Source organism: Cognatishimia coralii (assembly GCF_037478305.1).
In the GTDB taxonomy this organism is placed as follows: Bacteria; Pseudomonadota; Alphaproteobacteria; order Rhodobacterales; family Rhodobacteraceae; genus Cognatishimia; species Cognatishimia coralii.
Genome location: NZ_JBBGAZ010000015.1, coordinates 1 through 57,481 on the forward strand (window position 1 = coordinate 1; position 57,481 = coordinate 57,481).

Annotated in this window: 55 protein-coding genes and 2 pseudogenes; 16 read left to right on the plus strand and 41 right to left on the minus strand. The window is 53.0% G+C overall.

Features of this window, described 5'->3' with window-relative positions; genetic code table 11:
- Positions 1-79: 79 nt before the first annotated feature.
- The 4 genes from WG622_RS17170 to WG622_RS17185 form a co-directional block, all read right to left on the minus strand.
- A complete protein-coding gene (locus WG622_RS17170; RefSeq protein ID WP_339404643.1) occupies positions 80-337 on the minus strand; it encodes a hypothetical protein in 258 nt (85 codons plus the stop codon).
- Between the two features lie 46 nt (positions 338-383).
- The gene (locus WG622_RS17175) at positions 384-818 is read right to left on the minus strand and encodes a VOC family protein (protein WP_339404644.1); all 435 of its coding nucleotides are present in this window, start codon (positions 816-818) and stop codon (positions 384-386) included.
- An 81-nt stretch (positions 819-899) separates the two neighbouring features.
- Positions 900-1,772, minus strand: coding sequence for a hypothetical protein (locus WG622_RS17180; protein ID WP_339404645.1), 873 nt, complete (start codon positions 1,770-1,772; stop codon positions 900-902).
- A 218-nt stretch (positions 1,773-1,990) separates the two neighbouring features.
- The gene (locus WG622_RS17185; RefSeq protein WP_339404646.1) at positions 1,991-2,716 is read right to left on the minus strand and encodes a response regulator transcription factor; all 726 of its coding nucleotides are present in this window, start codon (positions 2,714-2,716) and stop codon (positions 1,991-1,993) included.
- 382 nt (positions 2,717-3,098) lie between these two features.
- On the opposite strand from WG622_RS17185, the gene WG622_RS17190 reads away from it, so the two are divergent.
- A complete protein-coding gene (locus WG622_RS17190) occupies positions 3,099-3,917 on the plus strand; it encodes a tetratricopeptide repeat protein (protein ID WP_339404647.1) in 819 nt (272 codons plus the stop codon).
- 156 nt (positions 3,918-4,073) lie between these two features.
- Positions 4,074-4,898, plus strand: a complete 825-nt coding sequence (locus WG622_RS17195) for an SEL1-like repeat protein (protein ID WP_339404648.1) — start codon at positions 4,074-4,076, stop codon at positions 4,896-4,898.
- Positions 4,899-5,066: 168 nt separating this feature from the next.
- Here WG622_RS17195 and WG622_RS17200 read toward each other — a convergent pair whose 3' ends face one another.
- From WG622_RS17200 to WG622_RS17285, 18 genes are all read right to left on the minus strand, one after another.
- A complete protein-coding gene (locus WG622_RS17200; RefSeq protein WP_339404649.1) occupies positions 5,067-7,490 on the minus strand; it encodes a type IV secretory system conjugative DNA transfer family protein in 2,424 nt (807 codons plus the stop codon).
- Between the two features lie 23 nt (positions 7,491-7,513).
- Positions 7,514-8,488, minus strand: coding sequence for a hypothetical protein (locus WG622_RS17205; RefSeq protein ID WP_303963383.1), 975 nt, complete (start codon positions 8,486-8,488; stop codon positions 7,514-7,516).
- Positions 8,488-9,042 (minus strand): hypothetical protein, encoded by a 555-nt coding sequence (locus WG622_RS17210; protein ID WP_303963380.1) that lies wholly within the window; start codon positions 9,040-9,042, stop codon positions 8,488-8,490. Before WG622_RS17210 ends, WG622_RS17205 begins: the two co-directional genes overlap by 1 nt.
- 1 nt (position 9,043) lies before the next feature.
- On the minus strand, positions 9,044-10,243 hold the full coding sequence (locus WG622_RS17215; protein ID WP_303963378.1) for a DUF1173 family protein: 1,200 nt from the start codon (positions 10,241-10,243) through the stop codon (positions 9,044-9,046).
- Positions 10,244-10,349: 106 nt separating this feature from the next.
- Positions 10,350-10,802, minus strand: coding sequence for a hypothetical protein (locus WG622_RS17220; protein WP_303963376.1), 453 nt, complete (start codon positions 10,800-10,802; stop codon positions 10,350-10,352).
- Positions 10,789-11,589 carry a lysozyme family protein gene (locus WG622_RS17225; RefSeq protein WP_303963373.1) on the minus strand — a complete coding sequence of 267 codons (801 nt, stop codon included), beginning with the start codon at positions 11,587-11,589 and terminating at the stop codon, positions 10,789-10,791. The genes WG622_RS17220 and WG622_RS17225 overlap by 14 nt, the downstream gene beginning before the upstream one ends.
- Positions 11,590-11,604: 15 nt before the next feature.
- On the minus strand, positions 11,605-12,912 hold the full coding sequence (locus WG622_RS17230; protein ID WP_339404650.1) for a hypothetical protein: 1,308 nt from the start codon (positions 12,910-12,912) through the stop codon (positions 11,605-11,607).
- A 119-nt stretch (positions 12,913-13,031) separates the two neighbouring features.
- Positions 13,032-14,288, minus strand: a complete 1,257-nt coding sequence (locus tag WG622_RS17235) for a TrbI/VirB10 family protein (protein WP_339404651.1) — start codon at positions 14,286-14,288, stop codon at positions 13,032-13,034.
- Positions 14,289-14,298: 10 nt separating this feature from the next.
- The gene (locus WG622_RS17240; RefSeq protein WP_303963365.1) at positions 14,299-15,018 is read right to left on the minus strand and encodes a VirB8 family type IV secretion system protein; all 720 of its coding nucleotides are present in this window, start codon (positions 15,016-15,018) and stop codon (positions 14,299-14,301) included.
- Entirely contained in the window at positions 15,011-16,090 is a 1,080-nt protein-coding gene (locus tag WG622_RS17245; protein WP_339404652.1) for a type IV secretion system protein, read from the minus strand. The genes WG622_RS17240 and WG622_RS17245 overlap by 8 nt, the downstream gene beginning before the upstream one ends.
- Positions 16,091-16,305: 215 nt before the next feature.
- Complete coding sequence (locus tag WG622_RS17250) at positions 16,306-17,058, minus strand: TrbJ/VirB5 family protein (protein ID WP_339404653.1); 753 nt, start codon at positions 17,056-17,058, stop codon at positions 16,306-16,308.
- Between the two features lie 102 nt (positions 17,059-17,160).
- Positions 17,161-19,584: a VirB4 family type IV secretion/conjugal transfer ATPase gene (locus WG622_RS17255; protein WP_339404654.1), complete on the minus strand. Its 2,424-nt coding sequence runs from the start codon at positions 19,582-19,584 to the stop codon at positions 17,161-17,163.
- Complete coding sequence (locus WG622_RS17260) at positions 19,584-20,729, minus strand: TrbG/VirB9 family P-type conjugative transfer protein (protein ID WP_339404655.1); 1,146 nt, start codon at positions 20,727-20,729, stop codon at positions 19,584-19,586. The genes WG622_RS17255 and WG622_RS17260 overlap by 1 nt, the downstream gene beginning before the upstream one ends.
- Before the next feature lie 41 nt (positions 20,730-20,770).
- Positions 20,771-21,151: a TrbC/VirB2 family type IV secretion system protein gene (locus tag WG622_RS17265; protein ID WP_339404656.1), complete on the minus strand. Its 381-nt coding sequence runs from the start codon at positions 21,149-21,151 to the stop codon at positions 20,771-20,773.
- A gap of 14 nt (positions 21,152-21,165) precedes the next feature.
- On the minus strand, positions 21,166-22,071 hold the full coding sequence (locus WG622_RS17270; RefSeq protein WP_339404657.1) for an ATPase, T2SS/T4P/T4SS family: 906 nt from the start codon (positions 22,069-22,071) through the stop codon (positions 21,166-21,168).
- Positions 22,053-22,481, minus strand: a complete 429-nt coding sequence (locus WG622_RS17275; RefSeq protein WP_339404658.1) for a VirB3 family type IV secretion system protein — start codon at positions 22,479-22,481, stop codon at positions 22,053-22,055. The genes WG622_RS17270 and WG622_RS17275 overlap by 19 nt, the downstream gene beginning before the upstream one ends.
- On the minus strand, positions 22,478-22,951 hold the full coding sequence (locus WG622_RS17280; protein WP_339404659.1) for a hypothetical protein: 474 nt from the start codon (positions 22,949-22,951) through the stop codon (positions 22,478-22,480). The genes WG622_RS17275 and WG622_RS17280 overlap by 4 nt, the downstream gene beginning before the upstream one ends.
- On the minus strand, positions 22,944-23,462 hold the full coding sequence (locus WG622_RS17285; protein ID WP_339404660.1) for a hypothetical protein: 519 nt from the start codon (positions 23,460-23,462) through the stop codon (positions 22,944-22,946). The genes WG622_RS17280 and WG622_RS17285 overlap by 8 nt, the downstream gene beginning before the upstream one ends.
- Here WG622_RS17285 and WG622_RS17290 point away from each other — a divergent pair.
- On the plus strand, positions 23,453-23,716 hold the full coding sequence (locus WG622_RS17290) for a BrnT family toxin (protein ID WP_339404661.1): 264 nt from the start codon (positions 23,453-23,455) through the stop codon (positions 23,714-23,716). The genes WG622_RS17285 and WG622_RS17290 overlap by 10 nt on opposite strands.
- Positions 23,703-24,146, plus strand: a complete 444-nt coding sequence (locus WG622_RS17295; RefSeq protein ID WP_303963866.1) for a BrnA antitoxin family protein — start codon at positions 23,703-23,705, stop codon at positions 24,144-24,146. The genes WG622_RS17290 and WG622_RS17295 overlap by 14 nt, the downstream gene beginning before the upstream one ends.
- A 7-nt stretch (positions 24,147-24,153) precedes the next feature.
- Here the strand turns inward: WG622_RS17295 and WG622_RS17300 are convergent, their stop codons facing one another.
- From WG622_RS17300 to WG622_RS17365, 14 genes are all read right to left on the minus strand, one after another.
- Positions 24,154-24,582 carry a hypothetical protein gene (locus WG622_RS17300; RefSeq protein WP_303963868.1) on the minus strand — a complete coding sequence of 143 codons (429 nt, stop codon included), beginning with the start codon at positions 24,580-24,582 and terminating at the stop codon, positions 24,154-24,156.
- Entirely contained in the window at positions 24,579-25,055 is a 477-nt protein-coding gene (locus tag WG622_RS17305; protein ID WP_303963870.1) for a prepilin peptidase, read from the minus strand. The genes WG622_RS17300 and WG622_RS17305 overlap by 4 nt, the downstream gene beginning before the upstream one ends.
- Positions 25,052-25,426: a hypothetical protein gene (locus WG622_RS17310; protein WP_303963872.1), complete on the minus strand. Its 375-nt coding sequence runs from the start codon at positions 25,424-25,426 to the stop codon at positions 25,052-25,054. Before WG622_RS17310 ends, WG622_RS17305 begins: the two co-directional genes overlap by 4 nt.
- Positions 25,420-26,547, minus strand: a complete 1,128-nt coding sequence (gene pilV / locus WG622_RS17315) for a shufflon system plasmid conjugative transfer pilus tip adhesin PilV (RefSeq protein ID WP_339404662.1) — start codon at positions 26,545-26,547, stop codon at positions 25,420-25,422. The genes WG622_RS17310 and pilV overlap by 7 nt, the downstream gene beginning before the upstream one ends.
- Positions 26,541-27,614, minus strand: a complete 1,074-nt coding sequence (locus WG622_RS17320) for a hypothetical protein (RefSeq protein WP_339404663.1) — start codon at positions 27,612-27,614, stop codon at positions 26,541-26,543. The genes pilV and WG622_RS17320 overlap by 7 nt, the downstream gene beginning before the upstream one ends.
- Before the next feature lie 115 nt (positions 27,615-27,729).
- On the minus strand, positions 27,730-28,344 hold the full coding sequence (locus tag WG622_RS17325; protein ID WP_339404664.1) for a hypothetical protein: 615 nt from the start codon (positions 28,342-28,344) through the stop codon (positions 27,730-27,732).
- 108 nt (positions 28,345-28,452) lie between these two features.
- Entirely contained in the window at positions 28,453-29,541 is a 1,089-nt protein-coding gene (locus WG622_RS17330) for a type II secretion system F family protein (RefSeq protein ID WP_339404665.1), read from the minus strand.
- Positions 29,534-31,366 carry an ATPase, T2SS/T4P/T4SS family gene (locus WG622_RS17335; protein ID WP_303965532.1) on the minus strand — a complete coding sequence of 611 codons (1,833 nt, stop codon included), beginning with the start codon at positions 31,364-31,366 and terminating at the stop codon, positions 29,534-29,536. The genes WG622_RS17330 and WG622_RS17335 overlap by 8 nt, the downstream gene beginning before the upstream one ends.
- Positions 31,367-31,368: 2 nt before the next feature.
- A complete protein-coding gene (pilP, locus tag WG622_RS17340) occupies positions 31,369-32,445 on the minus strand; it encodes a type IV pilus biogenesis protein PilP (protein ID WP_339404666.1) in 1,077 nt (358 codons plus the stop codon).
- Positions 32,446-32,892: 447 nt separating this feature from the next.
- Positions 32,893-33,630, minus strand: a complete 738-nt coding sequence (locus WG622_RS17345) for a hypothetical protein (RefSeq protein ID WP_339404667.1) — start codon at positions 33,628-33,630, stop codon at positions 32,893-32,895.
- Between the two features lie 39 nt (positions 33,631-33,669).
- On the minus strand, positions 33,670-35,976 hold the full coding sequence (locus WG622_RS17350; RefSeq protein ID WP_339404668.1) for a hypothetical protein: 2,307 nt from the start codon (positions 35,974-35,976) through the stop codon (positions 33,670-33,672).
- On the minus strand, positions 35,954-37,201 hold the full coding sequence (locus tag WG622_RS17355) for a hypothetical protein (RefSeq protein ID WP_339404669.1): 1,248 nt from the start codon (positions 37,199-37,201) through the stop codon (positions 35,954-35,956). The genes WG622_RS17350 and WG622_RS17355 overlap by 23 nt, the downstream gene beginning before the upstream one ends.
- 4 nt (positions 37,202-37,205) lie before the next feature.
- Complete coding sequence (locus WG622_RS17360; protein ID WP_339404670.1) at positions 37,206-38,657, minus strand: secretin GspD/PilQ domain-containing protein; 1,452 nt, start codon at positions 38,655-38,657, stop codon at positions 37,206-37,208.
- Positions 38,658-38,737: 80 nt separating this feature from the next.
- Complete coding sequence (locus WG622_RS17365; protein WP_339404671.1) at positions 38,738-39,580, minus strand: TcpQ domain-containing protein; 843 nt, start codon at positions 39,578-39,580, stop codon at positions 38,738-38,740.
- 285 nt (positions 39,581-39,865) lie between these two features.
- Here WG622_RS17365 and WG622_RS17370 point away from each other — a divergent pair, with 285 nt between their 5' ends.
- The 4 genes from WG622_RS17370 to WG622_RS17385 all read left to right on the plus strand — a co-directional run bounded on the left by WG622_RS17370 (position 39,866) and on the right by WG622_RS17385 (position 43,992).
- Positions 39,866-40,174 carry a hypothetical protein gene (locus WG622_RS17370; RefSeq protein ID WP_339404672.1) on the plus strand — a complete coding sequence of 103 codons (309 nt, stop codon included), beginning with the start codon at positions 39,866-39,868 and terminating at the stop codon, positions 40,172-40,174.
- Positions 40,175-40,496: 322 nt separating this feature from the next.
- Positions 40,497-42,089 (plus strand): hypothetical protein, encoded by a 1,593-nt coding sequence (locus WG622_RS17375; protein ID WP_339404673.1) that lies wholly within the window; start codon positions 40,497-40,499, stop codon positions 42,087-42,089.
- 79 nt (positions 42,090-42,168) lie between these two features.
- Positions 42,169-43,020 carry an alpha/beta hydrolase gene (locus WG622_RS17380; RefSeq protein WP_339404682.1) on the plus strand — a complete coding sequence of 284 codons (852 nt, stop codon included), beginning with the start codon at positions 42,169-42,171 and terminating at the stop codon, positions 43,018-43,020.
- A 57-nt stretch (positions 43,021-43,077) separates the two neighbouring features.
- Positions 43,078-43,992, plus strand: a complete 915-nt coding sequence (locus WG622_RS17385) for a DMT family transporter (protein WP_339404674.1) — start codon at positions 43,078-43,080, stop codon at positions 43,990-43,992.
- Positions 43,993-44,043: 51 nt separating this feature from the next.
- Here WG622_RS17385 and WG622_RS19295 read toward each other — a convergent pair.
- The 4 genes and pseudogenes from WG622_RS19295 to WG622_RS17400 all read right to left on the minus strand — a co-directional run.
- A pseudogene (locus WG622_RS19295) lies at positions 44,044-44,154 on the minus strand (IS30 family transposase); the annotation flags it as partial.
- Positions 44,155-44,182: 28 nt separating this feature from the next.
- A complete protein-coding gene (locus tag WG622_RS17390) occupies positions 44,183-45,211 on the minus strand; it encodes an IS30 family transposase (RefSeq protein ID WP_339404675.1) in 1,029 nt (342 codons plus the stop codon).
- Between the two features lie 405 nt (positions 45,212-45,616).
- Positions 45,617-46,330: a class II aldolase/adducin family protein gene (locus tag WG622_RS17395; protein WP_339404676.1), complete on the minus strand. Its 714-nt coding sequence runs from the start codon at positions 46,328-46,330 to the stop codon at positions 45,617-45,619.
- A gap of 109 nt (positions 46,331-46,439) precedes the next feature.
- Positions 46,440-48,092, minus strand: coding sequence for an FAD-dependent monooxygenase (locus WG622_RS17400; RefSeq protein WP_076626063.1), 1,653 nt, complete (start codon positions 48,090-48,092; stop codon positions 46,440-46,442).
- Positions 48,093-48,256: 164 nt separating this feature from the next.
- Here WG622_RS17400 and WG622_RS17405 point away from each other — a divergent pair, with 164 nt between their 5' ends.
- Positions 48,257-49,009, plus strand: a complete 753-nt coding sequence (locus WG622_RS17405; protein WP_076626062.1) for an IclR family transcriptional regulator — start codon at positions 48,257-48,259, stop codon at positions 49,007-49,009.
- Here WG622_RS17405 and WG622_RS17410 read toward each other — a convergent pair.
- Positions 49,006-49,929, minus strand: coding sequence for a LysR family transcriptional regulator (locus WG622_RS17410; RefSeq protein WP_339404677.1), 924 nt, complete (start codon positions 49,927-49,929; stop codon positions 49,006-49,008). The genes WG622_RS17405 and WG622_RS17410 overlap by 4 nt on opposite strands.
- A gap of 113 nt (positions 49,930-50,042) precedes the next feature.
- Between WG622_RS17410 and WG622_RS17415 the strand changes: the two genes are divergently transcribed.
- The 7 genes and pseudogenes from WG622_RS17415 (at position 50,043) to WG622_RS17445 (ending at position 57,454) form a co-directional block, all read left to right on the plus strand.
- Positions 50,043-51,065, plus strand: a complete 1,023-nt coding sequence (locus WG622_RS17415) for an amidohydrolase family protein (RefSeq protein WP_339404678.1) — start codon at positions 50,043-50,045, stop codon at positions 51,063-51,065.
- A 28-nt stretch (positions 51,066-51,093) separates the two neighbouring features.
- Entirely contained in the window at positions 51,094-52,032 is a 939-nt protein-coding gene (locus WG622_RS17420; RefSeq protein ID WP_339404679.1) for a TAXI family TRAP transporter solute-binding subunit, read from the plus strand.
- A gap of 87 nt (positions 52,033-52,119) precedes the next feature.
- Positions 52,120-53,565: a TRAP transporter permease gene (locus WG622_RS17425; protein ID WP_339404680.1), complete on the plus strand. Its 1,446-nt coding sequence runs from the start codon at positions 52,120-52,122 to the stop codon at positions 53,563-53,565.
- Positions 53,566-53,946: 381 nt separating this feature from the next.
- Positions 53,947-54,648 carry an IS6 family transposase gene (locus tag WG622_RS17430; protein ID WP_339404681.1) on the plus strand — a complete coding sequence of 234 codons (702 nt, stop codon included), beginning with the start codon at positions 53,947-53,949 and terminating at the stop codon, positions 54,646-54,648.
- A gap of 182 nt (positions 54,649-54,830) precedes the next feature.
- Positions 54,831-55,337, plus strand: a pseudogene (locus WG622_RS17435) (LysR substrate-binding domain-containing protein); the annotation flags it as partial.
- 90 nt (positions 55,338-55,427) lie between these two features.
- Positions 55,428-56,789, plus strand: coding sequence for an ISKra4 family transposase (locus WG622_RS17440; RefSeq protein WP_339404683.1), 1,362 nt, complete (start codon positions 55,428-55,430; stop codon positions 56,787-56,789).
- A 92-nt stretch (positions 56,790-56,881) separates the two neighbouring features.
- A complete protein-coding gene (locus WG622_RS17445) occupies positions 56,882-57,454 on the plus strand; it encodes a HipA domain-containing protein (protein WP_339404684.1) in 573 nt (190 codons plus the stop codon).
- Positions 57,455-57,481 lie beyond the last annotated feature (27 nt).

Below are 57,481 nucleotides of genomic sequence, written 5' to 3' on the forward strand. Positions count from 1 at the left end.
GCGCCGCCCTGACCATTCGCTACCACCGGATGGAAGCTCTCCGCACGTGGAAAGTAGCAGCCAGCATCGCCTAAGACCTTCAATTACGGCCTTGCCAGCCAACCCTTCGGTTAACGTGACAACACCCTGTAGAGTAATCGCTCGTACCCGAACCTCCTCGAGTATCCGGAACATAATAGTTATCTATTGTCTTTCGACCGGATTCATCAATCCAAACCCAGCGACCACTTTCATCCTGTTCTAGCGCTTTCCCCCTAACGCGGTTGCGCCAAATATCCCTGAAGGCAATAAACAAAAGAAAACCAACCAATGGCCCGACAATAAAAAGCACTTCCATCACATTACTCCTGTTAGGAAATCCATCCACTTCAATTCTCTTCTTCCTACTTGGTCTCCTCCAGTTCCAAAATGTTACCTTCAAGATCTCGAATATATACAAGTTTAATCGGATTTTCGATGGTACCAAGATTTACCACTTCGCCTTGCATAGACCCACCATTTTTCAAAATGGCTTGAATTGTATCATCAATGTTCGACACTCGAATTGCGATGTGCCCAAAACCTGGCTCATTCACTGCAGGCTCTCCTCGACACAAAGGTTCATCGTACTCCATGAGTTCGAGAAACGGCTCGCTTTGATCGGGCGCGTTTAGCCAGATTGACAGAACCTCTGTGTTGGGTAGCCCATTACCACGCGAAATCAGCTCGCCAGAAAGACGCTTTGCTGCACGGCGTTCTTCCAACCCGAAAACTTCGACATAAAAACGTGCAAGGGCAATAGCATCGCGGGCCGTTATACTTATGTGACGTATCTTCAATCGATCGCTCCATTTGCGATTTTTGGATAAACCTACAAGTTAATTTACAACCGTCTATTTATAGGTAGGGCGGTGCAACTATTATTCGTCGCCTTCGAAATGATCAGCATCATGTGTGACGTGTCTATGCTGTAAAATGGGCTTACCAATTCCTCGAATATGAGGAGTTCGCCAACTCAGACCTCCAGATCGCGTTCTCATAAAATGTCCTGTTACCCAATGTGCCTGCTTATTTACCCTAGAGTTATTCGACTTTGATTTTTTCATTACTTCGAGTTGTTTGCGGCCAAGATCACCTAATTTGACAACTATTTTCCGCTCATTTGGGAGGTTTTTACCAGCTTTTTCAGCTCGCCTGCGTTCTGCACGCGCGTAAAGTGGCTGTTCATTCAGTGACAGCATTCCTTCGTATTTAATCAACGTACACAGGGCAACCACCATTGAGCAGAACTCTGTATTGATCCGCAGTTCCTGTTCAACTTGGGGTTTTGCGTCCTCATTGTCTGCAAATCCCAATGGAGAGGAAAAGACCTGAGCGGTTGCGCTCTCCCAGGAAAGAACAGAAGAATTTGGCGCGATACCTTCAGGTAGTCCGACGAAACACTCAGAAAAGAAACCGTTGTCGCTCTCAGCGATCAAACAAATGGACTTCGCTTCTAAATCTCTATCACTTTCCATAAGAATAATAGGGAAGGGGAGCCGGATCGTCTGAAATGTGTCTTCAAGACCATCATCTTTTAACTGCCTGAGAATTTTTGCAAACAAGCGTTCAGTCTCGGAGTCTATAACATAGTGCTGAGCTTGACTCAGCATTTCACGGTGATTTTCTACATACTCTCGGACTTCAGAAACGCGCTGAGGGTCATTCTTTTTGTCGCGAAGAATATAGTCTGTGAAGATGGTTGGGGGTTGTGCAAACAACCGATAAAGATCGTTTCGGAGTGAGTTTTTCACAGTCTAATTGTCCTTTGAAACTAGTCCGAAATAAAAGTCGAGAATAAGGCTTACGCTTTCAAAGCTAAGTCTTGAGTATTATTTTAATCAACTTCCTAACTCTGTTTTGCAAGGCTTGCTCCTAGCCTGGATCGAGATTTAAGTTGTTATTCTTTAAAAAAGTGAGTTTCTTTTTGCGCTGCTTAGTTGATTTCTCTTACTGCAAGGAAGCTAAGCTATTACACCAAACCCAGCTCTACAGCGATAGAAACTGCGTTCTCGTTGGTTAACGCCCCCAACTTCTCTTTCGCAGATGTAAGGTGTCTTGTTACCATCCGGTAGGAGATACCGAGCTGAAACGCTATCTGTGTAATGACCTGTCCTTTACTAAGCAGTCGCAACACGTCTATTTCTCGTTCAGATAGTTTTGTCAAAGAGTGCGATCCCGACAAATCTACGATGTTCAAACTCATTGCAGAATGTACTTTGCTGAGGGTTTCAAAGCCTGCAAGCTGATCCTCGGTCAAGTCAGACAATGGTGCATTAATGGTCACGGTGAACCCGGAAACAATGCGGCCATTTGAGCTTTCGTTTGTAAAACAGAGCATCGACATTAACCCACTAGAAGATAGTGAGCCGCTAAAATCATCAAATTTGGTAGATCGGCGGAACCGTTTTTGAGGTTCGGTCTCCCATATCGTCTTTCGTATGTTCTTTACGGCATTGACCGCCGAGGGATCACATTCATGCCAATCCTGCTCCAAATAGTCTTTCCAAAAAGACTTGTTTTCATAGGAACTCACAAAGAAATCCGGATGCTCAGCACCCGCTCTTGATGTTCCAAGTGTCAAAGAAGTTCCCCCAAGCGCTAAAACCGCCTGATTTAATCGATTCCACTTTTTGTCTAACCGTTCCTCTAAAGCGAGGTCTAAAGTGAGGTTTGCAAAATCTATGTTGTCACTCATTTTGATTCATCGCGCTGTTGAAAGACTAGCTATCCAACTTGTTTGAAATGAAGTCGACTAAACTGCGATACTATCCCCTGGTTCAAATTCATCGAGTTGATGACTGCAGAGAGGATAACCAGCTCTTCCAAAAAGTCCAAATTCCGCAATCACTAATTTGAGGTCCTTGTTTGATGCAATAGCCACCCTTAATCGGCATGTTGCGAGATATTTGGAAACTTCTGAATTGTCGGACGGTCGCGCGTTGGGAACTACTTTAAAAAAGGCTTCGTTGTTTAGTTCCTAGTTAGGAACTTTGCGAACTACAGAGAAATTTGTAGTCAAGAAAGCGTAATTTGAAATCGCTTTGGCCGCCGAAGCGAAGCTGTTTGGAGTTTCGAGAATGGCATTCATATCTCTTTTTACGTTGTTTTTCTTTTTAGCGTATGATGCCGAGTTTTTCGAACCTTGGGACAAAGCAGATTTGCTTTTGAGCAGTACCGCTTGGAATGCGCCTGGTCCGTTGACGGTGGGCTCTGAGAATTTAATCTTCCAGTGTGCTGAATTGGCTGCCATTCCTGCGGCGCATTTTTTGACACAGGATCCTGGGGTTCCCAACTCCTGGGCGGTAGCAGAGCAACGCGATCTCTCCATGGAAAAAATGTCCGAAATGGCTGCAATCTGTCAGTTGGCGGCAGATACATTCCCTAACAATGCAGAAGTGGCTGCAATGAGCGCGTACGCTGATCGACGAATTTTGCAGGACTATCGATTTCGAGAGGGAGAGGTCGATATTCCAATGTTGAGTTTCGCGACGTTGGACAAATTCGAAGCAGCTTTGAATGCAGGTTCATTATTGGCCAGCGTCGAAGTAGGTCTCGCGCACATCTCCGGTTTTTTTGCTAACGAGTTCATCCCAGAAAATCGTGACCTTGGTCATAGGTTGATCAAACGGGCTGCTGACCTTGGGTATCCCTATGCACAGTACCAACTCGGTCTAATCTACGAAAAAGGAAGGACGGGGAAATACCAGTTTGTTGAGGCCGGAAGTTACTATAGAGCTGCCGCCCAACAGGGGTACGCCCCCGCGCAGTTCAGGCTTGGTAAGCTTCACCAGGTCGGCCTTGGTGTCGAAGAAAGTTCTGAAGTGGCCCTTCATTATATCACTTTGGCGGCTGATATGGGACTACCAATAGCTTTAGAATGGCTCGACCAAAACTAGGTAGTCGCGCAATCGAAGATGTGTGCGTCATAAGAACTAACCTATTCGGTAACAACAGAGTTTTGGTGGTTTCGTTGTGTCGCCTTTGGGTCAGTGTTGCAAGCACACAAAAAACTAGTCTTGCAGACACGCAAATCAAATTGGGAGTTCAGACGGATGCAGATTTGTGATTGCGCTAAGGCATTTAGCTTGAAATCAGCTAAGTCGACATTTGTACTACCGCTACTCGTTGTTATAGTTCTCTTAAATTCTAATCAAGTTTCTGCAGCTGCTGGAAGAGACCCAGTGGTTCAAGAATGCGTTGAACTTGCAAACCCACCAGCACCCCATTACCTCTTTCCGACATTACCCGCCGAGATAAGTGAGCAATTTGGGCCACCGGAAGAGTTGTCCATTGAGCAAGAAACACATCTCATAAAAACATGCCAATCTGCGCTAGCTAAGTTTCCACTTCATCCAGAAGTTATGGCCGTGACAGCATGGGCTGAAGCAAGAGTTCTGGGTATTGATCTCCTAGAGCAAGCGTACAAAGCTAGGATGATCGCACCGCTCAAACTTGAACCGACCACAAAACTAAAACAATCAGTGGCGGCCGGGTCTGTTTTCGGAAAAACAGCATTTGGTCTTGCGCTTATCAGGGGGAAACTCTTGGGTGAGTATTTGACCAAGGACTTGAAACTGGGTCGAACAATGATCGAGCAAGCCGCAGAATCAGGTTACCCGTGGGCGCAAGTTAAGCTGTCCCGCTTACACTACCAGCGAAAATTAAACGATTCAAATGTTGAGGCTGCTCTCAAATATGCGAAGGCCGCAGCTGAAAATGAGTATCCGCTAGGAAACTTACTGCTAGGAAGCTACTATTTTCATGGGATTTTTCCTCTTCTGGATGAAAACGAACCTCTAGGTTTAGAGTATATGCGCAAAGCATCGTCACAAGGCGTCGTGGGCGCACAAAGGTTTCTTGAAAGACAAGGCAAATAGCGGTCATTTATTGGCCTCATCAGTCGTTGAAAGTGTTGGATCTTCTGGTCTTAAATTCTCAGTTTCTCAAACCATTCTTTTCACCAAGCACAGAGGAGTCTAACGGCACAAGGCGCATAAAGTTCCGATTTTTCGAGCGGCTTCATCCGATCTAAAGCCCGAATTTGGCTACGTTTCGATGCAATCTGGACAATTCTTATCACCGTCGGATTTTTGTTCCCTACTTAATTGAATTGATTGGCTCTCTTGATCGCTCGGTCTTGAAGTTGATTTGTCTATGCTGTCGCTTTCCGACGGGTCGAATGTTGATGTTTTTTCGTCATTCTTTTTTACGTCTTTCTTGCCTATAATCGCATTGACCTCTCTATCGAGGCGCTTCTTTTGCGAACTTGTTAGTAGTGCAGATTCTTCAATGGCCTTGCGAGCCGCAATCGGGTCGTTTTCCATTGCCGCAAGAATATCCCGCTCTTCTTTCTCTCTCAGCGGCCTTAGCGTGAATATGGAGCGATCCCTTTTGCGCGCGTTCGTCTCATCATATGAATCCAATGTCTGCTTCTCGATCGCGGTGGGTTTCATACGATCAACGATCTCTTGCTCACTCTTAATATTGGCCGCCATTGCTGTCCTGGTCCGATAAATCGCCTTTGTTCCCAGAATAGGTTGATGCCCAGTGATCTTAATGATCGATCCCCATGGCCCGAGGCTCGCGAGGCGGTGCTGCGCAAAAAGTGGGACTTCCTTTAGCTGGGTCTGAGCAGTTTCGCCCGATTGTCCCGCGAAGAGCTGATAATCGGGGCGTGACCGGTTCTCACTGGTAGTTGTGGTCATGACGGTGTGCTGGCCAAACATCTTTGAGAACTTGGCGGAGCCATCTGGGTTTTCCATGGAACCAATGACTTTGTTCTGCATGGTATCAAACCACGAGCTGAACTCATGCGGCCCCCAGATTTCCTCGATCTGACCGATGGTCTGATAGATCAGCATGAGATGAATGCCATAGCCACGGCCGACATTGCGCAATGTCTTCAGGATCTCCAAACCTTTCAGCATGGCCGCTTCATCCATCATGAACAGCCGACGGGCAGGGGGATTGTCTGGCTGTATGAGCATACGCATTGCCAGAACAATTGTCGTGAAGAAGAGCCGGATCATTGCGGGGTGATGCTCTACAATGATGTCTGGGACGTTGATGAACACATCCGTGTTTGGATGGAACAGATCTGTCAGCGCAATTGGATCTCGGTCTGGTGGATTGGTGATGTACTTCCGAGCGTCCGGCATAGTCAGGAACTGGAGGTTATTGAAGACCTCTCCTTTGACACCGCTGTATTGCTTGTTGTCCATCTGCGCGACCTCAAGGAGAGCTGCCTTGATGAACTTCTGATCTTCGTCGTCTGGGATTTGTTCCGCCATGCCGCCAAATACGGATTGGGGCATATTGACGAGCTGCATCAAAAATTCTGGAACGTCGTTTTGACCTGATCGCACGGCATAAGCCATAAGCGCGGTTAAGAACCGCGCGGCGGAGTTTCGGAAATACTCTGAGTTCGCCGTGACCTGTCCCATTGGTGGGCAGATCGCATTGGCAATCGCAATGTAAAGGGATGGGTGATCGCGCGCGAGCGGGAATATCAGGCTCAGCGGATCAAGCCCGTTTTCCGCATCGATCTTGATGACCGTGCGGCCCATGGCTTCTCGATGGTCTTTGCATCGTGCATAGAGATCGCATTTCGGATCCACGACAAAGATGGGCCCGTCATATTCATGGATATTGGGAATGAGGATACCGGAGGTCTTAAAGCTGCCTGAAGGGGAGACCACGAGTGTGTGGCCGTTGCCCTCACGCGGATCCACTTGGATCAAATCCCCTTGGCCCTGTTTCCCCCAGGTACTCTTATCAAAGGGCTGGAAGTTCGGACTTTCTGTCAGAGGGTTTGTGTCCTCGCCCAAAACAATGCCGCCTTTGACGCGCAGCCGGTCCTTAATGCGGGTCTTTGGCGCCCATGTTGCATCTGGGAGAACAGCGGTCTCAGCTGATCCCACAGGTGCCTCGATGTCGCGATGGCTGACTCCTTTGCGCCACCAAGTTACATAGGTGCGTGTCGCCATAAGCAGGATTCCGACTGAGACCAGCATCAGCGCGCCATCCACAACCGTCGCACCGTTCATGGCATTGCCGCTAAATAGAGTATCGCGTGTGACCCGGCTTATTTCGTAGTTGAGGATTGTCCACCGACTGCTGGTGCCCGCGTCCCGGAAATAATAGATTGATGGGCCAAAGGCCCAAAGTAGCAAAACACCCCACAGCGCGAGAATGCCGGCCGTGCGCTTGAGGGCGTCAAATCGGATCAGAAGTGTGAGCGCCCAGGGCAAGAAAATGCTGCCGTAGGCAATGGCGGCCGAAAGCATTGACACGCGCGCGCCGTAAGGCACGCCGAGCAACATGGGCGCAAAGTCATCAATATGCCCTGAAATTGTGATGGGAAGTAACACCATCACCATAACAAAAAAGGCAATGCCTATGTTCAGAGGGATGTCCCATTTGGCCGAGAATGCGGTGAGCTCTGACTTCAATGTGTTTCTTCTACTCATGGTTTTTTGCCTAATCTTTGTCTTTATGCGGTTTGGAAAATGAATGTGCGGGCTACGCGCAGCATCGCGCTCAGCCCTTCGCGCCGACGAAGCCAATTGAGATAGCGCCAAAGAGAAACGTGTTGGGCTGGGAAGTCTTCAGGCATCGCGAGATCCGCGAATTTGCGCGCATAGTAGGCGCCTTCATCGCGCATATAGGTGCGGGCTGTGCCAGGCAAAACAACGCAAACGCCAAAGTCCTCTTCAAGCTTCCGGAGTACAAGTTCTTCAATGATAGACGGATGTTCGGGTCGCACAGCAATCCCATCTGTGTTCCAGTAACACTGCTCATCCCAGTTCACCATCGAGAGGTCGGTTGAGGGTTTGAGACCCTTGGGCCGAAACACCGCTTTCTGAAACTGTCTGTCGGGCAGGAATGTTACTTCGATGTCTTTAATACCCCAGAGGCTTTGCACTGCTCTGAGCGAATTCATGATCAGGTTTTGATCGCGGTCGGTCTCGGTGATCTGATTACAGGTGTGCTCGATGATGGACGTGCCGAGGCGTTTGTCCGTGCGATGGAGTGCGAAGACCAAGGCGCGAATGGCATTGCGCGCGGCTTCCGTGGGTTGGGTCTCTGTGAAATCTGCTAACCTCAGAAGAAGCTTATTGCCGAGGGTTTCGTATCCCTCGAAAAACTGCGTACGGCCCTCGTCGGGATCTAGCCCAAGATCGGCACAGAGCTTGCGATAGGGGGCTGAGGTCCATGTGTAGATCGAGGTCTGATAATCATTGAGCCGGTTAAGAGCTTCAAGCGCGGGAATGCCGGCCGTCTCAATTGGAAAATTGAGCAAATCATAAAAAGGCGTGTCATCTTCAACCAAAGCGCCGACTTCAAAAACCTGCAGGGCAGGCATCGCGTCTGAAACGATATTGCAGATCGCGATGTCTGATAGTCCGTTGCCGCGAGATAGTTTTACGCCTGTCGTTCCGTGAAGGCGGATCTTGCTAAAGGTCATTAAGAAATACTCTGCTCTTTATTGGTATCGCCCCAGTTATCCAGCAGGGGCTTTATGGTGCGGGTGTTGCGATCGGCCTGTGAGGCGGATCCGCGTTTGATAAATGTCTTGAGTTTTGGAATGAGGGTGCCGCGCGCGTCTTCGTCTTCATTGAGGAGATCCATCAGAAACGCGCCAAGTAAGATCTTCTGCCGCGTATCAAGCTTGCGATCATTCTGAGTCTGGCGCATGGAAATCGCTCCTAATCCTTTGGTGAGTTGTGCGGATTTTGAAGGACGGCTGTCATTGGGCTGATAGGTCTTCAGGAAGGTCGTCAGTTCCGCCTTGGTGAACCGCTTTCCCAGAATGCCGCTGGCATCGACCGCATCGAGCAGGCGATCAAACTCGATCTCTTGCAGCTCATCGCGTTCCTCAATCAGCTTGGCGAGTTGTGCGTCACTCCGAGCGAATCCACGCTTAGTAGCCTTCGAATTCCCTGCCTCTCGCTGCGCTCGAACGGGATTTCGAACGCTCTCTTTGTGTGATGTTTCGTGGGTTCGCTCTTTACGTCGCATGTCAGCTCGCCCGACCGGTATCCGGAAGATCCGGAATGCCTTCATCGCTCTCCCAGATCCACGGCTCATAGCGGCCCTCATTTGCGGCCTTATGGAGCGCAGCCACACGTTCGGGGCTGTCACTGGGATCACTGGCAAAGAGGGAAACTGGCTCAGGTGTGTCCAGTAGAATGGCACGCGCGATCGGAGCGCCTACCGGCTCATGAAACCGCAGAGATTTGGCAAATGCACGTTTGTGAGCCGTCAAATGCGTGACCAGATCAAGATCCCGCATATCCTCAAACGGAATCCAATTGGAACTCACCAACATAAGCGTCAGCTCATGCACGACAGGATACCCGAGCTTGGCCGTGCTAACAGTCGCGAGAATAATCTGTTGCGCATTGGGATAGGCCAGAGCCAATTCACGTTTTTGGGCGAAGACCTTCTCAAAACGCGCATAGAGGTCAGGATCCATAAAGAGCGGCTTGCCGAGATGTTTAATCGTGAGGCGCGCTCCATGTGTGCTTGGCTCCACGTCTTTGAGCTCGCCAATCAAAATGCCGAGTTTCTGCCCGCTCTTACCGGGGATAGGGCGCAGCTTGGAAAAGAAGCTCTCGCGCGCGGCATTCAGCGCTTCCTTTTGATCGGGCTTAAAGGGATCAGGTACAAAGAGCTGATTGGACAGCTCATCCTTCTTCACAACTTTGGATGCGGCCGCCGCGCGAAGCGCATTGGCGACAACACCCCACCAGCGTTTGCCTTCCATCTTGGGATACCAGTTCGCAAGGCCGGCTTCATACCAAAGGTACTGGAGCGTGCCATAGAGTGTGAGCTTTGAGGGTGGAGACGAGGCATCGGATGCTTCAGCATCGCCCGGTTCGGGCGCATTGCGTTTCTTGCCGGTCTTCGTGAGTGCAAAGGCAAACTTCAGATAGGTGGTGTCGGTCTCGTCATCTTCTTCAATGGCTCTACCTTGCAGTCGCGCGAGGCCGGAGACTTCTTCCGGTGGCAGCCATGATGGACAACCTGGCGCATGATCCGGACCCGACGATGGCATACGCTTTACGATATACGTGCCATTTACATTGGCCACATACATTGCCGGCGACGCTGCGCAGCATCCACAGGCCAGTCGCTCTTTATTGTCCCAGGCTTTCGCCAGTGCAGCCTGACCATCCGTGGTTAGCGGATCGATGGGAGATCCATTTAGCAAAAGCATGGTTGGAAACTCCTGCAATAGTGCGCTAATTTAGGGTCAGTATTGCCATCATAATTAACATAAGTATAGTTACGCGCGGAGCGCCATGGTGCTAAAACCAATCCTCTCATTGGCCCAAACTCCACGTTAGAAATGGCCGCCAAAACGCATCAACTTGATCAATCTCTATCGGGCCAAGAACGCGACTATCGAGACTGGTCTCTGTATCACCCTGGACAACCAACCCGCCTGTGGTTTGCTCAGCAACGAGACGCTTGATGATGCGCTTTTTGCTTGGTGCACTTGGAGAACAGAACCGCTCAAAAAAGGAAGCGCTTTGCAGTTCCTGCGGTAGACAGAAGGTCACATAGACATCAGCAGACGCTAGTTTGCCTAACTTAGCATCACTTTCCCCAAGGCGTTTATAAACGCCTAAAGGGACCGAGTTGGTGAAGTTCCAAGTATATTGAGGTGGACTCTTCGGCATAATGGTCGGCGCGATGAGCAATGCGCCCAGACCGAACACAACCGCCAGAGCCTTTGGTAGGCGCTGACGCAGACCAGGTTCAATTGCTTGCATAAGGATCCACCGCGAAAATCGTGTGAATGGACTTCCCCAGCCCACCGTCTTTGCCAGCTTTCTTGATGGACTGCTCGATCCTCTCTTTGCGCGTTGGACCAGATAGTTTGAATCTACCATTGCCGCCCCGATCGAAGTGATAGACCGTGAGTGTCTCGAACTTGATGGCGTCGCTAGGCTGGTTTGGCGTGCGAAATGGAATGACTTTGTAGTTCACTTCCTTGCCCGACAGCATCGCCAGCACGTTATCTGGTGTGGTCAGTGCTTTGTTGCCGGCTAGACCTTTGTATCGAGACTCCCCTTTCTTTGGTCCGGTTAAAACCGGCAAAGCCGCCCAGATCGCAGCAAGACAATTGCCAAACCTAAGATTGTCTTTAGGTAGATCTCTATTAGGACATTCAGAGATTAAAAGCTGCGCGAGGCGATCCTGCAGCTTTGCATCAAATTTACTGTCCAAGGGAATATTGTATTGCTGAACAAGGCGCGCGAGCGTTTTGCGGATAAACTGATATCCCCCTGACGCCGTAGATTTTGTTCCCCTCAAAGACTTCTGCCATTCCAGCACTTCACCGACCGTCAGCTGCGTGAGAGGCTTTGGAGGTGGCGATTTTATCCCTGTGTAGTACCGATCATAGCTGCCACCGGCTTCAAAATGGCGGATGAAACGCAGCATATCGTCATGCTTTGGCGTTTCGGCGTGAGCAAAGTGTGTGACTCCAGCAAATGCGATCAGGAGAACCACTAATTGAAGCAAGGTCGATTTCTTCGAAAATGACATTTGAGACATTAAATCCGTGTCCTTTTAACCAAGAATTTTTGCCACGCGCCCTGGCAGCGAGAAGATCAGTACCGTCGCTATGACTTCAAACAGCACTGCGGTCAGAGCATTCAAAATGGGATTAAGAAGTCCTCTGGATGTCGATTGCATCTCAAGAGTCGTCGCCAAAATGAGCGAGACAGCCACTATGGCCAGAAGGTATCCGCCCATCTTTGTCAGTGAGCGGCGCATAATGTCTTTGGTCTCATCCGCAGCACCAAAGGGCAGTAGCAAAATGGCTTGTGCGCCAACCAGCAACACGCGACCCCAGTAGAAAACAACAGAACCAAGGCTAATGGCGGTGAGCAGCACCACAATGATTGCACAAAGGGCGAGAAAGCTACCAAACAGAACTTGTCGCAGGGTCTCTTCAACCCCGTCTAAAAACACCGACCAGAGCGAAAGAGATCTGTTGGACCCTTCGAGTAAAATGGCCTGGGCGATGCCGAGCTTTTCCCGCGCGTAGGTTGTAAGCGAGAAACCACTCCCCCGCCCCGGGCCGCTGGCTGCCGAAAGCCCCAAAGCCTCCTCTGCAAGCCACCAGATTAACGGTCCCATTGTGGCAAGCGACCCCATGAGGAAGATAGCCAGAAGTAATTGAGGCAAGAACGCAGCGAACACCGTGCCTATGGCGTTGCCTTGGATAGATGCATTGCCAAATTTGGTAATGATGCCAAAGGTCAGAATGAGGCCAAGCAAGGACAGAACCACAGGGGTTATTGCTTCTATGACCGCGGCAGAGGTTTCCCCCAAAATGCGCAACATCTTGTCGAGTTCGAGACCAATGGCCGTTCCGATCCGCGCGACTGTCGCACTGGATTTCGTGTCCGCGAGCGTGGTTTCACAAGTGTAGAACGCCCTAAACGTCTCTGCGTCCAAAAGTGCGTGGTTTCCCGCGATGCCTTCGTAAAAGGATGCGCCACTTGATCCGGGGCCAGTCGTAGGCAATGACGCCCAAACTCCTGCGATGCGATTGGCTGTCTTATGCCCAATTGGCCCTGATCTATACCCTGTTTCGCGCAGAAGATATCGACCAATCCGATCTTGCACACCTGGTGAAAACCGCTCGTGCTTGCGCACAACGCCGCGCTCCACCATGCGCTCCAATGTGGCGCGAATAACCTGATATCGACCTGCGGCAGATGAGACAGCTGTGCGGCTGGCTTGTCGTTGCCACGCTATTACTTCTGAGACACGCATCGATGTAATTGGGCGCGGCGGATCGAGTTTCACACCGCCATATACTTGGTCACAACCCTGTGGAGCTTCCAGCGATCCGATCAGATCCAGCATTTCGTCTTCTGTACACGCGCGGATCTGCGATGCTGTCAGAAGCAGCGCCGCCAAGACGAGAGTGGCGTAAAACCGCCACCGGTTGCCATTCTGACCTGATATGGAGCGGCCCAGAAACATTAGTAGAGACGCTTGCCCTGAAGATAGAGCGGCTTATCCAGCAGCACATTGACCACTTGTCCTGATTTGATCGTGAACCTTGGTCCACGTGCCAGACGCGCACCCATATAATCCTGTGTGACGTTAGAAACAGATTGGCCGAGGGCCTGCCCCGCGAGGGCCGAGAGATCACTTGAAGATCCTTGAGAGCGTCCGGCATTCGCCGCCAGATTGACCAAAGCGCCAGTCAGCACCGTCGTCAAAAAGCCGGTCTGCCGCTTTCCAGTAACGCCGCTTGCGCCTTTGGCATCCACCGCACCTTGGTGATCGAGCGGCACAATGCGCCCATCGGGAAACTGGATTTCGTCCCACGCAACCAACAGCCGAGATTGCCCGGGTGCCGTTTCGGTGTTGTATTGCCCAATAAGCAAAGAACCTCGTGGAATCATTTCATAGTGGCCGGTTCGGCTGTCATAAACCGGGTCAGTCACCATAGCTCGAACTAAACCCGGAAGCTCTGAACGCAACTCGGTTAGCATAGCCGCTGAAATAAAGGTGCCTCGTTCAAGAGCTTGAGTGCCAGCAGGTTGAACAGGCCGATCTTTATGTGGCTGTATGCTGGTGGCTGGCTCCACCGATGCAGCAGTTACTTGTGGCGGAACTTGCAGCACAGGAGCCGTGGGAACAATTGGCGACTGAGATGATGGAATTTGTATCGATTGGTTGCCAAGAAGTGGGGCTGACAAGCTTGATGTAATACCGTTAGGCGTAACCACGTTCTCAACCGGGCTAAGCCCTTGGCTTGCATTCAGCGCCACTGGTTGCGGCGTCAGCGTGTAGAGTGAGTTTCCAAGCGGCGCTTCACCAGCCATGCGTTCCCGTTGGCGTCGATGCTGTCGTTCTTCAGCCTCTGCCTGAAGGGTTTCAAGCCGAATGGCTTCAATCAGCTCCAATTGTTCGTCAGATAGAGTCGGCGCTGGCGCCTCTCGCTGCGTGGTACTGGTAGAAACCGTTGTGCGCGTATTTGTTGGCCTTCTGCCTTGTTGGTTTTCGACCGGATCATTCGCGTCGTCAGTCACGCCAGTTGATTTGGATTCGACTTGATCGGCGAGGTTTGTATCCTCACCCACAGCCCCGTCGAATTGTTGTTCCTGCCGAACAATCCAGCTTTTGGAGGCGAGTGTCTTGAGCTGATCACTTGCAAACGAAGCCATAAACGCCACAAATGCGACCCCGAAGAGACCTACGAAGGCAAAGTTCCTGATCTTTCTAACCATCGTCTTCTCCCTAAAACGCTCTAATCCGCTGAATGTCGAAGTCCTCGACAATGAGGCCCAACGGATTAACCAACAGCTGCTCGCGAGGCAGATTCCCGGCCTGCGAAACAACAAAGCTTCCCCGGTATCGGTACCTAGTGGTGATTTCCCCCGTCAGCGTGCGCTCAGTCTCGTCCCAGTCCACAAAGAAGGTGTTGCCTTCTGATTGGTTCACAGAAACTATCTTGATTGCCGACGTTCCAGTTTTGACTCTTTCAAACGGGTTGGTTCTCAAGTCGTCGCCGTATTGAACGATTTTTGCGCGTGCCGAAGATCCGCGAATGACGAAGGACTGAAGGCGCGTGTAATTGCCGTGGATCACGGCTGCATCAGCTGGAACGGAGCGGAACTGACGCACGAAGCGGGCTAGTTCAGCCTTTACAACCGTTTCGGGCCAATCCTTGATCTCAAGTGCTTGACCAGCGAGCCGCGCCTGCCCTACTCCGTCAACAGCGACGACATATGGCGTGCGCTCTGGCTTGCTGGCGTAGTGTATCGCTACCCCACCAACCACAGCACTCAGGAACGCGAAGAAATAGGCAGCATTACGCCAGTTCTTCGTGGCGTTCAGATGTCCTTGAAACCAGCTGTCCCACTCCGAGTGCCGCCCAGATAGCGCTTCTGATTGGTCTAAGTTGCCGGCAGCCTCATTCACCAGCTCAACATCATTTTGCATTACGGTTTCATTCATTTTTTGCTTTCCCAAACTTTCCGCGCAGATCTGAGGCTGCTTGCTGTGCAAGGCCAGTTACCGGGCGGCTCCACCCTGCGCCTGCGTAGGTTTTTGCCCCTTTGCCTGCGCTTGCGAGCGCCGACGTCGCGATCTCACCAGCACTGCCACCGGCTGCACTCACACCGCCTGACGCAAGACCGCCCAGACCACCACCAGCTGCACCAAGTGTTGCGGCACTCGCTTTTGCGATGCCGCCAGCAACGGCCGCGCCCAGCAATGGACCAAGCGCTGTTGATCCGCCTGATCCAACCAGGCCTTGGATGGTGCGAGGCAGCATTAAAATCAGAAAGACGCCCACGACTTGCAGCAGGAGCGAGGCAAGGACTTCGGTCAGTCCACCATCCCAGCCTCCCGCCTGCCCGAATGCGGCGGATGACGCCCCGGTAATGATTGCGTAGGTCAACAAAATGGTGACTAGCGCCAAAGTTGAGCCCAGCAAGGTCATGAAATAGGTTTTGACGAGATCTTTTGTTGGCTCAAAAACTCCAAGGCCAAGAACGATCATCCCAAGAACCGCAACGAAATAGAGCTCGCCATATGCAACGACGAAAACGACGATCGTTACGCCCAATAGAACAGTTGCAACGAGAGCGATAAAGACAAACAGGAATGTGGCAGGTGACAGCAAGTCGATGGAGTCCAACATACTGGCAAGACCAGACAGCCCGTTTTGCAAGATGTTTCCAACGCTAGGCTCCGCAGCAGTTCCTGCCCCAGTGCTTGAAAGACCAGCCCCTTGCGCGGCAGCTTGATTCAGCACCCCAGAAAACTGCAGGAGCCACCCAACAATGTCAGGAATGATTGTCACGATCCCCAACAAGAAAACGGCCATAATTACGCTGTAGCCGAGTTTCTGAAGAAACTCCGCAAAAGGCGTGTTGCCGATCGTGCTACGCCCAAGAGAAACGATGATATTGATTGCAAAGAAGGTGAGAATGGCCCCGCGCGTGATCGACGCGATTTCATCGATGACACCAGTCAGCACCGCTTTCAGGGATCTAATAAGGCCATCCGCGCTTTCCCCGCTCACTTCGTTACCAGTTGAAGCAACTTCTGGGACCGATGGTACAAATGGAGCATGCCCCAAGGCGCTTGCAGCGCAGGGCAACAAAACCATTAGGCCACCAAGAGCAAGCCTTAGAGCGTTTTCATGTCCTGTTGATGCCAAATTCCCTGCCTCGACCTTCGGTCGAACGGGATTTTGACCCCACTTGTGTTTAAATGTTTCGTGGAAACGCTTCTGCATCATGGTCGCGTGCCCTGAAGAATTTCGCGAATACTGAGCGGCTGATATCCAGTGTTTTCCAAGCGACGACGGTCGTATTCCAGTTCGGTTTCAAAACGAAGACGCTCTGCCTCGATCGCTTCGTCAGCAGCGAACTTACGGCCCCAAGCCAAAGTCGTAACTTCATTTTGCTGCGCGATCAGGCCGCGAAGATCGGTCATCTGGCCGGCCAGTGCGCTCGCCAATTCGTTCCCCACTTGAAGCGCCTGCAGATGACCAGCCTCATTGCCAACCCGAGAGCTGATTTTGTCAATCAGCTGAGCATCATCCTCAAGATCACGCATAGACAACCCAGCGCTCTGGATCGCTGCAGTCGATGTGTTGGTCCATTGCTCCGACCAATCCCGGAAGCGTTGTGAAAACGCTGCGCGATTGACTGGCTCTTGGTCAAAACCTGCGTCTTTGATCAGACCACTTTCTAGGAACCAGCTCATTTTTGAGGCGTCATGGGAAAGTGCTCCTGCCTGTTGGCCGATATCGCGCAACTTTAGAAGTGGACCCAGTGCTTCCTCTAGATAGCTGTCAGGTAGGCTTTGAAGATTCTGCAAAATCGCTTGATAGCTGGCGATCTCCGTCTGAAGTTGTGTGACTTGTGTGGTCAACTGGTCCGCTTGAAGGCCTAAGGACTGACCCTCTACAGCCACGATTTGACCGAGTTGTGCATTGTTGGCCAGCTGGGTCCATTCACTGGCGAAACCAGTGACAGATCCCATTGAGGATGTTGGACCTGCAGTAAGAGCCATACAAACTGCGACAGTTGCGACTGCATTCCTAAAGTTCTTCATGGTATACCTCACTGGGTTGATCAAAAGCTGCTAAGAGAGATCGGATTGTTTGGCCTGCGCGACATCGGTCAGCGCGCGATCGACATCTTCACGCCAAAACTCAGGATCAGCCTGATAGGCCGCTTCTGCTGCTGCGCTTTCCTCAAGCTTGGTTTGTCCAATCAGCGTGAGCGTCGCCGGACCTAATGCAAACTCGACGATGCGCTCGTTGGCTTCTTGGGTGATGTAGTAGTCGCGCTTTGGTGACGCCGTGGCGATGTTTTCCACTTGTTGTTCATTGAGTCCCAGGCGCATGTATTGAGGCTTGATTGCGTCCGAGTGTGCGCCGGCGTTTGGAAGGAACAACTTGGTTTTGCAGCTTTCCATAATGACACCCATAAGGTCGTCATCGAGAATGTCCTTGAGCGATTGGGTAGCCATTAACAGTGCCAGGTTCTTTTTGCGCCCTTCTCTCAACCAGCTGGTTATGCGCTGTGAAAAAACAGGCGTTTTTAGGTAGGCCCAAGCTTCATCCAGAATGATCAGAGTCGGGCGACCGTCGATGCGCCTAGCTACTTCTTCAAAAAGGTAGTCGATCAATGGGACACGCGCGCGATTATCAAGATCGTTAAAGATCTCTTCTGTCTCAAAGAGCGTCATTGTGGAACTTAGACCTTTGTATCCGTCGCCACCTCGCAGCACGGCAGTGACCTCAGACGTATGATAGGTCTGAAACATTGTGCGCAGCTCAGAGTCCTGCGTAATGCTTGCTAAGGCATCAAAGCTACGCAGTTTGCTGTCCATGAACGTCTGAACCAGAGTTTTAATTTCGCTGTCGCGAGCCGTGGTACGTGCGATGTTGTTTACGTCAGCAAGGGTGCGGATCCATCGTTCAAGCCATGCACCACCCAGATGGTCACAGGCATCAAGCGGTGCCACACCGCCATGCTCTGCGTTAAAGATAGACACCGACCCCCCAAGCGCCCGCGTCAGACGCTGCATCGAGCGTCCTTTATCAAACACAATCACCTGACCGTTCTGATAGCGTTGCCACTGTGCTGCAAGCAGCCCTAGTAGAACCGACTTACCACCACCTGTAGGACCAAACACCAAACCATGGCCGACATCGCCAACATGCAAGTTAAAATCAAAAAGTTCGCCGCTCAAAGACCGACCTGTTAGGAGCGCGGGCGTCCCTTCCGGGAACAGGGGCTCTGGAGCGGGGTTGGTCCTAGAACCTGTCCAAATAGAGGTGGTGGGCATGGACCAGGCGAAGGTTCGGCTTGAGACACCTTGGGTGCGAATGTTGTAATGGGAATGCCCAGGCAATGAACCCAAATAGGCTTCAAGCCCATTTAGGCGCTCGCGTCGCACTTCAAAGCCCGAGTCTTGCAAGGCTTCACTGACTTCATGCGCATGGGCTTCAACGCCAAGGCGGCGAGCCTCGGGATCTTCAATTTGAGTATCCGGAAAAATCACGGCGGTGAGTACAAACCGTCCATAGCTCAGCGCATCACGCTCAATCTCTGCAATCGTACTCTCAGCATAAGCGACCATTTCCGTACTGAATTGATCTTGTTTCACTGGCCCCTCAGAGAAGGCTTGTTTGAAGAGGCTTGACCCACCTTGTTGCCAGTTTTTGAGAACCGTATTTGCCATGTTGCGGGTTGCGCGCTTGGACTGGCAGGCAAACCGCATCGTGATCTGAATATCGAAGGGAATAGTTTCAAGCGCGCCAAATGGATCACGATCAATAGACAACGGGAAACCATCAATCGTAATGATCTCAGCCTCTCGTCCATTTATCACAGGTGTTTCATAGGGCGCCGCTTGCACAAACGAGGGACGAAGAAGCTGTGATACATAGGCTTGCTCTCCCAACGGCGCGGGATTGTAGTAGCGCGGCAAACCAGTGGTCCGCTCACCCAAATGGCTTGTCAGCTGGTCATAGTCGCGGATTTGACCGCGACGATCTTGACGCTTGCCGACCCTGAGCCGTTTCAATCCAAGAATGGATCGAAATCTGCCTTCAACGGTACGGCAAAAGGTTTCAAATAGAGCCAAATTCGCAGCACTGTCTTTAGCAATAACTGGTGGGGCCCATTGGACCGCCATGGTCAACTCATTTCGAAATGCACCGCCCGGCGCACTCAAAATCGCAGCTCGCTCAGCTGCAATAAGGGCGAGTGCATCATTACCCTGCCCTGCTTGAGAGTTCAGATACTCTGTTGCAGCTGACTTTCGGCAAAGCGTGACCCAAAAGGTCGCATCGTCTCGAAATCCGGCGAAGCCACGCGAAATCCGCTCCATCTGCGCAGCATAGGTTCTCTCCTCCATAGATTCCGGATCAATACCGGTCATGGACCACGCGGCCAAAAAACTGCCATCTTTGCAGATGATTACCCCTGGCTTAAGGATCATACCCCAGTTCATATATTCACTAAGGCTTTGGTTTGGATCTGCCCACATGGTCATCAGGACGAGATCCTCTTGATCGAAACCGTCTTTGACCCATCTTTGAGCGTGAACGAGCTCACCAGTCGGTCGATCACAAAGCGACTATCCTTAAAGCTGATGTTGATGGCCGCATTCGAACTGCTTTCACCTGCTAAGAGAACGGGCAGCGACCCTTTATAGCTCGACGGTAAAACCACATAGGTTTTGCGGCCGTCATTATAGACTTGCGCGGGCTTAAATGGCGCACGTCCAGTGACCTTGTAATTGAAGTCTAGCTTTTCGGCTGGAATGAGGCCCCGTACTGTTTTGGTACCTGACGCCTTTACTGCTTTTGTTGCGCGCGCCGCAGCGGCCGCTGCCGCGTCTGCCTTGCGCTTCAGCTCGTCCGCCTCTGCTTTTAGAAGCGCTGCGCGCTCAGCTTCAATCTGCGCAATGAGGATCCGATGTCGTGTGTCGGGATAATCAAAGCTCAGGATCGGAATGTACTCAAACGGGTGGCGCTTAAGCACAATTGAGTAAATCCGACGATCCGTGACGAAGACTGCCGTGGACGTGCGATCCGCATCAGCAGTTGGCTTGAACACAAAAATCCACTGCTTTTCTTGACCTGGCCAATTGACCTGACGCTGCTCCATGATCCAACGCACTGGATCTCCGAGAACAGGCGCATCGACAAGGTTTTCGCCCTTTTCAAGCTCAACGGTACAGACCGCCAAAGACGTGCAGACCAACACTGGCAGAGCCTCGCCATACGTCACGATCACGCGCCCTGCCTTGCCAAGCGCAACCGGTGCCGTCTGATCCTGCACTTGGCGCGCAGCCGAAATCATGCGTTCAGTCTGATCATCCGCACGCAGAACTGAAGGCTGGCTCACCGGTTGAATCTCCTGCGCTTGCTGGACGATTGATTGAGATGGTGCTGTATCCGCACCAGTGGTTTCCAGTATCGCCGAGGTCAGAGATTGCGATGCTTGGTCTTGGTTCGAAATTGGCGTTTTAGCTTCGTCTACGGCGATTTGCGCGCCGGTTTCCTGCGCGAATCGTTCGCCCCCAGATCCACTTGCGATAGGATCCGCGCCCAACTCTTCTTTAATCAGTTCGGTCTTTGGCGTGGCGAGCTGTTCAACGGCCACGTCCTCTTGAGCCAAACTGGCTGTGGCCACGGTAGCGCTTAATGCAAAGACTAAGATAGGGTTGAGGGTCTTCATTGTGCTGAACCCTTCACCACCGCTTGAAGCTCATACATCTCGGTCAGAGACAGCGATGCGCCCGAAGAATTCGATCCGCCAATGAAATAGTCAACGACATTAACAGCACCAATGATGAAAATGATCCCAACAAGCACCGTGGGAACTCGCTGGCCAAACCCTTGAAAACCTTGGCCCATCGTTATCATCGCGCCGAGCGCAAACACCGCCAGAATAGCGATAAAGCGCGCAACAGGCCCCGTGATAAAGTTGATAATGCTTTCCAGTGGTCCGGTATTAAACACATCGCTTGCGCTACTGGCGGCAATTGCGGTTTGCGGCGAGATAAGGACAGCTGCTGTCAGAGCGATGAAGGCGATTGAATGACGACGGTACATAATTTGGTCCTTTCTCAGGATTGATTGCTTTGGTTTTGCTGCAAAAACTCGACCACTTTCGGCCGGCTTTCGCCGCGTTCAAGAAATAGAATTGCGTCAATTGCGCGCTCGATAAGCGCCGATTGATCGGACTGGCTGACTTCGCCAATCAGTTCCGCGAAGCGAGCAATTACCTCACCTGCGCTGTCGGCATGAATTGTCGTCAATCCACCGGGATGACCTGTGTTCCATGCTTTCAGAAGGGAAAGAGCCTGCGCACCTGTCCGCACTTCGCCGAGGAAAATTCGCGACGGTGCCAGGCGCAGGGTCGATGTGAGCATCGCATCAAAGCCGGCTTGCTCACAGGCGCGAAGTTTGACCGTGTTTTCAAATGGTGAATTCAGCTCATCGGTATCTTCAATGATGATCGCGCGCGTCTTTGGGGCAAAAACCGCTATATCCGCCATACAGATATTGGCGAATGTGGTTTTGCCTGCCTTCGTACCGGCTGCAATTACCACGTTTTTGCGGCTGTGCAGAGCTTCAATGAGTTCGGCCTCGGTTTCCTCTTCAAGATCGAAATCATCAAAGCCCAGCGTCAGATCTCGATGGCGTCGGATTGAAAACGTCGTGCCCGCCACAACTGGCGACACTAACACTTCAACGCGATGCACAGTGCCCGGAACCCGACCCGAATAGATAGGCTTTTCATGGTTGATTGTGTCACCGGTGCTCGATGCGCAGACCCGCGCAAATCGCTGGCGTTGGCCTTCACTCATTTCACCGGCGAATGCCCAGCCACTCCCAAAACGGTCGCAAAAAATCTTGCCGTCAGGATTGGCTGAGATCTCGACAACTTCATTTTCATGAAGAAGGTGCGAGAATTGTCCAAGAGCTTCAGTAGCAAGTTCCGCGCCAGTATTCATGCTGTGAAAATCCACCAAACAAGCCCCCCCATTATGATCGTGACAATTCCACCGGCGATCCGATGAAGACCGCCTACAATAGGAGCGGGCACCCAAGTGAAACCGCCATCGTCATTTGGCTTGAGAGTGCGGGTCACAAAATGTGGTTGCTTTGGGTCAGACTGCAGAGAGAACGAAATTACGAACGGCCAGTTGCGCCTCATGCGCCGGCACCAGATTGCAAAGAAGAGTGGATCTTCATCTGCAACAACGCGGAGGATCGACATTCCGCAAAGCAAAATGATTACAAAGATCAATCCGCGATCAAGAGTGATAGCACCAAGCACAAACCAGATGAGGCTTGTGAACAGTAGCGTCAGAAAAGCCCGTCGCTCCATGCCCATCACCAATACCGGCCGCGTGAAAGCTGGGTTGACCGGGATCATAAAACGCCCCCGTCAGCGACAATCACGTTTGGAGGCGTCAATGCGAAAACACCTGTTGGCGCAGATCGATAGTGGCGAGATATGATGATGCCATTTCCAAATTTGGCGACACCAATTGCAGTGTCTTGCCCCTCAGAGAAAAGCTCGATCCCAAATTCGCCTTTGCCAGCTGTTTCCTCGACCGCGTAACCTGCTCTCCTGAGGTAGTCGATTGCGAAACCTTCGCATCGAGTTTGCTTGCGAGGGGCTTTGACGATTGTCCCACGAATTTGAACCTTCTGCGCAAAAGAGCGGGCCATGTCATACCCAACCGCGCAGAGATGCACGTCTTGAAAACCTGCCTCAAAACTGCGACCGACACTCGTTTCTGTGCCTGGATGCTCACATGCCGCCAGTGTCGCAGTGAACATCAGGACTAGCGCGCCCTTGCGTAGTTTCTTTGAACGAAAGAAATTCAAAAACTCACCCATTGTCATTCTCCCAACCGGTGTTTTCCAGTGCAGCCTCTAGGGCTTCAATTTTGTCCCAAAGCGTTCCTGGATTTTGGCTTAGCGCGCCAAATGAGATCTGAGCGCGCTCCGCCGCTGGAAGCGCCATAATACGGATTAACCGCTCGTGGATTGCTTGGGGGTCGAAGCCTGCAAACGTACAAACCAAAATGAAATTCTGTGACGGAAACTTTCCCACCCAGTTCTCGGCATCAACGCAATCATTGGATTTGAGTGTAATTTGACCGCCGTTTGAGTGACCCCAAACTCTGATGTTAAAGAGGTCTCGAACCTGGGTCATTAGTACAGCCTGCCACAGCATAGTGCGGGATTGGTTGTTTGGCTCAGCGCCTTGACCGGTGCGATTGAGATCGTGAGTCATCATGTATTCTCCCTTGCGATAGGGTTGTTCAACTGAGCTTTGTGTAGTAACAAAAACCAAATCAGATAGAGAGGTTTTGGTTGAAATGATCTTGCGTTGCAGTGACCACATTGATTGTTTGGGATGAGCCGAAGCGACTTAGCAATATCGAAAAGCATGGGCTGGATTTCGCAGTGCTTACTGAGGACTTCTTTGAAAATGCACTGATTGAGCCAAGCTACGCGGGCCGTTCGATTGCTATCGGAAGGGTGAACGGCAAGCTGATAACCGTGGCTGTTTTCAGACCCCTCGGTAGCGAAGCCCTGTCGGTAATTTCCCTGCGCGCCGCGAATTCGCGAGAAAGGAAACGCTATGAAACCAAGTAAATGGCCAAGTTTTGTTACACGCGACTTGGGAGACACCGCTAAAGATTCGGAAGAGATGGATCGACGCTGGGCAAAATACAAGCAAGAGATGAATGCGCTTATTGCCACCGGTGAATTCCATTTGGATGAAGACAGTTGGTGGGTGGAGACAGCCACTGGCGAACTCGTTGGACCTGATCCTGAAGTTGAGCGCCCCATGACAGATGAGGAACTGAATACTCTTCGCCCAGTTGACGAAGCACAGCGCCCTCTGGCGAATAAACGACAACCAGCAAAGTCCGCCTCTAAAGGGGGACGCCCGAAATCCGCTAATCCGAAAGTCTCAACGACGCTGCGACTTGATCCAGATTTGCTTTCAGCACTTCGCGCCACCGGTAAAGGTTGGCAATCGCGAGCAAACGAACTTCTGCGAAAGGGGATGGGGCTGTAAACAAAACTCATAGCGGCCCCGCTTCCCCGATTTGTCCCTTCGTCGCTTGCAGCTCAACTGCCCAGTGCGGCGATTGCTTCAGCTCGTGCATTAAGACGCCAACGATCGAACCCATGTCGAGTTGATCTGTGCGGTGGTTCAATTCGCGTGAAATCGATCCCATGAAGTCATTAATATCGATGCCATCGTATTGAAGGAAAACGGACAAAACGATGCAAAGGTCACGCAAAAGCGTTTCCATATCCGAGCCTGATTTATACCCCTCATCATAAAAGATCTCGCGCGGGGTAAGGGCGTCCTCATCGTAGCCGATAGTCACATATATTTTCTGCGTCCAGCCATCACGATTGAGCGGTGATACCCATTCTATTCTCCGAGTTTCCGAACGGCGCCGTGGATCAAGAGACACGCGATTTCCAATGGAACGCCGGCTCATACGACCACTCCCAATAATTGGATCGCGAAGGCGATGCTTGCTGCGATGCAGGCAGGCAATGCCATTGGAAATGAAGACTTTAGCGCTGGCTTTCCCCGTGCTCTGGAATAGGCAAATGCCGTGATTAAGCACGCCACAAACAACGTGCTGACGAACACACCGACCAACGGACCACTGACAAAGCCCAGTCCCGCGAATAGCCACAAGTCTCCCTCGCCAATGGATTTTGGCGAGCAGATCCTTAAACCCAGGCTCAACGTCAGCAAAACGACGCCAGCCGAGAGAGGTGCGGTAAAATCCTGCCCGAGTGCCAAGAACGTGGCTGCCGCGCCAAGAACCACCAGCAACAGTGAAGGCGGATCTATCTCAAACCTCGTGACATCGTACCAGGACAAAGAAATCAATCCGACGCTGACACCAAGCGCGCCAATGGGAAGCAAAAAAAGCGAAAGGTAAGAAGGATCCCAGATCATTGGCCGGCCCCCGCATTTTCGGATTGAAGAGCCGCAAGAGGTAGTTCGACTTCAGAAGGATCCTCGTAGAACGGCCAAAGTGCTGCGCATAGGTCTGATCCCGCTCTCTTGGTGCATTCAGAAATGGGCAAGCGAGCTTGAAACGCTCCTTCGGCGTCTGTTTTGTAGAATGTTGACAGCTGCAGGATGTGGCGCTCTATCTCTTCGAGATCCACCATCTCTTGCTCAAACTTTGCCTTCAACGCGCGAAGCTGTTGGGTCGCTGCCGAACCTCCTTCTTCTGACTCCTGTGCATGTGCCAATGAAACTGGGCTCACCAGCGCGAGCATTCCAATCATGGCAAACTGACATGGATTAATACTGTTCAGCATCCGGTGCACTCTCCTGCACTTAGAGAGTTGGTGAAGACGGTATCGACCTGCGCCACACCGCTTACGCCAAAATTTCTGATGGAAATCTGAGCGCCCGTAACCGCGCCAAGTGTTGCATCGCTGGCAACAAAATTGTCCGCAAGTACACTGTCGCCTCTCAGATCACGAGCAACATTCATCGTTTCCATGAGCGCTGTCCGGGTACTCAAAGTGTCGGTTGTAAGATTGGAAGCAGAGATCGTGTTTGTAACCGAAAGGTTCGCGGCGCTAAGAGAATTTGCAACGTTCAGGTCACCACTCACGGTGATAGGGCCAGTACTTATCAGCGCCCCTGAGACTTCAAACTGACCCGAAACTGCGAGGTCCCCGGTTATCTGTTCGGTTGTCAGATCACCGGAAACGTGCAGTTCCACAGCTGTAAGCGTGCCAATGTCGCTGATCGAGTTTCCACCTAGATCAAGATCCACTTCCATCTGGTTTAGTTCAGTGCGACCAGGTACTGACACCCTATGAAGATACGGATCGACATTCAGCCCTGCTGAAAGGTATTCCACGGCCACAATGTCTCCGACATCGAGGTCGGTGTAGACAACCTGGAACGCGGACAGGTCTAAACGAAGTCCCTCAGACACGGCGGCGTTGGGATCTGACGGCGCAACCCAACCAACGTTGCCCGCAGCCGAAAATGGCGCTGCTGTTCGCTCTGTTCCGGAAAAGCTCGCATAAGCCAAAACGATCAGTTGGTCAGAACTTGGAGCATAGCTGATAAGTCGGATTGGGCGCCTACGCGAGGTTTCAGCGCGCAGCGCCACTGAACTACCTGCCATCAGTGTGTCGATATCATGCTCGCGCATTTGGTTCGCGGCATTAAACGTATCTGAGGCAACCGTTAGAAAATCACTAGAGAAGTTGAGCGCCGCCTGTGTTGCAACGCTTCCGACCTGTCGCGCTTCCTGGAGTACCGCGATTTCAAACTGACGCTGTGCAATAATCTCAAGAACTGATGGCAACGTCATCGTAAACAGCAATACTGCGAAACCTGCATCAACAAGCCCAAGGCCCTTTCGGCGTTTACGAGGCGCCCTCGGGCCAACATTGACCACTCGGTTAAAGTTCAACATCCCGAGCACCCCGTCTGCGTTGTTATGCTGTTGGTTTGAATGCTCTCCGCATAAAACCCTTCCCCGGTCACATTCTCTGAGGTGAGGCTATCAATGACGCCTTCTCTCATTGACACGTTGGCGGCACCGCCGCCGTCCGCCGACATAGTTGTCAGCGCGGATGTGAGAGCGATATTCACCGGAGCATCTAGATCTTCGGAGACCGTCAATCCCTCCAGATCCACATGGAATGCCGTTTGGGTGTCACCTGAGGTTATCAGGCCCTCGACATAACCTTCACGCGCGACAACATTGCCGCTCACGCCGATGCTTTTCCCGACAACACTTTCCAGACTTGCGCCGGGTGCTATGATGCTATCTACGCTCGCACTTGCACTGTTTAAGCCAGACGCAGGTGCAACTACCGTGGTGCTCTCTGCCGTTTCAGCGCTCGCCTCTAGGGTATTTGTGATTCCAAAACCGCCCAAATTGAGGTTTGTGCTCATGCCAAGTGTGGGTGCCCCGACAACCCTACGATCCTGGCGAATGACACGGTTTGCGTCGAGGTCGGCTACATTGGCGGTAGAAAAGGCAACAAATTCTGTTCCGGCCGGAATAACCGTACCGCTGGCGGTCATAAACGCCTGCGTCGTTGTCTCGGTGCCACTTCGATCAGAAACTGCAGCTTGCCCGTTGGTGAACACCCCGGTGTTTCTCATGCGCTCCAAGACCAAAGCGCCTCGTGCGGAGGTGGACTGAAGCAAAACAACTCCTTCGACGGGCCCATCGCCCTGGCGGCCTATGAGCACATCAAAGTTCATGCCGCGAAGGTTTGTGATGTTTAGATAAGGCGCGACATCTGCCGCCCCGAATAAAGTGGTAATCTGAGCGTCGTTGAGCGTGACCACAGTAGACGCTGCAAAATCTGCTTTGTTAAAAACCTCGGCTGCAAGTGCCGCTTCAATACCTTTACCTGCTTCGCGCAAAAGCTCGGCCAGCGCGCTTGCTCTATTGTCGGCACGTGCTTCAGCCCAATTAACTGCAACAGACCCAAGTGCCGGCAGCGCAATAGCAAGCGTCAATGCCACACCGAAAACACTGACACCGCGACGCGAACGGCGAGCGTAGCCTGCATTGGGACGCGTACTGCCCCCCAATGCAATTGGCACAGGGCTCAAAGCCCCGCGCCGTTTATTTGATCCATTAGTAGGTGACTGAAACATCAGTACTACCGCCGGTGCAACCCGCTGCAATCGAAGCTTTGGTCAAAGGCAAGGTCTGAGCAGTCGTACCCAGCGTCACACCTTTGACTGGATCGGCGTTAAAACCAACGGCGTTTTCCAGCAGCTTCACGCAGGCCGCACGGGCCAATCCCACAATTGCAATCGTGTAGTCTGCCGCACCATTGCCAGTGATCGTAATCGCTGTGCCATATGGTGAGACCATGCTGACAGTTCCGTCATCTGCCTCAACTCGTGCCGAAGTTGGCACATAGCCCCCAGCATCAAGCAAAGCGATCAAGCTCCCGCTTGGATAGGAGGTAGCATTGGCAAAGCTCGCTTCGACATTGCCGACAATCTGTGTGAACAGCGTAGACGTATCGTTGTCGCGAATATTGCCGCGAACGGTAATGAAGGTTCCAACGAGCAGCGCGATGCCAAAAACTGCAATCATTGCCACAAAGGCCTGATCCGTCAGTCCAAGCATACCTCGGCGTGAACGGCGCGGCGATATGCGCTTAGGCTTGCTTGGCAACTGTTTTGCCGAGCTTTCAGTTTGGACGCCATCAGGCGTCACGGCGGAACTCACTGTCATCATTTTTACATCCTCCTTAGGTTTTGAGTTGTGTGAATTTTGGACATGCGGTTTCTCCTCATCTGGTTGGATCTTGGTGCTCCAAAGATGGCCAGACCGCTTTGATCATTCTCAAAGCCCTCCTTGTGATGCGTTGTTTAGAACCGCAAAAATCGTGTTGAGAATGAGACCAATGGAGAAGGCCGCAAATCCGATCATGAAAGTATTCAGAATCGAGGCCGTCTGTTTGGCGCGCTCCTCTACGTCTTCCAGCCAACGGCTAAGAAAACGCGCAAGTGGATCGACCCAATCATCGCGCTTGTCAAACGCTGCCCAAACTGCGTTCAGATCTGGCGCAGGGAAGCCCTCACCGTTGGCGTGGCAAGCGGTACCAATGTTGCCTTGCTTCATGCCACTCGCAATTTTGCGGATCTTACTGCGTGAATAAGGATCTAGCCTCTCTGACATTTGCAACAAAAACCGCCCGGTAATGTCCTGACCGGCGCGCGCGCTTTCCACGATCGACATCGCGAAGGCACAACCTGTCGCCAAGCGATATAGTGAGTACGGTGGAATACGGTCGAGGTAGGCCCGAGCTGGTCCTGTGTAGAGAGGCACTGACAAAGAGACCGCAAACACGAAGAAACCGAGTACGCCAAACATAATGAATGGGTGATCTGCGAACCAAAGTGAGAAATCAATAAAGCCGCTCGTCACAATATCCAGTTGATCAAAGCTCGTGATTTCGCTGAGGATTGGAAAGAGGTTCGTCCCGGCAAAGTAAATCGTCATGAAAATCAGCACGAACAACAACGCTGGTGTCGCAAGGGCTTTTATAACTGCCGAGTTAATTTTGCGCTGAACCTGTAGAATGCGAGACGCGCCTGCGAATATCGCGCTGGTATCCACGCTTCCCAAACCAGAAAACAGCGCACTCTCCGGCCCTGGTGCATATTGTGCCATAACTTCAACGAAACGGTTCTGGGTATGGCCACGGCGGATTTCGGTCAACCGGCCCGTAATACTCTTCTTGCCACGTTGTTCAAAAATATCGCCGGCTAAGCGCAAAGCTTCATCCAAATCAATTCCGGCTTCAGTGATGTCCGCGATCAACTGCCAGGCCATGGCGCGATCTTTGCGACCAAACCCAAAGTTTGCGAGCATTGGCGCTTGCGACCTGGCTTTACCAACCGATTTAGTTGAGGTGGTGAGGTCAGCCATTTCCAGCCTCCGAAACACTTGAGAGCTGATGGGCGATGGGTCTGTCGATCAATGAAGGCGAGACGGCCCTGCCGCCAACCGATTCAGAGCCATTTGGCTCATCTAAATGCAGTCCAACCGGGGTGGACTGAATCTGCATGATTTCCTTCAACAATTCCGCGTCTAAGTAGCGTGCGCGCCGGCTTGCATCCCGGTAATCAAGCTCCCCTGCCAAGATCTTGCGTGCCAAGCGTTGATCGACTGTGATGCCACCAAGTCCGCCATCGCGTTTAGGCTTCAGCCAGTGCGAATGTGCTTTAAGTGAGTTCCTCTCGATGATGGCATTGCGATAAATCTCATCGGGTCGGATAAACTCTGCGACCGCGATCATCCGTGCGTAGCCGCACCACGCAGATTTACGCTCGATGTCATTTTGATCTGTGATGCAATGCGTGCATCCCTTAGGATTGCGCATGAATATACCCAGAGATTTCACGTCTAGCTCAGATACAAAATCCTTGCCGGTTTGTTCCGCAACCGATGCGTTCGCACGCTTTAAACCCTTTCTTATGACCTCCGCGAGCTCATCCGAAAGCGGTATCTTACAATGATCGCAAAGCTTCGGGAGCAAAACCTGGCGCATCAGAAGAGACAGCGCTCCTTCTGCCCCAACCTCGGTCGGCGCGACCCCCCAATTGATCAAGCGAAACGGGATCATATTGGCGCTGCCAACGTGAATCGTGGAAAGCACCTTGTGGCCTGACGCCACAAATCGGAGCGCCTCCTCGGCAGACGCTCCGTCGCGCATCTCACCCAAAACGCCAACGTCTGGATTAATCCGGACAAGGTGGCGCAAAGAGTTGCGCCAGGCCAATCCGATCTCTTCTTCGCTGCCTTTGGAAAGAACCGGAACCTGCCAGACATCGCCTTTTGCGCGGGTCTCCACTGGGTCTTCAAAGGTCACGATCGATGTATGGCCGTCAGCATCAGCATAGATCTGATTGATGAGATTTATCATGGTGGTGGATTTACCATTGCCGGTTGTTCCGCCATTCACCACAAAGCCGTCTTCAATGCCCCGTTCAAACTCAAGCTCTTCGAGCACATCTTCATCAAGACCTAGGTCATCGAGGCTGCTAGTCTCTGCATTCTTGTCGTCATAAAGCAGGCGCAGAACCAGGTGGTTGCCCATGCCGCCTACGTTTTCATGGTGACCCTTCTGACCGCGTAGTTTGACCACACTGGTCGGCAGCTTAACTGCCCCTTCCAGCTTTTGGCCGTCCTGAAGACGAGAGATAGAGAAACTCTGGAATTCTTGGCGAGCCATCGTTGTGTGACCGCCACCGTCTTCACGGGAGTTAAAGGCGGCCGTCATGGCCGACAGTCCTTCCTGCGCGGTCCACTCGGTATCGAGTGGAATATCGCGACCCGCAACGCGAAACCGCAGGCGGGTCACGTTTTGATATTGAGCGATCTTCACGTCGCTCGCTCGTAGCTTCGCAGCGCGCTCTAAGAGAGCTTCCAGCTTTTGTTGAGCAGGCGTGCTATCTAGGATAGCCGCCTTTTGCTCCTGCTCAGCCTGGTCACTGCCCTCATAATGCGCGCGAACTTCATCAAGACTCACGATGATGTTGCGGTACCCATCCTTGGGAACGTGGCCCTGGTCCCGAAGTTGTTTGAGACCGTTTTGGACATTTGCATCGCTGCGATAGTTGCGTGCGATGTAGACTTCGCCATTTGTGTACGGTGCACAAAGCCGGGTGAATTCCTCACTTTTCAACACGATCAGGCCGTTTTTGCGGACTTCAGGGCGGAGTCGTCCTGAGAGTTTCGATAAAAGTCCCATATTTACTCACCTGAACCAGAGGTGAGTTCGAAGGCCGGCGTCAGTCTCCTTGATAGCGCAGCGCTGTCTGTAGGATCTCCGGGTTTGGCGACGATAAACCCTTCCTCGGCAAGCGGGCCCGATCGCGTTCGCGCATCACTGTCAAAGGCCAAAACGTCGCGCGTGCCATTAACATCGATGGTGACCAAACCTTGCCCGATGGCCATGATCTTCACGCCAAATGGCAAGAGGTCACCAACTTTAACGCGATGCTCCGCTCCCTCTGGCGATAGAACGGTCGCTCGGGTTTTACCCCCTGCCCCATAAATCGCTGTTACCCGATAATCAGGACGGCATGAACCATGTTGTGAAGATGCACTGGTATCAACGGAAGGTTTGGTTCGATTGGTCGACGCAAGGTCTTTGCTTCCATCTGCCGATGGTTGAGAAACAGGTGCTGCGTTTGATGCAATCCGTGCAACTTCATTTCTTTGGCGAAGATGCTCGGCAAGTTTTGCCCTGTGGAGCTCAGCTTGTGCCCTACTCCATTCGTTCGCCATGCCGTTGATCTTTTTTGTCAGTAGTTCGCCCGCGACTTCCTCAACAGACTGGGTGATTTTCAAAATGCCGTTGATTTGGCTTTGACGTGCCTGGCAAATGCGCAGCACTTCATTTTCCACCATCAAGACATCGATCACCTCAGTAGTCTCATCCGCGAGCACGCTCTCGTATGAAGAGCGAAGCTTGTCCAAGGGACAGGTAAGGAAGGATTCCTCAGTTTGGGTGTTGGTGACTGGGGCCGCTAAGGGTGCGCCTGAGGCAAAGGTTTGGAGAGAGTGCTGAGAAGAAGAAAGGGGGGAGGTTTCTTGATCGATCCCATTTACTGAGTTTGCATCCTGCGACGCGGCTTTGAAGGCAGCCGCCACGTTGCTCAGAAGGTTTTGTGCAGCACCGGCATTTGACCCCGTTTCTGTAGCTGGGGTGCCTAGGTGTTCGCCGCCTGTGACGTCCTGGGCGAGTGCAGGAAATGAAGCCAAGGATAGTGAGATTGCAAGGCAAAATACACCATAGGTTGAGTTAGTAGTTTGATAGGTGCTCACCGTCAGCTTTGAGGTCGGTGAAGCGGTAAAGCGATTCCAAGTTTTATGGAGGCCAATTTCCCTGCCTCTCCCTGCGGTCGAACGGGAATTTGGCCACTTTTTTGATTCAGTGTTTCGTGGGTCCGCTCTATGATTGAGGGCTGAAAAGAGCCGCGCAGAAATTCTAAATAGAGTCATGTTTCAATAACCTCGCAGGAGGAACACGGGTGCGGTGTCTCGCCAATTGGCCCTCGTTGAAACCAATAAACAGCGCGCGCTTTTGGGGACGGCCACACCCACGGCGATCCACGTTTGGCAGTGTTCAAATTCCCTGCCTCTCGCTTCGATCGAACGGGAATTCGAACCCAGCATTGACTTAGTGACACGTGGAGTCGCCATAGCCAGCCTTTTCCATGGCAGTCTCCGCAGACAGAGTTGCTGGATTTATGTGATGTGCAGCCGGTCATTTTATTTGTTGCAGCCAAAGCAAGGATGTTCAGAGAACGCATTCCAGTATCCACGGGTGAGAGGTGGTTCGGCCTCACCGCGTTCCCATGTCACCTTTGTGTCCTCAGTAATGAGATCTGAACGCAGAATGCGCACACCCGGGTGTTGCGCCATCATCTCTGTGTAGAGTTTGGCCGTCTGAGCTTTATTGATCTTCATGCCGAGCTTGGAGGCCTTAGGGAAATTTGGGCAGAGCTCATAGGTTACCGCAGGAATGGAGCGTTGGAGGCGGCCGGTGTGGTTTTCCCACCAGCGACGCTTGTGGAAGATGAACAATTTAAAACCACCGTTTGACGCATCGTATACTGGAATAGACCCACCCCGTGGCTTGCTAGCGCCAACGTCCGCTACAGTCACCTCATCCAGGCGGATGCGATTGGCTTGGGTAATCGTACCTCCACGCCTAATCCGTTTATCCAAAGCGTAGTCAGCTTGGTCGCCGTACCAGACACACTGATGAGTAATTCCTTTCCCATAAATTGCAAAAATAGCCACGGAGTCACGTCGGGGATCTCCACGACGATCATCCTCCGCAAACGTACCAACGAACACAGATCCATGAATAAGCTCATCAATCCCATCGGCATCCAAATTGCTTTTAAACTTTGTCCAAGAGTAATTCTCGCGAGCGGTTGCAACGCCGGTACTCAATGCAAAGGACACACCCACTACGATCAGTGTTTTCATCAATTTTTTCATGTCCATCGTTCCTTCAAAATTAGTTCGAATACTTGTGCTCTAAAAACCGAAGAAGTCTTTTACTTTGTCCCAGAAACTACCGCCTCCGCTACCACCAGGCGCGTCATCTCGATCCTCACCTGAACCGTTGTTACCGCCTCTCGGCCCACGGCATCCTCCGCACCCACCATCGACTGCTCTGATTGTGCCGCTGTGACCAGCTTCGATTGCTTCTGAGTACGTGTTGTAGTCGCCTCTTCCATCTCCATCGACATCATAGGAGGTTTCCCCGTCGTCGTTATCGCTTGGGCTAACGCTGGGGTGAGATGGGGTAACAACGCCAATTCTGCCAGGGTATCTGCAGTTTGATTGCCGCCAATCCCATCTCTGATCATCGTCCACAGGAAACAAGCGCCAGCCTCCAATATTTCGCCATGTACCTCTCGTTACGCCTAGATCTTGCACGCCTTTGGACTGGTCTTCCCAAATTCGCCAGCTATGCGTGACAGTCCTTTGTTGCAGATAGTAGAAATTTGGATGCATGTAGGGCGTGCCCGTGCGCCAGCACTCATTTTGTTGTTCGATCCATGTATCCGTTGCGTCGTAATAGCATTGGTTGTCTACAAGGTTCCAAGGATCGTAGGTATCATAGTCGCGATCAAGCGATGTGAGTTGCTCATGTCGTGTCGACACGCGTGTAACGGTTCGGCGCTCACGGACATAGCCGGAATACCCACTGCCACAGGCCATGTTTTGATATTGTGTGAAACTTGATCCAACCGAACGATAACAAGCGTTTTGCCAGACTTCCCAAGAACCATATTCGGTGCGCAAGGCTGACATGGTAGAGGTATTCGCATGAGGTCCGGTGCGCCCTCTGTCCTCATAAACAATGAATATCTTGCGACGGATGTTGTAAACACCTTCATATCGACAAGTCGCTTGCGTACTGTAGTCCCAGTTACCTTCATCTTCGCGCAGTTGACGCGTGCAAGTATCAACTTCATTCACCTGGATGTTCTCGCGGATCCGCAATTCGCTAAGTTCCTCAAATGGAACCCGCTGCAAGATCTCATTCCAGGTCTCAGTCCGAACAATGTCGCCAGTCCACGGAACCTCTGGACGGTATGGGCGCGCATAGCGGTCATCACATGCGATAGTTTCGACAGACGTCTGAGGCCCCTGCTCCACTGACTCAATTACAGGCGGCGCGTTTTCGTCGCACATGGAATAGAAAAGCTCAGGCGTCATTGTTGGGTTAATGTTGCCGTCAGGATCAGACAGAACCCAGTTCGTGCCATCTGGCGCTGCAGGATCCGGCACTTCCACCAAATGCTGAACCCAAACACGAGGAACCATCTCGCCGCTGTAGCCGATCTGAGAGGCAAAGCACTGATCATGATAGAAGGTTTTCATAACGCGAGGTGGGTGGCAGTCTGCAATGGTCTCCCATTCGCCCTCTTGCCAGTCTTCCGTCCATCCGCCGAGTGGGCTTTTCCAGCGCGTTAGAAGACGGCGTTGGCGCTTGTGCTCTCCAATGTCACCGGCATCACACGCCGCATTTTGATACTCGTATCTTTGATGCTGTTTGAACGGGAAATTATCGAGCTTGAAATGATCGTAGAGACCGACAGTCCATTCAGGACCCCGATCAAAAAAGTCATCACGAATGCAAGCTGGAATATCAACGTTCTCGCTGCGTTGGCGCTCGATCTGATCGACAATAATCCAATCCAGAATTGGAAGGCTGAAGACATCAATGAATTTGTCAGTTGCGCGACGTGTCGTGTTGCGATTGGCTGCGCGGACCCAAGGTGCCATATGAATATCTTGGGCAGTGAGTGACGCTTTGAACTTCACGTCCGGACGATAGTATACCAATAGGAAATCATCGCAGTAGCGCGCGGAAATCCCCCATTGGCCCCAATGTTCCCAGGCGAATTCACCAATCAGGGAGCTGTCGCGAATGTCACCATCACTATTGAAGAAATCGACAAAGGCCTGACCGTCCGCGTCATAGTCCATGGATTTCATATGGTCTTTGAAATAGTTGAACGCCGCCCAAAGGCGCTGATTGTAACTAAGCGCCACTTCCATGCGGCTCTCGTTTAAGGGATCTTCACTGCCCGTGTAGGCCTTGTATTCGTCAAGGAAAGGTTGATGCAAACTTGCCTGCGCATGGACCGTTCCAACTGATGCCAGAAGCGCGAGAAGGCCCGCGGCGACTGGGGAAAAGAGCGATTTGAAGCGTTTACGGGAAGCAGCGATATGTTTGGGATCGCAATCGCGTTCGAGCCAAAGGCGAGAGGCAGCGAATGTGATCTCAATCGAACCCGAAAACGCTCTAAAGCAGATACGCATGAGCAACCCCCTGAATTTTGGGGCGTAGAATGCGCGCTGATGGTGTGACCTCAATCTCAACGTTGCTGCCCTGTTTTCTCAGCAAACGCAGCTCCAGTGAAGGTAAATTTGACAGACGTTCAATCGCCTCGTCAATTGTGAGGTTGGTAATGAACTTTACCCGGGCGCCTGACGCGACGCTGCCCTCTTGAAACTTCTCGGCGGTGCCCAGAAAGGCTTCTTTGACCCGGTTGGTGAATTCACCTTCGCTGTCAGCGGCCACCTCCTCGTAGGGAGCGAGTTCTACATCAAAACTTCGAGTGACAAATACGGAGCCATTCTCCAGAACGAAACTACCGGGCCAGTCTTCAAAGAGATAATTCGCGACGATGCCCGCGATGGTCAAATCATGTCCTGGTACCAGCCGGTACTGGCGATAGGCCAAACCACCTGTCGTGATAGGAACGCTATTGGCGATGTGATCGGTTGTGCCAACATAGGCGCAACCCGAACTCTGTTCTTGCCAGCCAAGGGGTACCGGGAAGCCAGCGCTGCGTGCATTGGCGCAGCCTTCAAGGAAAGCACGGTGATCTACTCGAAGACCCACCTGCTCTACCGCAACATTCTCTTCAGCCTTCGGCAGATACCATTGACTTGCAATCCAGTAGAAACCCAGCGCCAACACTGCGAAACCAGCCAACAACCGCATCTTTGGGGAGATGAGTGGGGCGCGTGTCTCAAGAACTGGGACGTCCGAAAAATCAATGGAGCGAGGATCAAGCTCTAGCAACTTGAAATCACCGACGAGCAATTGAGCGATGCTTTCAGAAAGGGCGACTTCGCCACAATCCGCGTCCCGCAGCACAGCTGATACGCCGTTCACAAGGTCTGCTTCGCTCTCGTAAAGGAACTCGCGGTCAGTCGTGGGAACACCGCGATCAAGCATTCCAGAAACGTAGAACTTCTCAGGGATGGCATCGCCCGAGACAGCAACTATGCCTTCCACTTCGACGGCCCAAAGGATCGTGCCAGTATCAAAGGTTTCAGAGGCGGACTTGCATATTTCGGCCACAACCAATGCCAGGGGTGGGAGGTTTTCCGCATGCGTAAATCTGCTGCCTGTCGAAATTTCGTCCAGGATCAGGTATGGGTCCGTGCGTCGAATGCTCTCGGGGCGGTTTTTTCCGAACTCCCACGAGAGGCCCGCGATGGCCTCATGGTCCCCAAACTTTATGATGCTCTCAGAAGACATGAGGTCACCCACGCTTTCCAATGAGCGTTGGTCGCACCATCAGCACCATGCGTACACGGCTGACCGTACCCTGATTTTTGCCGCCTAGTCCGAAGAAATTTGCTGCGCCAAATCCTGACTGAGACCGGCTGGCAATATCTTGCTCGTAACCCGAGAACACGAGGGTTTCGCCGGGCGATACCACGGAGTCATTTTGAATTGTCCGTGTGTCGAGAACAGGAAGTTGCACAGTGTTGGTGCCTGATCCGAACTCATCCAGCCTCACGAGGTTGTTTTGCTTGATCGTGAGGTTGAGTTGGATTTGATCCCGAGAAATCAGGCGAGGGATAGCGTGGATAGAGATCCCCGTATCAACCGTTGCTGTTTCCACAGATGTTGAGACAGTGGTATCTGTTGCGTCACTGGAGGATCCGGTGACGTAGTTTTGGCTACGTGTAAGTAGAATTGGGCTGACCACACCAGATTGGGCGATTGTGGATCGAATGCGATGATCTACGACAGCTTCGTTTTCAGCCAGCGCTTTGAAGTCCACCTGCGCGCCGCCGCCTGTCAGCGAAACAACCGCGTTTCCTGTGAGTGAGCCAGAGACTCCGCTGACGGTCGCACCATCGCGTGCAAAATTAAGACCTGCCCCAAAGTCATCCTCTTTGCGGATATCAACAAAGAACACGCCGATCTCTAAACCAATGCGGGTTGAGAAAATATTGTGGTAGTCATCGATGATGGATTTGGCCTGTCGCTGCATTGACGGCAGAGCAAAGACAGTGACCCGACCCGTATGTTTGCTAAACTTCGCGTAAGCTGGCGACGGCAGAACGGCATCCAGTGCGTCTTTCAACTCTTCCCAAGAGTCAAAGGTGCTTTCCTTCGTGAAGCTGACCGAACTGCCACCCGTGGTCGAGCTTAAACCGGGCACGCTTGTGCTGAAGCTCGACTTATTGTTTGGGATCGGCATGTCGTAGCGGGCAGTCACCATACGGTCGAATGTGATGGCAGTTCCGTCATACTCCCAGGCGACGTCCATGCGGCTTGCGACCTGGTCAAGAAACTTGGAAAGAGCGCCGGTGTAGTTGACCCGCATCTTCGCTGGTACGGGCACCTTAATGGTTCCGTTGTCGGGGGTTGCATAGACCGTACGCATCTTCACTTGGAGGCCAGTTGCTTCATTTAGCGCATTGGAAATATCCCCAATGCTGGCGCTGTTTCCCAAACTCAGTTCCAGACCACGGGCGCCCTCAAAGCTCTGAGGAAGTGGCTTCCCCTGCCTGCTCCCTTTTACCGGAATGACTTCCGCGCCGTAGTAAGGGTTAGGATCAAAGATCACCTCCCCTCGCTGTGCGGCGGCGAGCTCAGCTTGGCGCTGTTTTGCAAGAAGCGACTTGCGCGCAATGTCGCTGTCGGCTTCCCCAATAGCCAAACACCCCGAGAGGACGCTACCGGCGATCGCAGTTGCCACTCCGTAGCGCCCAATCAGAGGGAGGAAAGTTACGACGTTTGGTGCGCGATCAAAGAGACTTTTGAGAATTTGAACCGTGATCATGTTCCAGCTCCAATCTTAAGAACCTTGTTGGAGTGAATGCGCACGGAAGGAGGGAGGCCGTCGCGGGCAAAACCTTTGATCAGCTGCTGAACAACATCCTCAAACGTTCCAACTTCTGAAAATTTGACGCCCAGCTTCCAGTCAGCCGATCCGTCTACAATTACCGTGTAGCCATTCTTGGCTCCCCAGCGCTTGATCACATCAGAAAGGTATTCACCCTTCCGGGCTGTGAAGCGTGGCAGGGGTTTGGGTGCCGGCTCAAGCACAACTGGTTGAGTAGCAGTTGCTGGTTTTTCGGCGGTCTCCGGAGCCGTGACCGGCTTTCTCTTAAACCAGGGTGTGCGCTTGCTCTCGGCAGCAGCTTTGGCTGCGAGCTGTTCGGCGGTGCAAGGAAGCTCAAGAACTGTACCAATTTGTAGCGCCGTCGCGGATTTTACCTTTGATGAGTTCGCCGCCAAGATTTCTTTATAGCGAGACGAGCTGCCAAGTTTACGAGCGGCTAACTTGCCCAAAGTGTCCCCTGCCCTAACGGTGTATGTTGTGCACCCACCCGACCCAACAGGGAGAGTGGCCTTGTGTTTCGCGTCGGGTGAGTGCGTTGCCGACACGGGTTGATTTACGCCCAATGGGGATGCGTCGGCCTTGTCTATTGTCCGCGCTATGCGGCTTTCAAAGGATTCTTTCGGCACAGATGTGCGCAGGGCAATTGGCGATGACTTAGGAACGAGCTCTTCCCAGCCCGGGCATTGAATAAGCTCCATCGCCGAGGCCGGGGTCATGCTGGCGAGCGCGGCAAACATGGTGAATACCGATGCCAGCGCTCGCCCTTTAATACTCAAGCCGCCCCCCATGGAGAGGCGGCTTCGCTGAATACTCGGTTTTTGCACTACCCGTTCCCCAGCGTCGCAGGTGGAAACAAAGCCCCCCGCGAGAGATCCTCCAATACAAATCCGCGCAGCGGGAACGCTACGTGCGGACAAAAATAGGTCGTGAGTATGTGAGATAAGGTAGTGCATAAAATTACATCTGCATGATTATAGTATAAAAATCAATATATAATTAAAATGAATTTACCCTTTTCAATCAATGCCTTAAAATTCTCACAGCAAACGCTGGGAGCAAGCATGACATTTTTTGGAACTACTGTTAGCGAGAAGGAAGCAGTACAAATTTTGAAAGATGGTGGTTCTGTGTGTGTTACGGCTGAAGAGCAATCATATGGAGGGCCAGGAGGCGTTAAAGGCCTTTGGACCATCAAAGCTACTGCAGTGGATGGAAAAGAATATACCGTTCGCGTTGCTCAAAAAAGCGAAGTTAAACGATACAAAACTCCAACGGGACTATTCAGCTTTTTTGAAGCTGCAGGTTTTGAAGAAGCAACGCTACCGATGAAAGCGGGGAGCTCAGTGGTTCTCAAGCTTGCGGAAAAGTAAGAGGTCTAAACTGTGGCTCTTTCAGCGCGCCAATACAAAAAATTTGGGGTTTCCCACGACATTTCTACTTTTTTGCTCCACCAGGTTTTCGGTTCTGCATCTTCGTCTTCAAAGAACAGACCAATTGTATCGCCATTATCATCCTGAATTAGGAATCTTCGCGTGCACGAACCACTCAATGAATCCTTCATTAAATCTGACCTTCCAAATAATACTCGCACGTCGCTTCGTAGAAACGTTACGCGTCTTGAGGTTCTCTCAGCCAAAGCTCCAAGCAAATCACGAAAAAAAGGAAATTTATGAAATTTCCTGAGATAATTATATGAAACTAAACAATCTTTTTTTTCTAGATCCTCCAAGCGAACACACCGACCTAAAGCAACTGATTGCCTTCATTGTTGAGTACGGAGTCGGAAGGCCAGCGTCATCGCCCCATAAAGCAGTCAGCTCTTGGACTGCCGACCTCTTAGCGGATGCAATCCTAGAAACCGATTCTTCAGGCAAAGGCGTAGATATTCGGACAATAAACTATTGGATTGAGCAAAATCAGAAAGGAATAAATCCTAAGAATATTCGCCTATTGGCGAAAGTCGTCTCCTGTGGAGATGAAGCCGCGTTCCATAGCTGGAGGTCCGCGCTCTCAAAAGCCAACCAAAGGTTGAGGAACAAACAGAATAAACAAGAAGCAATAGTTCATCCTCCAAGTCCAGATAATCAAATTGCGGCACGCAAGATAGGATTGATATGGGCGGATCGAACCGAAAGGATGTTCGACGTTCCAAGTGTATTGCACTTACCGATCTATGTTTGGGCTGGATGCTTAGGAATTGGCATATCAGCGTATCTCCTAGGTCTACATGACGTTCGCTACACCTTGGATTCCGGTGTCGAAAAACAAGTAGGCTACTTTTGGTCGCCCAATTGGACAGTACAACAATTGATTTTGATACCTTTCATATTGGTCACCGTTTCGGCCATTCTTGGGCGATGGAAGAATGATTTGCGCCCTTATCTTGGCGCCCTGCCGAACAGAAGCGGGCCGACCGATTGGTACAGTTTTGTTCGATCATTTAATCCGGCATTCTGGATGGTTGTGTTCCTGCCTCTCGGAATGGTTTTTGGAATGCAATGGTTCGGTATCTACCTTCCTGGTCTGCTTTACGGAGATGCGGGCAACGTAGCGATAGATTGGATGTTGGCCGCTCCCTACAGGACTGACAGGTCCATAATGCCCGCTGTTGTGGTATCGTTTTTCGCTATGATCTACAGTTCGGCAACGTTTTGGATGTTTCTCGCGAGCCTTCTACTGCAATACATTGTCGCAACCGATCTCATGCGGTTTCGCTCCTTGCGCCGAAACCTGAACAACGAAAAAGCCGAACTTGTGATCTTGTCCTTGCGGGCAATCTCTTTCGACGCCTTCAAATGCGCTATTCTGGGGATTTTGATGGCAAGCTGTATTAAGTTAAACGGGGCATACATGATCTCAAACTCTCCACATATTTTCACGTGGATTTTCGAGGACATGATGGCTACGTTCGGCATTCACGGAAGTACGGCTTCGAAAATCCCGTTAAACCCACTTCAGTACTTTACAAGCACCATTCTAGTTTGCCTGAGCTGCTTCGTCTTTTTCGTGGTGTTGAAGAGCACTTCACGAGCATCTATCAGGTTGCTGGGAAATTACTCGGTTCAAGATCCATCTACGAGAAACATTACAAAAGATCATGCAATCCCGGTCAAACAAATGATGAGTGTCATCCTACTGCTCGTCACCAATTTTCTTCTTTTGGGCCAAGTCGCAGGTTTTTCGATCGTTTTGGTCTTATCGTTGATCGTAGCGTTGTATTTTTTATTACTGGCGAAGCCATACTCCGAAGACGCCATTCAGAAAGTTCTCAGTTTTGGAAGTTGAAGCTCCGTTAAACAAACTAGTAATTGACGGAGTTCCCAGCGGAAAGGCCTCTTGGGTTCATACTTCGGACGGTATTCGGTTGCGCGCTGGTATTTGGTCCAATCAGGCGTCACACAAGGGGACAGTATTTATTTTTCCGGGCCGTTCAGAATATTTGGAAAGGTTCGGCAGAACCACTTCCGCATTGCTAGGCTCGGGTTTTGCAGTTGTTTCGCTTGATTGGCGGGGTCACGGTCTGTCTGACCGTATTGCGAAAAACCCCAGAGCTTGTCACGTGACACGCTTTACCTACTACCAAAAAGATGTTGCCGCTATCATAGAGTTAGCGAAAGCCAAGGACATGCCTCAGCCATGGTTCTTATTCGGTAACTCCATGGGAGGTTGCATCGGTCTTCGCGCTCTCTACAATGATCTTCCGGTTGCCGCAGCTGCCTTTACTGCGCCGTTGTGGGACATCAAGATGTCAAAGCCGCTTCGAGCGATCGCAACCCCAATCTCTGTCGTCGCCCACGCACTAGGTCGTTCGCAAAGCTATGTGCCAGGTTACAACAGCGAGAGCTATGTTTTGAAAACACCATTCTCAGGCAACAAAGTTACACACGACCAAGAAGCATATGACTTTTTAACTACTCTGGCAAAACAAATGCCGGAATTCGAAATTGGTGGTCCGACAATGGGTTGGCTTCAAGAGTGTTTAAAGGAATGCAAATTTCTCTCTACAAATCCGTCGCCAGATATTCCGTGCCTGGCCTTTTGTGGCGATCAAGACGAAGTTGTGGAAATTGGCGCGATAAATTCGAGGATGCAGAATTGGCGGCGTGGTAAATTTGAGCTCGTACAAGGTGCAAAACACGAGCTCGTTATGGAAAGTTCCGCGATACGCGACAACGTACTTGGGAAGACTGAAGCCTTTTTCAAAAACGCTCTATGAAAAGTGTGAATAGTCCAAAGATCATCCGGTCAGCCACCCACGTCCAAGGATTCTTGCATGCCAACTCTTTTGAGTGCCAATAGGTCTGACGAACAAGCAAAGACTATGGCAATTCTGACTGCCGGCCTGGCAAGCCTGCTTGTTGCGCTCACGGTTGTTGTAACAAGGGGTATTGTTGATCGGATAGACCCCCTCTTGCTTGGGTTTTTGAGATACGCGCCAGCCGGTGTTTTTTTTGTTCCAGCATTAATTTTGCGGACAAAGGACATAGCAGCTCGTGACTGGTGGCCAATGATTGGACTCGGCGTCATGTTCTATGGTCTTTACCCTTGGCTTTTCAGCGCCGCGTTAAACTTCACGACTGCGCTCCACGCTGCCTTGATAATCACTTTGATGCCAATGATCACTTTAGTTATCGGTGTGTTGACGAGAACTGAGCAGTTACAGCCTGCAAAGGTACTCGGTATCAGTTTGGCTATCGGTGGCGTAATTACTGCATTTTCTGAGAGTTTTTTTAAAGAGCAGAATCTACCAGATCGTGCGCTCACTGGAGATCTCATTATGTTGTTCGCGGTTTTCTTAAGTGCTCTCTTCAATGTGGGAAGTCAGAGGTTTGTGAAGCGGTATTCAGCTCTCACGGTAACGGCTGTATGCATGACTTCCGGGAGCGTCGTCTTGTTGATCTCTGTGGCTTCAACGGGACTACTGCCGGCAATAAATGAACTGACCGCTCCCGATTGGAAAATTCTAGCTTTCTTGTGTTTGGGTGGCGCGCTGCTCGGCAACTTACTTTGGGTATTTGCACTTGGATTAACTGCACCCAGTCGCGTTGCAGTCTTCGCAATGTTCCCACCCGTCGGTGTCGCCGCGCTTGGGATGCTTCTGTTAGGAGAAATTCCTTCTACAATCGCGTTGTGTGGTCTAGCGTTGGTCTTAGCGGGTATTTACACCACTCAACTCGGTCGAAACTAGCCATTAATATTCTGGGCGATGCACATTACACCCATGGAATACGAAGTAGAGACTGGGAGAGCGACGCGTCAGTTGTACTGACTGTCCCTCTGCGCTGTAGACGTAAGCATAGATTGTTTCATGACTGATGCGCACGGGCTGGCCATCATACCCAAAACGACCGGTGTGAGCGATACTTGAACTGCGACTCCTATTGCCTTTGAGGGTAGGGGGATTGACCCATCTCTTCCATCATCTTTTCGCGGAACACTTCAGCAGGCGTCTTCCATCCAAGGCATTTTCTGGGTGTCGCGTTGAGGCGGTCACAGATCATTTTCAATTCATGATCTGAGACTGCCGTGATGTCGCGCTTCCTTGGCAGCCATCTTCGGGCGCGCCGGTTGGTGTTTTCGACGGTGCCTTTCTGCCAGGGTGAGGACGGATCGCAAAACCAAGTCTGCGTCCCAATCTCAGCCTGCAAGTGCGGCCAGCTGACGAACTCGGTGCCGCGGTCGAAGGTGATGGAACGACGCGCGATATGGGGCAGGTCGCGCACAGCCTTCATGATCTTGCCCATGACGGGCTTGGTGCGTTTGTTGGGGTTCTTCAAAAGCACGGTGAACCGGCTCACACGCTCAACCAGTGATGTGACGTTCGATTCTCCAAAGCGTTGTTTGAACAGGACTAGATCAGCTTCCCAATGTCCAAACTGGCGCCGGTGTGCGACATCATCAGGACGGAACAAGATGCTGACATCACGATCGAACTTGGGCTTCTGGCGCTTTCTGGCTCGACGTGGGCGACGGGACTTTCGGTGCTCAGGCAGGTACCACCAGAGTTCTTGCGCCATGCCTTCCTTGGAATAGATGTATCGGTAGATCGTCTCTTGGCAGACGCGCAATTTGGCACCTTCATAGATCATACGGTTTCCGATCTGTTCGGGCGTCCATCCCAGTTTGATCTTCGCCACAACTGTCTTGCACAGCTCAGGATGCCGGATCAGTTTGCGCTGCACAGATCGGCGCTTGTCCGTTTGGAGTTGAGCCGCATGGCCGAAGTAGCCAGCATACTTCTTGGGGAAAGCATCATCGGCCCAGAAATTACGTTTAATTTCGCGAAAGATCGTCGATTTGTGACGTTTCAAGGCACGCGCCATCTCTCTGACAGGCACCTTTGCGTGCCACCAGCTTTCAATCTTACGGCGTTCTTGAAGTGATAGTTGCGTATAAACGGCTCCCATGCGATGTTCTCCTATTAGATAACTCATTGTTTTCTAATAGGAGTCGCACTTCAGGGTAGCGCGCTCCAACACTAAGTATAACGACGCATAATGAAGTTTATGTTAATTGGGTGGCCGACCAGTTTTGACATAGCTTATTCAAATTGCTTCCAAAGCGATCGAGCAGCCGTTGGCGGTTACTCGATCGACAATGCCCAGATCGCTGTGTGCCGCCAGAACAAGGCAGGCAAAAGCATTGTTCAACTAGACCATGTCGAATCGGACTGCAAAAGCTCTAGCCGCGTCAAACCCGCTTATCATCACGACGTCCTCGTCGTAATTCCGCGCAATAACGTGTGCGGGGTGAAGACATATCTTGCTCTTTTTCGTTGCTCCAATAATTGACAGTGCCCTAGGCACCTGAGCTCAGTCTGTCCGGCGCGCCCAATATTCCCACGCCCGGTCATAGCCTTCGCCGGGTTTGCCATCGGCAAGGCGGGACTGGATAAGATCAATCTCTCCGTCGGTCAGGAACTTGACCGGCCCCAGGCTTTGCGCGGTGATCTGAAGTTGGGCGTTCACCTCCAGATAGACGGCGGAATACACCGCCTCGCGGATCGAGGACCCGATCACCGTTGATCCATGCCCGCGCATCAGTGCGCAGCGGCCTTCTGCGACCACACCTGCAAAATCGTGTCCCATTTCCTGCGACGAGATCAGCAGATTGGTGTCGCCGAAACTGTCCTGTGCGTCCCAGACCGGAATATCTTTTCCCAATACGCCGCAGCTGTGCACGATCGGACGCATCGATCCGGGCGTGACGCTGAAGGGGATGACGCTGCGCGAATGGCTGTGCACCACCGATTGCACGTCCGGCCGGGCCGCATAAAGCGATCCGTGGATGAACCGTTCCAGAAAGGGTTTGCGATCATCGCCACCGACCGGCGCCCCATCGTGCGTAAAGACCATCATGTCGTCATGTTCGACAAGCTCGGGCGCGCGGGCGCGAGCCATTACGAAATGACTAGGGTTGTCCGGGTGGCGCGCGCTGACATGCCCGAACGCATCGCAGACCCCTTCTGAGGCCAAGATATGGCTGGCGACGACAAGATCGTCGATGATGTCTGAAATCTGGGTCATGAAATTTGCGTCCTGTTCTGTTCCGGCACTGCGCGCCCACATCGTATGGCGCAGGGACATCGTGTCAATAAGTTGCGTTAATTTTCCTATATATCGAGAAATTTATTGATCAAGCGTGCGCACCTACCTCGTGGCACCGGGACATGTGGCCGACGTGATGACCGCTGACCAACGCGGCAAGGGTATCGGCATCGACGTCCAGCGCATTGCCGCGCCAGGCGATGTGCAAATCGGGGCGCAGCAGGAAATAATCCCGGCCATAAATCGCGCGCAGGCGGTCGTCCGGGAAGATCTTGACCTCCAACGGCAAACCACAGGCGAGAAAGGCTTTTTCAATTGGATCGGTTGCATTCCCCGCGCCAAAACAGACAAGGGTGAACCCGCCCCCGATCACGTCGTGAATGGAGACACCTTTGGAAATCCACACATGCGGGAACCGCACGCCGGTCCAAGCGGTGGGAACATAGGTCCGAAACAACGGCTCGGGCCCGCCGGGTTCATCCCAGATCACCGGGCTGTCGACATAGCGGTATCCCAGTTCGGCCCCGATCATTTCATTGGTCTTGCGCTGTTCGACATCCGCGACATCCGCCAGGTTCCGGCGCTTGGCCGCACCCTCGGGCGTGTCGTCGTTGAACCCCGGCTGCCATTGCCCCCGCCATTTCCGCCGCCCGGTCGATGCGTATCTTGAGGCGCCTATATTGCGGTCACCGATCTGGCGACGCTCAACTTCATAGGATCGCAACAGATTTGGCCCGGCCCAGCCCTGTAGGGTGGCGGCCAGTTTCCATGCCAGATCGATCGCGTCTCCAACCCCGGTGTTCATGCCCAGCCCACCCGTCGGAATGACCAGATGCGCGGAATCCCCGGCAAGGAAAATGCGCCCTTCGCCATAGCGGTCGGCCAACAACAGGTTCTGCTTCCATTCGCCGACATACAGCATTTCGTAATCGACGTGAGCGCCGACGACCTGTTCGAACTGACGCGCCATCGCCGCGTCGTCCTCGACCACCGCGTGCAGGGTCCAGTGTCTGGTCGAATCCTGCATGATCAGGAACGAGGCCTGATTGTCAGCCACATGGTAGTGCCGCCCCTGCCCCGGCCCATTTCCGAGCGGCAGCCGGTCAAACAGATCGTCACACCGATAAAGCGCTTGGCGCAGTTTCAACAAATTGCCTTCGCCGCGCAGCGAAATATCCAGCGATTTACGCACCGGGCTGGCCCCGCCATCGCAGCCGACTAGATAGTTTGCATTCACCGTTACCGGGGTTCCGTCCGCTCGGCACAGATGCGCCGTGACACCGTTGTGATCCTGATGCTGGCCTTCGAATTCGACGCCATACATGACCGTGACCGAAGGCAACGCCTCAGCGATGTCCTTCAACAACGGTTCCAGCGTGTATTGCGACACAAGCTGATATGCCTCGGCGGGTTGCGAACTGTCCTCGGTGGCCGCAATTTCTGCCTGCGCCGTGCTGACAGACGGGTATTCCAGATGCAGCAATGGCGCCTCTGTCATCTTGGTGACGACGAAAACATCCATCGGCACATCGGCATCCAGCCCGGCGGCGCGTATCTTGTCGGCAATGCCCATACGGCGGAAAATTTCCATCGTCCGTGCGTTGCAACGCTCCATCTTGGGCAGGAATTCCGGCGCGTCTTTCTTTTCCACAAGCGTACAGCGCACGCCCTTTTGGCCAAGGGCAATGGCAAGAACCAGACCCACTGGTCCGGCGCCGACAATCAGAACGTCCGTTTGCATTGATCTCTCCGTCAGGTGGCAATACGCAGGGCGACCCTACTGTCACGGGCGCAATAATCAATTAATTTTATCATTATGTAGGAATTTTAAATGATGCCGCGATCCATATTGCCCCGGCCCCGGCTTTGTTCCATTTTCACCCCAGCACTGGCAGGAGGCACACAATGCAGCGCCACGAGCGGCTTATTCAGATCCTTGATCTGTTTTCTCAGGAAAAGCCCAATTGGGAGCTGGAGGAGATTCATACAGCCCTTGGGCATAGCAAATCGACGCTGTATCGCTATCTGAAAACCCTGACCGACGCGGGGTTGCTGACGACCTTTCCCGGGCGCGGGTACAGTTTGGGATCGCGGTTTGTCGAATTTGATTATCTGATTCGGGTCACCGATCCGCTGATTCGCCTTGCCGGGCCGGTTCTGACCCAACTTGCCGAGACGAATGCCTGCGTTGGTCTGCTGTGTCGGCGCTATTCGGACAAGGTTCTATGCGTCTTTCAACACACGGCCACGACCAAGATTCACAGCAGTTACGAACGGGGCAAAGCGCGCCCGATCTTTCGGGGGGCCGCGTCACAGGTCATCCTTGCGCATCTGTCCGCCTATCAGCTTAACCGCCTATACACACCGAACGCGGCAGCGTTCAGCGAAGCGCGTCTGGGCGATGATCTGGCCGGTGTGCGGCAATCGCTTAGCGCCATTCGCGCCGTCGGGTGGCACGCGACCGAAGGTCAGGTAACTCCCGGTGTCGTCGGCATTGCCGCCCCGCTATTTGACGAACGCGGCGACATCACCGGCAGTTACAGCCTGACCCTTCCGGCCGGAAACGTGACCTCCGAAGACATTCGCACGCTTGGCGTAACCGTTGCGGGGGCGGCGCAGGAAATTTCCCAAACCCTTAAGAAAGCTCCCGCATCCTAAGCCGGATCGCCCGTATGCCAGTTCAACTGTGTGCCGATCTTGTCCGACAGTATTTTCAACAGGATCGTGACCAGCTCTTTATGCGCCCCATGCCGCCCGTTGCACCGGTTCACAAGGCACAGCGTACGGGTGATCCGCGGGCTCACGATGGGCCTGATGGCAAATCGACCATTGGCGATGTCATCGGAAAAAAGCCCGAAGGGCACGATGGAAAAGGCGCGCAGGCTTTCCATCAACTCGCGCTTCAGGTTGACCGCTTCAACCTCCAGGACGACATTCAGCGCGATGCCTTCGGCTTCGGCCATCGACTCCAGCAGAACCCGGGTGATCTGGTTCTTGGAATCCAGAATAAGCGGCAGTCGCGCAAGATCGCAAAACGACAGGGCCGGTTCCTTGCCCCGCATCTTGTCCGGGGGGCCGATCAGGACAAGCTCTTCGTGAAACAGCGGCAGCGTTTCAAGCAGCGCGTCGCGCGGCGGATCATAGCAGAACGCGTAATCCAGCGCGCCGTCGCGCACCCGGGACAACAGGTCGAAAGACAGCCCTTCGTGGACGATCAGTTTGGCCCGGTCCCGGCGCCCCCATTCGGTCAGAAAGGACGGCAGCAACGCCTTGCCCGGCGTCGGCGGCATCCCCAGCCGGATGTCGGATTTTTGGGTGTTGGCGAAACGCTGGACTGACTCTTTCGCCATATCCAGACGGGCCAGGATATCGTCAACCTGCGGGCTGAATTCCTTACCCGCCTCGGTCAGTTCCATGCCGCGGCTTTTGCGGTGAAAAAGCGCGGTGCCAAGCTCGGTTTCCAGCGCGCGCACCTGCACCCCAAGTGCTGGCTGGGAAACCCCCATCTCTGTGCTGGCCACGGTTTGGCTGCCGGTGCGCACGACGCTTTGAAAATACCTTAGCTGACGCAGATTCATCACTATCCTCCCGCAGTGGTATAATTATTTCTTATATTGCTAAAGGTAAACGGTCTTTGTCCCCCTTCGCGTCGGTGGCTAGCATTTGGCGGAATTTCAGATGGAGAGACCCTTTGCGATATATCGACGCCTTCAACCATTTTTTCCCAAAACCGCTTTGGGATGCCATGCAAAAATCAGAGGGCACGGCAAAGGATATCGGGTCCCGCATGCGCGGTGTTCCGGCCATCTATGACCTTGATGAACGCTTCCGGGTGATGGATCAGTTCAGCCACCATGACTACTCGCAGGTGATTTCGCTGGGCATGCCGCCGCTTGAGGCGCTTGGCACCCCAACCGAGACCGAGGAACTGGCCCGCATCGGGAACGACGGTCAGGCCGACCTGGTCGCCAAACACCCCGACCGCTTTGTCGGGTTTCTGGCGTCCTTGCCCATGAATTCACCCAACGCGGCGGATGAGGCCGAACGCGCGTTCAAGGATCTTGGGGCCAATGGCCTGCAAATCCACACCAACATCAACGGCAGACCACTGGATGACGATGAATTCTTTGCCGTCTTTGAAATGGCGGAAAAATATGACCGCCCGGTGTTTCTGCATCCGTCGCGCGGAGCGTCGATGCCTGACTATGCCTCGGAAGATAAATCGAAATATGAAATTTGGTGGACCTTTGGCTGGCCATATGAAACCAGCGCGGCGATGGCGCGGTTGGTGTTTTCGGGGATGATGGACAGGTTGCCCAATCTCAAGGTTCTAGCCCACCACATGGGCGCGATGGTGCCCTTTTTCGAAGGGCGCGTCGGGCCAGGCTGGGATCAGCTTGGCAAACGCACAACCGACGAAGATTACGGCCCGGTTCTGACCCGACTCAAGAAACGCCCGTTCGATTATTTCAAGGATTTCTATGCCGATACCGCCGCCTTCGGGTCCCGTCCGGCGACGGTCTGCGGGATCGATTTTTTCGGGGCGGACCGCGTGCTTTTCGCCTCGGATTCGCCGTTCGATCCGGAACGGGGCCCCGGCTATATCCGCGATACGATCAAGGTTCTGGAATCGATCGATATGCCGTCCGAGGATTACGACAAAATCTGCTTCAGGAACGCCCAAACGCTATTTGGGTTGCCGCAGGACGCGTAAAGCAAGACAACGAAACAGGGAGGAAAACATGTTTTTTAAAACCAGACTTGCCGCAGCGGTGCTGTTGGCCGCAAGCACGGTGGCCGACGCTCAGGTCCTGAGCATCGGGTCGACAAAAGGCGGCGCGGTGGCACAGCTTAGCAACGCCGTTTCCAGCGCCGTATCGACCAAATCCGAATACCAGATGCGCCCCCAGGCAATGGCCGGGACGCAGCAATATATCAGTGGTGCCGATCTGGGCCGGATCGAATTCGGTATTTCCAATGCCATGCAATATTACATGGCCACATCCGGCACCGGGATGTCTGAGGGCACAGCGCATGAAAACCTGCGCATTGTCGCCACTTTGACGCCGTTCGTTCAGGGCGTCATCGTTGCCGCGAATTCCGACATCCACAGCATGGCCGACCTGAAAGGCAAACGGGTGCCCGCGCAATACACCGCCTCACCCCTGTTCCGCACGTTCTGGGACGGGTTTCTGGCTGGCGCCGGGCTAAGCATGAACGATGTGGTGCCTGTTCCCGTTGCCAGCCTGCCCAAAAGCTGGGCCGCCTTCAAACAGGGCGATCTTGACGCGGTTATCGCGGCGGCGGGATCGGCGGCGGTTCGTGAAATGGACGCAACCGTTTCCGGCGGCATTCGGTTCATTTCGCTGGACGAAAACGACGTGCTTCTGGGCTGGTTACCGAAAACCGAAATCCGTTCTGTCGACCCGGCGACCGGGTTCAACGGGATTTTGGCCCCGACCAATCTGCACGCCTATGACACGGTGCTTTTCGCGAATAAGGATGTCCCCGAGAATGTCGTCTATGCGGTCGCCAAAGCACTTGTCGACAGCGAGGCCGAGCTGAAGGCATCGGGCCCGCTTTGGAAAGGTTATCAGACCGCGCGGATCGCAACGGACCATGGGCTGAACTATCATCCCGGCGCCATGAAACTTTATAAAGAACTGGATCTGGCCAAATAGATCCTTTTCACCCTCTGCGATCGCCGGTTGTCGTGATCGGCGGTCAGACCCTTTTTGTTGAACACCCTTCCCGTCAGGATCACCAGAGTGAACCCTTCCCGAGGTCCGATCGCCCATATCAGGGGCTTTCTTGCCATCAGCATCACCGCATTGGCGCTGGCGGCGTCGGGAAACCTGTTTCAAGAACTGGGCTGGCTGGTGCTGCCCGAACAGGTGATGCTGACGATCCTGGGGCTGGCGCTGGCGCTTGGGTGTCTTTTTATCCCCCACAGCGGAATACGGTTGGCCAGCGACGCCGTTTTTGCCGGGATCAGCATCACCGCGACCTTCTGGGCCTCCTGGCGCTATCCCGAAATTTCATCCAATTTCTTCGCGCATGAGCAAGAGATCACTCTGTTGGGCCTTTGTATCACTCCACTGTTATTAGAGGTTCTTCGGCGCAAAACCGGGACAAGTCTTGTTCTGGTTGTCGTGGTTTTCATTCTGTACGCGCTGCTGGCCGATAAAATCCCCGGGGTTTTGCAGGGGCGCGCGATGCCCTTGCGCGAATTGTTCGGCTATCTGGCCATCGACAGCACCGCAATGCTTGGCACCCCGTTGACGATCGTCGTGAATATTGTCGTGGTCTATATCCTTTTTGGCGGCTTCCTGCTGGCCACCGGAGGATCGCAATGGTTCACCGATCTTTCCGCCGCCTTGGTCGGACGTACGGTTGGCGGATCGGCAAAAATCTCGATCGTTTCTTCCGCCCTGTTCGGGTCGATTTCCGGCAGCGCCGTCGCCAACGTCGCCTCGACCGGCGTCATCACCATTCCGTTGATGAAACAAAGCGGGTTCAGCGCCCGCATGGCCGCATCGTTCGAGGCGGTCGCCTCGACCGGGGGTCAAATGATGCCGCCGGTCATGGGGGCCGCCGCGTTCTTGATGGCCGAGTTTCTGGAGCTGCCCTATACCACCGTCGTCGTTGCCGCGATTGTGCCGTCCTTCCTGTTTTTCTGGGCGGTCCTTGTGCAGGCAGATCTTGAGGCACGCAAACAGAATATCCCGCCGGTTCCGTCAGATCAGATTCCCCGGCTGTCCCACATCATGCGACAGGGCTGGTATTTCCCGATCCCCTTTGCGGTTCTGATCGGCGCGCTATTCTGGCTGAACCGCTCCCCGGCCGAGGCGGCGATCTGGGCTGCGGTTATCGTGGTGATCCTGAACCTGATGTTCGGGTACAAGGGGCAGCGCATAGATATTCGCACGATCTGGCAGTCCTTCATCAGCACGGGCCACGCCTCGGTTGAAATTCTGGTCATCGGCGCGGTTGCGGGCCTTGTCATCGGGATATTACAGGTAACCGGCCTTGGCTTTGGTCTGACATTCCTTCTGGTCAGCATCGGAAAAGACAGCCTGATCCTGCTGCTGGTGCTGACGGCCCTGATCTGGATCGTGCTTGGGATGGGAATGCCGACCACCGGGATCTATCTGCTGGTCGCCACACTGGCCGCACCACCGCTGATCGAACTGGGGGTCGAACCAACAGCATGACGGCCCCTAGTACATGCAATTGCCAAGGATCTTTCTGAATATGGAATATCGAAAGGGAATTTTTTGCTTGCCACCGTTTTTGCCTCTGTCACACCAGTTTCTAATATTATCTTCACCAATGATACGAACGGATTATTTTTATCACCCGCAAAGTATTTGAGGCATCAAGACACACTTGATGGAAAACACTAACTTATTGAAGCGTCTATCAAAACCCGCTAATTATTGTCTATCGCCGTGCATTATCACTGACTTCTTCTGTAGGCAAGAGATTGTCTTGCTATGCAGCAACCCTCTGCACTCTCCAAGCCCTTCGCCCGGTGTTGTCACGTTAACTGACCTAAGGTTGCGGGGTGATTGAGCTGGGCGAAGGCGGTGTCGATGCAGACAGAGGAAATCAGCTACAAGCGCCACCGGTTTCCGCCCCAGATCATCGCCCATGTTGTCTGGCTCTACGTCCGGTTCAACTTGAGCCTGCGTGAGGTCGAGGAGGTGATGCTGGAACGTGGCGTAGACGTTTCGCATGAAACGATCCGGCGCTGGATGGTCAAGTTCGGACCGCTCATCGCCCACAACCTGCGGCGACGGCAGCCGCGTCCCGGCGATGTCTGGCATCTGGATGAAGTCGTTGTGAAGATCGCGGGCCGGTCATTCTGGCTCTGGCGTGCGGTCGACCAACATGGCGTCGTTCATGAGGAAATCCTGCAGCCTAGGCGGGACAAGCGCGCGGCAAAGCGGCTTCTGGTCAAGCTGATGAAACGTTGGGGTTTTGTTCCCCAAAGGATCATCACGGACAAACTACGCTCATATGGGGCCGCAAAGCGCGAGGTCGCGCCTGGCCTTGACCATTGGTCCCACAAGGGGCTGAATAATCGCGCCGAGAACAGCCATCTACCTTTTCGAAAACGAGAGCGCGCAATGCAGGGCTTTCGATCGCCGGGTGGATTGCAGCGCTTCGTCTCCATGCAGTCCGCAACCCGCAATTGTTTCTCCGTCCCAGCCAGCCGCCGCGCCGCCCTCACCATCCGGTACCATCGGCTCGAAGCTTTCGAGGCGTGGAATTCTGCGGCAAACGCCGCCTGATCAATGATCGGCATGCCAACTTGCAAGCTCAGCGAGTTAACGTGACAACACCGCTCAAACGGTTGCGCGATCATTTCGATGACCCGCTCTTTACCCGTGTCGGCAGAGCGATGGAACCGACGGCGGCGGCGCGGCGCCTGTACATGCCGTTCAAAACCAGCGTCGACTCGCTGCGCGAAACGATGTCGAGCCACGGTGCCTTCGACCCGCAAAGTTCCGAGCGAGTCTTCACCATCGCGATGTCCGATATTTCGGAAACATATGTACTGCCTAAACTGCTGGCCGGCCTCATGCCGATTTCTCCCGGTGTCCGCGTCCGTTCAGTTCAACTCGAGGCTGAAGAAATCCTAGTCAAATTGCGCACCGGACAGGTCGATTTGGCTTTCGGATATCTGCCTGATCTGATCGGGTCTGAATTTGAGCAGCTATTTCTTCTTGAGGACCGCTTCCTCTGCATTCTTCGCAGGGAGCACCCTTTCTCAGGCAGCACTCTGACTTTTGAAGCCATGAAGGAGTTGGACTTCATAGAAGTGTCTGCCCATGCAACAGGCTATAAAATGGTCCGCGAGTTGCTTGCTCAAAGCGAAGTGAAGCAAAAAATTCGTGCCCGCATAGAACATTTTTCTGTCATCCCCGAAATCGTTCGTTCCACTAATCTGGCGGCGATCTTTCCGGCGTCTGTGGCCTCGAGACTGGTGGAGGGGAGTGGACAGAACATGGGGGTCGTCGTTGGTAGGCTGGCCTGTGCTAAGGTAAGCTCTTTGCGAGGGGGGGCTGCCATGGACGTCCGGATCACAATCGAAACGACCTTCGACAACGGAGAGAAGCGCACTCATCAGCTTGAAGGCATTTCTCGACCATACCGGGTGACTTGTCCCGACGGGATCGGGCTGCGCCTCGAGGATGGGAAGAGGATCGTCGAACAGATCCAGAGGGTAATCCTTTACGACCAGGTCGATGAGATCATTCGAGAAAGCCGCGTATGCCCGGGTTGCGCCTCGGTTCGCGCCATTCATGACTATCGCACGCGCGATCTCGACACACTCTTTGGGCGGGTTCGGGTCAAAGCCGCGCGCTTGCGCCGCTGTTCTTGTGATGCCAGGTCAGCGGCGATGCCCGGCGGACCTATTTCTCCGCTGGCCTATTTCTTTCCAGACCGGGCTACCCCGGAGCTGCAGCGGCTACATGCGGAGCTTGGGTCCCGGCATTCCTTTCGCGAAGCCGCGCGGCTGATGAAAAGCTTTCTCCCCTGCCATCCGCCCCATCACACGACGGTGCGTGACCGGTTGGGAAGAGTAGCCACTGGGCTCGAGAAAGGTCGAAGGGCATCAGGCGATCCCGTTGAAGCCCCGCCCAAAGGTGGTTTGACGGTTTTTCTGGACGGTGCGCATATCCGCTGTCGACCGGAGTATCAGCAGCGACACCTGGATCTTGTGGTCGGCAAGGTTGAAAGTCGCAATATGTGCCGACGATTTGGCTTGGTCGCCAATGCGACGGCATCGCCGGGCAGCCGAATGCGAGAAGAGCTGTCAGACTTTGGATGGAAGCCGGGCCGTTTGTTGACGGTAATCTCTGATGGCGAGCTTGCTCTCCCGAACCTCATTCGAAGTGCCATGGGTGGAGACGGTCAGGTGAAACATATCCTCGACTGGTGGCACATCTCGATGCGCATTCAACATGTCGAGGCCGCCGTTCAGGGTCTGGTCCAGACCCCGGGGTTCACTGGAATTCCGATACTGTTCCAGCGCCCCGCTAAAAGCCTCCGCTGGTGGCTTTGGCATGGCAGAGCACGGGTCGCGGAAACTTATCTGAAAGGGCTCATGCACGATTGCACCCGCCTTGCGGAAGAACCTCTGGCTGTCCGCACCGCTGCCGCTCGTGTGCAGGCCCGATGCGAGACACTCTACACCTATCTCGCGAACAACATGGAATCCCTTGTGGACTATGGCCGACGGTACCGTAACGGGCTGCCCATCTCGTCATCTCGTGCCGAAGGATCAGTCGATGACATCGCCAATGCCCGCATGGGAAAACGCAGAAGGATGCGGTGGTCGCCCAAAGGGGCTCACCAAGTAGCCGTCACAAGGGCCGCAGTTCTCGATGGTCGGCTGACCGTCGCAAACAGAAAACGCGCCGCATGACCACCATGTTCTGTCCACTCCCGCCGTTGATTTCGTTGGATTTCCCATCTCACAATTAAGGGCTACGCGACAACGGGGAAGAGGGTGTCAGGCTGTCTCTCGCCGGTGGTCAGACGAAAACGGCACTGGCGGTTCTCGATGCGGAGGGCACCCCGGTGTTACGCTTGCCGAGGAAGGGGGATCAGCTCGCCATCCCGCGGTTCGGTGCCCCCTCCACTGTCATCCTCAAACCCGAGAGCCCGCGCCGTCCCGGCAGCACGGTGAATGAGGCCTACTGCCTGCGCCTGGCGGCTGCCATCGGACTACCGGCGGCAGAGTGCGGGAGGATCACCACGCCGCGCCGCGCGGCGATCTGCGTGTTGTGTTCTGACCGTTGCCTCACGCGCTCTGGGGGCATTCAGCGCATCCACCAGGAGGACTTCGCTCAGGCGAACAGCCTGCCACCTGGCCAAAAGTACGAGCATGGAACTCGACCCGGCCTGTCGCTGCGCCAGATCCTCGAGACCGGCCGACGACTGGGCCCTCGCAGTGCCCTTGCTCTCCTGGATCAGGTAATATTCAACATTGGCGAAGAACCTTCAGACCACCACGATGATGCTGACCTGACGCGGGCAGCCTTGCCCGCCGGCACCGTTCAAAGGGACCGCGACAGCGCCTCGGCATAGATGCGCAGGATGGGCAGCATGTGCTCG

Coding starts and splice junctions, on each gene's coding strand:
- WG622_RS17170 (WP_339404643.1), bottom strand. CDS start 337: ATGGAAGTGCTTTTTATTGTCGGGCCATTGGTTGGTTTTCTTTTGTTT.
- WG622_RS17185 (WP_339404646.1), bottom strand. CDS start 2,716: ATGAGTGACAACATAGATTTTGCAAACCTCACTTTAGACCTCGCTTTA.
- WG622_RS17190 (WP_339404647.1), top strand. CDS start 3,099: ATGGCATTCATATCTCTTTTTACGTTGTTTTTCTTTTTAGCGTATGAT.
- WG622_RS17195 (WP_339404648.1), top strand. CDS start 4,074: ATGCAGATTTGTGATTGCGCTAAGGCATTTAGCTTGAAATCAGCTAAG.
- WG622_RS17200 (WP_339404649.1), bottom strand. CDS start 7,490: ATGAGTAGAAGAAACACATTGAAGTCAGAGCTCACCGCATTCTCGGCC.
- WG622_RS17205 (WP_303963383.1), bottom strand. CDS start 8,488: ATGACCTTTAGCAAGATCCGCCTTCACGGAACGACAGGCGTAAAACTA.
- WG622_RS17210 (WP_303963380.1), bottom strand. CDS start 9,042: ATGCGACGTAAAGAGCGAACCCACGAAACATCACACAAAGAGAGCGTT.
- WG622_RS17215 (WP_303963378.1), bottom strand. CDS start 10,243: ATGCTTTTGCTAAATGGATCTCCCATCGATCCGCTAACCACGGATGGT.
- WG622_RS17220 (WP_303963376.1), bottom strand. CDS start 10,802: ATGCAAGCAATTGAACCTGGTCTGCGTCAGCGCCTACCAAAGGCTCTG.
- WG622_RS17225 (WP_303963373.1), bottom strand. CDS start 11,589: ATGTCTCAAATGTCATTTTCGAAGAAATCGACCTTGCTTCAATTAGTG.
- WG622_RS17230 (WP_339404650.1), bottom strand. CDS start 12,912: ATGCTGGATCTGATCGGATCGCTGGAAGCTCCACAGGGTTGTGACCAA.
- WG622_RS17235 (WP_339404651.1), bottom strand. CDS start 14,288: ATGGTTAGAAAGATCAGGAACTTTGCCTTCGTAGGTCTCTTCGGGGTC.
- WG622_RS17240 (WP_303963365.1), bottom strand. CDS start 15,018: ATGAATGAAACCGTAATGCAAAATGATGTTGAGCTGGTGAATGAGGCT.
- WG622_RS17250 (WP_339404653.1), bottom strand. CDS start 17,058: ATGGGATCTGTCACTGGTTTCGCCAGTGAATGGACCCAGCTGGCCAAC.
- WG622_RS17255 (WP_339404654.1), bottom strand. CDS start 19,584: ATGACCATGTGGGCAGATCCAAACCAAAGCCTTAGTGAATATATGAAC.
- WG622_RS17265 (WP_339404656.1), bottom strand. CDS start 21,151: ATGTACCGTCGTCATTCAATCGCCTTCATCGCTCTGACAGCAGCTGTC.
- WG622_RS17275 (WP_339404658.1), bottom strand. CDS start 22,481: ATGATCCCGGTCAACCCAGCTTTCACGCGGCCGGTATTGGTGATGGGC.
- WG622_RS17280 (WP_339404659.1), bottom strand. CDS start 22,951: ATGGGTGAGTTTTTGAATTTCTTTCGTTCAAAGAAACTACGCAAGGGC.
- WG622_RS17285 (WP_339404660.1), bottom strand. CDS start 23,462: ATGTGGTCACTGCAACGCAAGATCATTTCAACCAAAACCTCTCTATCT.
- WG622_RS17295 (WP_303963866.1), top strand. CDS start 23,703: ATGAAACCAAGTAAATGGCCAAGTTTTGTTACACGCGACTTGGGAGAC.
- WG622_RS17300 (WP_303963868.1), bottom strand. CDS start 24,582: ATGAGCCGGCGTTCCATTGGAAATCGCGTGTCTCTTGATCCACGGCGC.
- WG622_RS17305 (WP_303963870.1), bottom strand. CDS start 25,055: ATGATCTGGGATCCTTCTTACCTTTCGCTTTTTTTGCTTCCCATTGGC.
- WG622_RS17310 (WP_303963872.1), bottom strand. CDS start 25,426: ATGCTGAACAGTATTAATCCATGTCAGTTTGCCATGATTGGAATGCTC.
- pilV (WP_339404662.1), bottom strand. CDS start 26,547: ATGTTGAACTTTAACCGAGTGGTCAATGTTGGCCCGAGGGCGCCTCGT.
- WG622_RS17325 (WP_339404664.1), bottom strand. CDS start 28,344: ATGATGACAGTGAGTTCCGCCGTGACGCCTGATGGCGTCCAAACTGAA.
- WG622_RS17330 (WP_339404665.1), bottom strand. CDS start 29,541: ATGGCTGACCTCACCACCTCAACTAAATCGGTTGGTAAAGCCAGGTCG.
- WG622_RS17335 (WP_303965532.1), bottom strand. CDS start 31,366: ATGGGACTTTTATCGAAACTCTCAGGACGACTCCGCCCTGAAGTCCGC.
- WG622_RS17345 (WP_339404667.1), bottom strand. CDS start 33,630: ATGAAAAAATTGATGAAAACACTGATCGTAGTGGGTGTGTCCTTTGCA.
- WG622_RS17355 (WP_339404669.1), bottom strand. CDS start 37,201: ATGTCTTCTGAGAGCATCATAAAGTTTGGGGACCATGAGGCCATCGCG.
- WG622_RS17370 (WP_339404672.1), top strand. CDS start 39,866: ATGACATTTTTTGGAACTACTGTTAGCGAGAAGGAAGCAGTACAAATT.
- WG622_RS17375 (WP_339404673.1), top strand. CDS start 40,497: ATGAAACTAAACAATCTTTTTTTTCTAGATCCTCCAAGCGAACACACC.
- WG622_RS17385 (WP_339404674.1), top strand. CDS start 43,078: ATGCCAACTCTTTTGAGTGCCAATAGGTCTGACGAACAAGCAAAGACT.
- WG622_RS17390 (WP_339404675.1), bottom strand. CDS start 45,211: ATGGGAGCCGTTTATACGCAACTATCACTTCAAGAACGCCGTAAGATT.
- WG622_RS17395 (WP_339404676.1), bottom strand. CDS start 46,330: ATGACCCAGATTTCAGACATCATCGACGATCTTGTCGTCGCCAGCCAT.
- WG622_RS17400 (WP_076626063.1), bottom strand. CDS start 48,092: ATGCAAACGGACGTTCTGATTGTCGGCGCCGGACCAGTGGGTCTGGTT.
- WG622_RS17405 (WP_076626062.1), top strand. CDS start 48,257: ATGCAGCGCCACGAGCGGCTTATTCAGATCCTTGATCTGTTTTCTCAG.
- WG622_RS17410 (WP_339404677.1), bottom strand. CDS start 49,929: ATGAATCTGCGTCAGCTAAGGTATTTTCAAAGCGTCGTGCGCACCGGC.
- WG622_RS17420 (WP_339404679.1), top strand. CDS start 51,094: ATGTTTTTTAAAACCAGACTTGCCGCAGCGGTGCTGTTGGCCGCAAGC.
- WG622_RS17430 (WP_339404681.1), top strand. CDS start 53,947: ATGCAGACAGAGGAAATCAGCTACAAGCGCCACCGGTTTCCGCCCCAG.
- WG622_RS17440 (WP_339404683.1), top strand. CDS start 55,428: ATGGACGTCCGGATCACAATCGAAACGACCTTCGACAACGGAGAGAAG.